Origin of the sequence: Mastigocoleus testarum BC008, assembly GCF_001456025.1 — a bacterium.
In the GTDB taxonomy this organism is placed as follows: Bacteria; Cyanobacteriota; Cyanobacteriia; order Cyanobacteriales; family Nostocaceae; genus Mastigocoleus; species Mastigocoleus testarum.
This window is the reverse complement of record NZ_LMTZ01000101.1, coordinates 1-57,671: the sequence shown is the minus strand read 5'-3', so window position 1 is coordinate 57,671 and position 57,671 is coordinate 1. Positions and strand designations below refer to the sequence as shown.

Genomic DNA, 57,671 nt, shown 5'->3' with positions numbered 1-57,671 from the left:
AACTTTAGTTAAAGCGGCTATTTCAATGGGATCGCCCAAAGTTGTACCGGTACCATGAGCCTCAATATAGCCGATACTTTCAGGTTCAACCCCTGATAACATGATTGCTTCTGCGATCGCTTCTGCTTGTCCATCAACGCTAGGGGCTGTATAACCAACTTTGAGCGAACCATCGTTGTTAATTGCCCAACCTCTAATTACTGCATAGATGCTATCTCCATCAGCGATCGCATCCTCCAGGCGCTTAAGTAGAACAACTCCCACACCATTACCAACAGTTGTTCCTTGTGCTTTGGCATCAAAAGCACGACAATGACCATCAGGAGATAAAGTTCCTCCTGGTTGGTACAAATAGCCTGTTTTGTGAGGAACTCGAACTGAAACTCCTCCAGCCAAAGCCATATCAGATTGATAATTAATTAAACTTTGACAAGCAAGGGTAATTGCGACTAATGAGGTAGAACAAGCCGTTTGAACAGTAATACTTGGTCCGGTTAAATTTAATTTGTAAGAAACACGGGTAGTCAGAAAATCTTTATCATTACCAATTAATTTTTGATAGCACTGTGCAGAGCCAACTTGGTCATTATTTAAATCAACAGATAAATAGTTGCTCAAACTAGCACCAGCATAAACTCCTATGCGATTTTCACATCTATTGGAGTCATAACCAGCATTTTCTAAGGCTTCCCAAGCACATTCTAAAAATAGGCGATGCTGTGGATCTGTGATTTCTGCTTCTTTAGGATTAAAGTCAAAAAATCCAGCATCAAATAAATCTATATCTTCTAAAACACCACTTGCTTTTACATGGTTACTATCATCTAAAGAATTAGGAGCAACACCTGCTGATAATAATTCTTCATCTGTAAGCTGAGAAATTGATTCTATTCCTGCTTGTAAATTGTGCCAAAATTCCTCAACATTATTAGCCCCAGGGAAGCGTCCTGACACACCAATAATGGCTATTCTTTCCATTGATACTTCAGATTCTATACTACCCATTCTCTTTCGCTTGTTCTCTCACTTGGGTTGGATTAAAATCAAATTTTTTAAGTATATTTCTGTGTAAAAAAAAGCATAATTTTTTATTTGTCCCACACGGAGTAGCCATTGCGTTTATTTAAGATAACTAAGTAAAGAATAAATCCGTCGTTTTCTATCGCTAAAGGAGCGACGACCATGCAAAAATCTAGAATTATCAATCATGACTAAATCTCCTGGTTTCCAGGAAATTACTTCTATACAATTATTCATTACTTGGTTGATTTGATCGATCAATGTTGACGGAATAGGTGAAGCATCTTCAAAAGTGACAATTCCTCTAGGATTTTTGTACTCGGCAATCAAACTGTTAGCAAATGCATCTTGATGACCATATTTCGTCTTAACTACAGCCGAACAAATGTATTCGATTGAAACAGATTGGTCTTCATTAATTTTGTAATTTAATCCAGGAATATTATTGAGCATACGCTTGACATCAGTTAAAGTAGCACCTGATCCTAGAAAACGCTTCCAATCAGCAGCAGGAAATTTTTGTAAAAATCTGATTTTTTTAGCAATAAATAACTCTTGCAATTCCTGACTCAATTCTTTCCATACTCGCACTCCATCCCAAAATAAAGTTTCACCACTTCGTTCTGCTGGTACAGCACAGCAGAACCAGATTACATCGGGACGAAACGGAGAGTTAGCATTCTCGCAATGAGGACTAACATAATGCATCCCAGGATCTACTAAAGTAATGAATTTATTGCGCGGATCGACTATGGGTCTATCTTTATCTAAGACAAATCTTGAACTAAACTTTTCGGCAAAGGTTTTCATCTGTTCATAGTCAATACCAAAATCTCGAAATAGTAAAACACCAGATACTTTAAAATCATCTAAAGTCTCTTCAACAGGCAGTTGTAAAATTGATTGAGAAGTCTTGTTGTGAATTAGTTTGGCGCTGCTGGTTGACAAAGGAGCGATTTCCATGATTTCAGTCTGAATTTATTGTTGAATTTAAACAATTACTCTTATATTGTTAGCTATTTAGATGTTAGCTATTTAGATTTTTACCTCGCTTCATTAAACTTTTTTGCCGCCGCTCGACAGCTTTTAGTTGCTTTTGAACGCGTTTATTTATAGATTCAAAAGAAGATGATTCTCCTGTTTTTTGACTTAAATATTCCCCTAATGAGTAAATAGTAGGATTTTGAAACATCGTTACTACTGATATATCTCGCTGCAAAATTGTACGCAGTTTATTATTTACTTGAAGCATCAGTAACGAATTTCCACCTAAATCAAAAAAGTTATCATTAATACCTACTTTATCTAGATGCAGCACCTCTTGCCAAAGTTTGGAAATCTGCTGTTCTATTTCGGACTCGGGTGGCTTAAAAGTTGTTGTTAAGTCTGGACGCAGATTTTCAGGTACGGGTAAAGCACGACGGTCTACTTTGCCATTGGGAGTCAAAGGTAAAATATCTAACATAACAAAGTCAGAAGGAAGCATATATTCGGGTAGCTTTTCTTTGAGAAATCCTCGTAGTTCATTGACAGAAGGCTTACTATTCTCGTGAGTAACTAGATATGCAACTAGGTGACAATCATTCGGTATATCTTCCCTAGCTACTACTACCGTTTCTCGTACCTGCGGATGTTGCTCTAATAAAGCTTCAATTTCCCCTAGTTCGATGCGATTTCCACGAATTTTGACTTGATAATCTATTCTACCTAAAAATTCAATATTTCCATCTTCGCGGTAGCGCGCTAGATCTCCTGTTTTGTAAAGGCGTGAGTTTAAATTAAGATTTTTATTTGGAATATTCTTATTTAATTGTAAATCATTAAATGGATTAGGAATAAACTTTTGTTCAGTTAATTCTGGTCTATTCAAATAACCTCGTGCTAACCCCACTCCACCGATATGTAACTCGCTGGGAACTCCTATAGGAACAAGCTGTAAATGTTTATCTAAAATAAATATCTGTGTATTAGCAATTGGACGACCAATATGAACAATTTTTTCATTTCGATCGCAACGCCACGCTGTCACATCAATAGACGCTTCTGTTGGTCCATAAAGGTTATGTAATTGAGCATCAAAACTCTTGAAAAATCTTTGTTGTAATTCAAAAGATAAAGCTTCACCACTACAAATTACACGCTTGATACTTTTACAGTTCTGATGCTCTCGTTCCTCTAGAAAAACTTGCAGCATAGAAGGAACAAAGTGAAGTGTAGTTATTTCTTGTTGTGATATAAGCTCTGCTAGATACCGCGTATCTCGATGACCACCTGGTTTCGCTACAACTAAAACTGCACCCGTCAATAATGGCCAGAAAAATTCCCATACCGATACATCAAAACTAAAAGGAGTCTTTTGTAAAACTCGGTCTGATGATGTTAATTGATAAGCATCTTGCATCCACAGTAAACGATTACATGCACCCTGATGAGTATTCATTACTCCCTTGGGTTTTCCCGTAGAACCAGATGTATAAATGACATAGGCTAAATGTTGTGGCTTTACATAGCTGACTGGATTTTGGGAATTGTAATTTGTATATATCGAACCTTCTGTATCTATACATACTAACTGTGCTTGATGTGGTGGTAGTTTATTCTCCAAATGTGATTGAGTTAACAATATTGATATTTGAGCATCTTTCAGTATAAAAGCTAGTCGCTCTTTGGGATATGCTGGGTCTAGAGGTAAATATGCCCCACCAGCTTTCAGAATAGCTACTAGAGTTACCACCATTTCCACAGAGCGTTCCATGCAAATACCAACAACTGTGTCTGATTTCACACCTTGTTGCTGCAAATAATGGGCTAACTGATTTGCTCTCTTATTTAAATCCTGATAGGTTAATTGCTGGTCTTCAAAGACTACTGCAACAGCATCTGGTGTTTTCTCTACCTGTGTCTCAAACAGTTGATGAATACACTTGTCGTCAGGATAGTCTGTTTTAGTATCATTCCACTCAACTAATAACTGCTGAACTTCAGGTGGTGTTAATAGTTGCAATTCTGAAATACATTGTTGGGGTTCGCTAATGATGCTTGACAATAAAGTCTGGAAATGTTCCAGCATCCGGGTAATAGTACTTGCACTAAATAAATCCGTGTTGTACTCGCAAGTTGCAACCAACCCTTGCTCCGAGTCCTCCATAAACAATGTCAAATCAAACTTCGATGTACCGTTATAACCTTCCTCATAGCTAACTGATAAATCAGATAAACTTAAATCTGGTACTGGAACATTTTGGAGAACGAACATCACCTGAAATAGTGGATTATAGCTCAAGTCTCTATTTGGCTGTAGTTCTTCTACCAACTTCTCAAAGGGTAAGTCTTGATGAACATAAGCTTCTAAAGCTGTTGATTTCACCCGCGCTAACAACTCTTGAAAACTAAGTTTGCCAGATAAGTCTGTGCGCAATACTAAAACATTTACAAAAAATCCGATCAACTGCTCAATTTCTGCTCTGTTACGATTAGCGATCGGCGAGCCTACAATAATATCAGTCTGATTTGTATAGCGATGCAGCAAGATTTTGAAAGCTGTAAGCAAGGTCATAAACAGAGTTACTCCCTGCTGACGGCTCAAATTCTTTAGTTCTGTTCTCAGAATTTGAGGAAGCACTAATTTCGCTTGAGCGCCGTTAAAAGTTTGAACTGACGATCGCGGACGGTCAGTTGGTAAATTCAGTACGGGAAGTTCGCCCTGTAATTTTTGTTTCCAATAGCTTAATAATGGTTGAGTACATTCGGAATTCATCCATTTTCGTTGCCAATTGAGAAAATCTCTGTATTGGATGGGTGATTTCGGAAGTTGGGGAAGTTGGCCTTTAGAATATTTTTCATATAGCTCAACTAGTTCTTGGATAAAAATCCCAATAGACCAACCATCTGCAATTATATGATGCAGGACAGTTATTAAATGATAATTTTTATCGCTTATTTGTAAACATTTTGTACGAATTAACGATTTAGAAGATAAGTCAAAAGGCTGCTGTGCTAACTCTGTAGTTAAATGTTGTGCTGCGCTAGTGCGTTCGTTTTCTGGTAATGAACGTAAATCTTCAACCGTCAAAGTTAAGGATATAGCTTGATTGATAACTTGGACGGGTTGTCCATCAATCACTGTAAAGCTTGTCCTTAATACTTCGTGTCGTTTAACAATTCGGTTCAGACACTTTTGTAAGATTTCTTGGTTAAGGTCGCCTTTTAAGTTAATAACTATAGGAATATTATATGTAGAGGTATCGGGATTTAACTGATGTATAAACCATAATCCCTTTTGGGAAAAAGATAGAGGATAATTAGATGTATTTTTTTCTGTTTGGATAAGAGATAGGGATCGTAGTCCATCTGTTGTTATCTGAGCAAGTATTTTAGTAACGAGCGATCGCGTACTTATTCCTTCAAAGAAGTCTGCTACAGATACTTCTACCTCCAAGTCGACCTCAACTCTGTTTTTCAATTCAAATACCTTTAGAGAATCAAGTCCGAGGGCGCTTAATGGCTCTTCCGGATTGATATCATCCGGTGCGATCCCCAAAACCCTGGCTTCCTGTTCCATCAGATATGTTTCTAAAAATGCTTGACATTCCCTCGGAGAAAGTGCCAAAAGTTGAGAACGCTGTAATCGAGTTTCCTCGATCGCAATATCGCTAATTTTGAGAATGTTGCTTGCGACCACATTTAGTTCGCCTTTCTCAAATCGAGCGCGAGTTGCGCGTCTTTGAATTTTACCACTGGAAGTTTTGGAGATACTACCTGGTTTAATTAGGACAACTGCATAGACTTGTACCTCATGCTCTTCACTAATTGCTTGACGAATTGCATTTCCTACTTCTTCTAAATTAGGTTTGGCGCGAAACTCTAATTCTTGTACAACTACCAGTCGTTCTTCGTCGCTAACTAAAACTGTAAATGCTGCACTCGCACCGGAACGTAAAGAAGGATGGCTGCATTCTGCAGTTAATTCGATATCCTGTGGGTAAAGATTGCGACCACGAATAATAATTAAATCTTTAGCTCTACCTGTAATGAACAACTCCTCATCCTGCAAAAAACCTAAATCACCCGTCCGCAGGAATGGTCCTTCTCCGGTATCAGATAGATAAGCGTGAAATGTCTCCTCTGTCTCCTCTTCACGATTCCAATAGCCTTGACCAACACTCGGTCCTAATACCCAAATTTCTCCAATTTCCCCTGGTTGAGAATTTTTGAGTGTTCCCGGATTAGCAATTACTACTTTCTGTTCTGGTATTATTCGACCACAACTGACAAAATTATATACATCCTCATCTTCCACAGATGATTCAACAATTCGATTAGATTCTAATGCTGATTTTTGGATTTTTTTGACAATTGGTGATGTAGCTTTTTGCACTCCGGAAACCATCAGAGTTGTTTCAGCCATTCCGTAACAAGGGTAAAAAGCTTCTTTACGGAAGCCACATTCTGCAAAAGCCTCTGCGAAGCGTTCTAAGGTATCATTACGAATCGGTTCAGCTCCATTAAATGCTACACTCCAACTACTCAAGTCAAGAGTTGATTTTTGTTCTGAAGTAATTTTTTGCACACACAAGTCATAGGCAAAATTCGGACCGCCACTAGTTGTTCCTTTATATTGGGAAATAGCCTTTAACCAACGATAAGGACGTTGAAGAAATAACGTTGGAGGCATAATAATGCAAGGGAACCCCCCATACAAAGGCTGTAATATACCACCAATTAAACCCATATCATGGTACATTGGCAGCCACGTGACAAACTTACTTTCTGCTGAATGCTCCATGAATTGGTAAGTTGTCTGAGCATTGTGTAGTAGGTTCTCATGACTAATCATCACACCCTTGGGTGTCCCCGTTGAACCAGAGGTATATTGCAGAAAAGCTAAAGTATCTTTATTAATAGAAGGTTCCTTCCAAGAATCTTCTACTCCTTGTGCAAGATTATCGGTAGTCAACCACTGCAAAGATTTTAAGTCAGTCTTTTCTATCATCAAAGACTGCACCTTAGATAGAATTTCTGTTGTTGTCAGAGCGATTGCTGCTTGTGAATCTCTTGAAATCGCTTTGATTCTCGGTGTATTGCGTTGATTTCGTGGAGGATATGCAGTTACAGCCACAACTCCCGCGTATAAGCAGCCGAAAAAAGCAATTAAGAAATCTAACCCTGCAGGATAAAGTAGTAAAGCTCGTTCTCCAGTTAAACCCAATGCTTGCAACTGAGCAGCAATTCGACGCGATCGCCGATCTAATTCCCCATAGGTCAATCTCTCTTGCTCTGTTTCTCCATCTAGCAAGAACGTGAAAGCATCTCTATTTTCTTGGGTAAAGCTTCTGAAACGTAGGAGATCGACAACTGTAGAGTAACTGCGATTATCGCTTGCAAGGAAATGATGAGAATATTGATTCATTTTGATTTTAGACCGCTAAATGCACAATAAGACCTTACTTACTTCCCTCTTCACTCTGACAGGAAAATATTTTAGTTTGAATATCTATTTTCTTTTAAGAATTTTTTTACTTCTTGACAAGGGACCAATTACCCCTTAGAAGTAGTTTTGTCAGTTTAGGGGAATTCAACTAATTTACGTTATTTCAGTTAAAGAAAAATTCCGGTTTTGACCGACTACGACAGAAAAAAGCCAGGTGCAAATACAAATCATGAAGTTTCTTATTTTTAGAAGATATTTAAAATCCCAAAACTTTGGAGACTATAATTAAACCCACACCCGATATTTATGTCACAAAGAAACCAAAACATTAATTTGAATAATCATTATTTGGTCCAAGTGCACAGATAGCAAGAAATATCGCTGAAATGATGAAAACACACATCACAAGTACGTATTTTCACTAAAACTATAATGCGGTGGAATACTTTCATCATAAACATCTCCCATGACTACTATTTCTCACCTAAAAAAATTAACTAACCTTAAAATCCGGGGTCTCTTATTCAAGCAAAAAAGGGTTAGTAATCGAGTTGAACAAAAATATTTGCCTTCTCAACCGTGGCACTCAATGATTGACTATTTATTTACTCAAATACAAGAACCTGAATACCAAGACTATAAACTAGACTTTAGAGTATATTGTTGACTATATAAAAGCTTAACTATAATTAGTTACTTTAGCAACAAAAAACTATTGCGACTAATTATCAAATGAATAAAGTTTATCAGACTTCTCTATTGTAAAAATACTTATATCTTTTGGAAGATTACAAAATATACGCCAGTAGAAATTTAGTTCAGTGAGGATATAGCTGCACTGGTTGTAAGATATGAGACAATGTAAATTTTTACGAAAATACTTACAAAAATCTCAATTTTGTGAATTATATTCCCCAAAAACGATTTTACTGATGTGAGGTATGGTGTTTTATCTTCAAATAGCAGCATTTGGCTCGTATTTTCCACAAAATCAAAAAAAAGATGTATCAAAAATTGTTAATAGGATTACTTGCAAATAGAATTGCTGTAGTAGTATGTTGTTAGTGCTAAAAATTAGCATTAATTAACCTTTAAGTAGATTAAGCGCTCAAAGCCTTGTAATTTAATTGATAATTCATTGGAATTATCAACTAAATTTTAATGGCATTGGAAAGGTTTTTAATTTACGTGAGGTGTAATTATTATTTTGTTTTCTTGGGCAACACCAAGGCTGAATGATTTTTCATAGTCTTAAAAATATAAATGAAGTTAAATAAATTCTTTCAAAGTTTGCTGCTGACAAGCACAATTGTTTATTTTATCAGCACTCCTGCTAAATCAGAGGAAATAGGAAAAGATGGAATCAATAAAACATCTACTCAAAGGCTAGGAAAGTCTAGATTTGGCAGTAAAGTTAGAGATAGAAATAGTGAATATCCAGTATTAACTTCCAATTATCGAAAGCCTCAAAAGAGACAGACAACAACAACATACTTGCAGCGTCACACGAGGTTGGGTCGAACAGATAAAAATGTTCTTCAATTGAGCGAAATCGAACTTCCTGCAACTAGCGCTCGAATGCTAGCCCAAACATCAACACCAAGCAATCCCAATCCTTCAAATTCAGAAACTCCTTCCCAGCTTGATAAAAAGAACAAAGTTGTTCCAATTACAGGAGTAAAAGCAAAACCTACTGACAAAGGTGTTGAGGTAATATTACAAACGACTCAAGGAAAGCAATTACAAGCAATAAATCGTAGCAGTGGTAATCAATTTATTGCCGATATTCCCAATGCCCAACTACGTCTACCGTCAGGAGATGCATTCAAATTTTCTTCGGAAAAGCCAAGGGAAGGGATTACTGAAATAACAGTGATAAATTTGGATGCGAATACTGTCAGGATAACAGCTACAGGTGAGACAGCATTACCGAAAGTAGAGTTTTTTGATAGTAATCAAGGCTTGATTTTTGGGTTAGTACCAGCTGCTTCTACAGCGCAAAGACCAGACTCCAAACCCCAGAGCGAGCAAACTCAACCCCAAGGAGAAAAGCCTGCAAGTGAAACTCCTTCCAAGAAACCAGCGCAGCAGGATGAGCCGATTGAGTTGGTGGTGACTGGTGAGCTAGATGAAGGCTACAATCCGGAGAATGCAACTGTAGGAACGAGAACCGATACCCCCATACGTGATGTTCCTCAATCGATTCAGGTAGTACCTCGGGAGGTAATTGAAGATCAAGGTGCAACGAATGTTACCGAAGCGCTAAGAAATGTTCCTGGTGTTGTGCCTGGCGGTGCTTCGAATCTATCAGTGTTTGATGCTCCCGTGATTCGAGGCTTCGGAGGATTTTCGGGTATAAACGATTTATTCCGTAGAAATGGTTTAAGAGATCCACTTGGAACATCTGTTTCTGGTGAAACTGCGAATGTCGAGCGAATAGAAGTGCTTAGAGGACCTGCTTCTGTGCTATTCGGACAAGGATCCCTCGGTGGTATAGTTAATATTGTCACCAAGCAACCGCTCAGCGAACCTTTTTATAAACTAGAAGGTTCAGTTGGTAGTTATAACTTATATCGAGGAAGTTTCGATTTTTCCGGACCATTAGATGAAAATGGCAATTTTAGATATCGCTTGAATACAGCAGCAGAGACAGGAGAAAGCTTTGTTGATTTTTACGACCGACAGCGTTTTCAGGTTTCGCCGGTTTTAGCCTGGCGAATTGGAGAAAATACTGACCTGACTTTAGAAGCTGAATATTCAAAGCTTGATAATCCCAACTACTTTGGTTTACCTGCTGTAGGAACTGTTTTAGATAATCCCAATGGGGATATTTCACGCAGCGTTTATGTTGGAGGTCGAGCAGATGAAGGAAAAGAGATTGACCTTTTTCGGATTGGCTACAATCTAGAACACCGGTTCAGCGAAGATTGGCGCATTCGGAATGCGTTTAGTGCTGGATTTCGACGTTCTTCAGAGTTTAATGTATTTGCGCGTAGTTTAGAATCAGATAACCGTACTTTACGAAGAAGTTATTTTGATGCGAGAGACGGTTCTGATATTAATGCTTATACGCTAGATACCTATACTGTTGGTAATTTCAACACGGGTAGTATCAAACATAAGCTTGTCACAGGGGTGGAATTATATCGACAAGAAACAACTACAGAAAATGGAGCTTTTGGATTTGCTAGTTCCATCGATTTATTTGACCCAGATTATAGTAATACGACCTTTGAGGAGCCAACTGCTAGATTTGACGATAAGGAAACACAAGATGGATTGGGAATTTACATTCAAGACCAAATTAGTTTTTCGGATAATTTGATCCTGGTTTTAGGTGGACGTTTTGATATTGTAAATGTAAAAAATGAGGACTTCATTAATTCCACAACAGACTTTCAACAAGATGAAGCCTTTAGTCCTCGCGTCGGTATCGTCTACAAACCAATTCCTAATATATCTCTCTACGGTAGCTACAGCCGTTCCTTCCAACAAGAAACCGGTAGAGCATTTGATAACAGCTTATTTAAACCACAACGTGGTACTCAATACGAAATTGGAGTGAAAGCTGATTTTAACGACCGGCTTTCCGCAACCCTTGCTCTTTACGACTTAACCCGTTCTAATGTTCTAACAGAAGACCCAGATAATCCCGGTTTTGATATCCAAACTGGCGAGCAAAATAGTCGTGGTGTCGAACTAAATCTAGCGGGTGAAATTTCACCGGGGTGGAAAATTACTGCTGGTTATGCTTACAATGATGCTCGAATTACTGAAGATAATTCCTTCGATGAAGGCAACCGCTTGAATAATGCTCCAGAAAATGCTTTTAGCCTGTGGACAACTTACCAAATTCAAGAGGGTTCTATGCAGGGTTTGGGTTTTGGTCTAGGATTATTTTACGTTGGCGAACGTCAGGGAGATTTAGCAAATACCTTCACTGTGCCTAGTTATCTTCGTACCGATGCTGCACTCTTCTATGAACGAAATAAATTCCGAGCCGCAGTCAACGTCCGAAACTTATTCGATATCGACTATTTTGAAACTGCTCAAAATGTTTTACGTGTTTATCCCGGTCAGCCGTTAACTGTGGTAGGTTCAGTTTCCTGGAAATTTTAACATCTCATGTTAGAAGATGGTAATGTCACATGAAAAACCGACTGTATCGTTATCTTAAGCTATTTCTAATATTATCCCTCCCCTTCTTATTAATTACAGCTTTCTACAGTCAGGTTACTCAAAAAGTGGATACTCCAAACACACAGTTAGCAATTTCTGATTGTCGGGTGGTTGTCTCTCAGCTTGGAAAAACCTGTGTTCCGCTTCAGCCCGAACGTATTATTGTAACGGACGAAGTTGCTTTAGATGCAGTATTAGGTTTGGGATTGAAACCCGTCGCAACAGCAGAAGCAAATCTTGTAAGTAACGAAGGAGCACACTTAACAGGGAAGTTAGAAGGTGTAACTTCTTTAGGAAAACGTTCCCAGACCAATGTAGAAAGGATGGTAAAATTACATCCAGATTTGATTGTGGGTTTTTTTATGAACTCGCAAAATTACGGATTATTTCCTCAAATAGCTCCCACCATAAAACTTGACGTTAAATATGTAAAAGGTACTTGGAAAGATTCTTTGCTAGAAATAGCTGAAGTGCTAGGTAGAACCAAAGAAGCTGAAAATGCGATCGCCAATTATCAACAACGGATAATAAAACTCCGAAAAGCGATAGAGCACAAATTTGGAAAAATAGAGGTTTCTGTTACCCGCTTCTATGGTGGGAGAAAAAACTTACCACAGTTTGACACAGTTTTCTCTTTTTCTGGAGGTATTCTACAGGAACTAGGGCTTTCAGTCCCACCGGAGCAAATTGAACTTACAACAGATCCAGATACATTTTCAGTACCTGTCAGTTTAGAGCGTATAGATTTACTGGATGCTGATGTTTTGTTCGTAATGCTCGATCCAGGTGCTGAAGAAAATTTTAAGCGGTATCAAGAAAGTCCATTGTGGCAGAAATTAAATGTAGTCCAAAATAAAAGGGTATATACAGTTGATTCAAGTTACTGGTGGTTGGGCAATATTTTAGCAGCGAATGCTATTTTGGATGACCTTAACAAATATCTAATCAACACTCCTGACCAAAATTAATCTAATTCAAGTTCTCACCACCGGTTCAGATCGCAGTGAAGAATTCCAACTTTTAATCAATAAGCAGTGATTGTGAACAACGCGGTTTTGTGAGGTTAACCCAAATGTTTAGATTATTAAAGATAAAAACTGGCAATTAACTGGTAATTTTAAATTATCTGCTTGCTAAAATCTTGTTTAGCAATGAAAAATCGATTAACTATAAAAAACCAGGCTACTGAACCATTCCTGTCTCCTCAAGCACCTATCCTTTCTGTAAAAGGTTTGGGTAGAAAGGTTGACCAGTACTGGATTTGGTGTAACTTAAATTTTGAATTATTCTCAGGAGAAAAAGTTGCTGTATTAGGTGCTTCGGGTTCGGGTAAAAGTCTACTTTTAAGAGCTTTAGCTGGTCTGGACCAAACACAAGCAGGACGAATTATTTTTCGGGGAAAAAGCATTGATGCTTGGTATATACCAACTTGGCGATCGCAAATTATCTATCTCCATCAACGTCCGGCGTTATGGGAAGGAACTGTGGAGTCAAACCTAAAGCAAGTTTATCGCCTCAAAACTAACCATCATCTAGTTTATAACCGTGCTTCAATTCTGGATTACTTACGACTTCTGCGTAAAGATGGTGATTTTTTACAGCGTCCAATAAGTGCTATTTCTGGAGGTGAAGCGCAAATAGTAGCTTTTTTACGAGCATTGCAGCTTGCGCCCAAAATACTATTACTTGATGAACCTACCGCCTCTTTGGATGCCCAAACAACTAGTAGTTTAGAGGCATTAGTAACAGCTTGGCAAGCTAAAGACCCACAACGGGCTTATCTTTGGACGAGTCACGACCCAAGTCAGTTAAGGCGGATTACCAATCGTCAAATTAGTTTGCGGGAAAAAATTGATGGAAACTAACTATATTTCTATTAGTTATCCTCAACTCGCCTTAGGGACTCTATTTATAATTATCAATGTTTGTCTTTCTTTGACCTTGCGGTTAGGACTAACAAAAAGTTTGGTAATAGCATCGCTGCGAATGATAGTACAACTATTGCTGGTAGGTTACGCATTACAGTGGGTTTTTACTCTGCGTAACCCATTATTAGTATTACTTGTAGCCGTTGCTATGACTACCGTTGCTGCTTTATCAAGTGTCAATCGTACCCGTAGGCGATTTTCAAGTATTTATTGGAATAACTTTGTGTGTCTATTAAGTGCTTCATTTTTAGTTACGGGATTAACTGTAAATGGGATTATTCGTATCGATCCTTGGTACGATCCCCAATATTTAATTCCTTTGTTAGGTATGGTTTTAGGTAACGCGCTCACGGGTACATCTCTAGCCCTAGATAAGTTTATGGAAGACTTGATTAGTAAGCGGGAGCAAATCGAAGCATTACTAACATTAGGGGCTACTCGCTGGGAAGCAACACATGAAACATTAACAGAAGCCTTGCGAACGGGTATGATTCCGATTATTAATTCAATGATGGTGATGGGGTTAGTTAGTCTACCAGGAATGATGACTGGTCAAATATTGGCTGGTGCTAGTCCCACTGATGCTGTACGCTACCAAATAATAATTATTTTTACCCAAGCTTCAGGGACGACCTTGGCGACAATTGGAGTGTTGACTTTAGCATTTTTTGCGGTGTTTAACCGACGTCATCAGTTAAGTGGGAATTTAATTCGGAATTCTTAAAAAGTTAAAAAAATGCTACGTTTCTGCAGGTGGATTCATATTTTACTCCCTTCCGGCTTAGAGCAAGAAGGGAGTAATTCAGCAAAGCCTAGATAATTGATAATTTATTATCCTAGTTTCACCCCCGACTGCACTCTCCATAAATTTGCATAAATCCCATTCTTCTCCAATAACTCCTCGTGTCTCCCTGCTTCCACCAATTGTCCGCGTTCCATCACATATATACAATCGGCATTACGAATGGTAGAAAGACGATGAGCTATAGCTATTGTTGTGCGATTTTGGATAATCGTTATCAAAGATTTCTGAATAGCAGCTTCGGTTTCATTATCTACCGCAGATGTTGCTTCATCTAATATCAAAATCGGTGGATCTTTAAGAATTGCACGGGGCAAATTATAATAATTATTAATTACAAATTAAGAATTCTCCCCTTCCTTCCTATTGGTACGCACATCGGAGTACTCGAAACTGGGTCGGAAATAATCTGACATTCCAAACCAAATACATCTAAAACCATTTTTTCATTCATCACCTCTTTAGGATGACCTTGAATATAAACACTTCCCTGATTTACCGCGACTAAATAATCTGCATAACGACAAGCTTGGTTTAGATCGTGTAAAACCATCACTAAAGTTCTTCCTTGGGTTTGATTTAATTCCCACAGCAAGTCTAAAACCTCTATTTGATGAGCTAAGTCCAAGAATGTTGTTGGTTCATCTAATAACAGGATATCAGTATCTTGAGCTAACGCCATTGCAATCCAAGCCCGTTGTCGCTGTCCTCCAGAAAGAGTGTCTAGATCTCTTTGTGCTAGCTCTTTCATTTTTGTAGTTTCCAGTGCTATTTCAACAAAACGTTCATCTTCCTTAGTCCATTGCTGCAGCCAATTTTGATAAGGATAACGTCCACAAACTACTAAATCCCTTACCGTTAAGCCTTCAGGTGCAACTGGTGACTGAGAAAGAATTCCTAATTTTTTGGCAACAGCTTTTGTGGATAATTTAAATACATCAGTAGAATCTAAATAAATAGTTCCGCTATAAGGTTTAAGTAACCTTGCTAAACCTCGCAATAATGTTGATTTACCACAGCCGTTTGCACCAACCAAAGCGGTAATTTTCCCTTGAGGTATGGTCAAATCAACATCTTTAATGATTTTAGTGTTATCGTAACCTAATGTTAGGTTTTGGGTTGATAGTTGATAGTGGCTTTGAGTTTCTAATTTCATCTATTGAAATCTTGACATTGAACATGGGATATTGAGCGAGCTAGTAAAAGTGTAATTGTATGCAAGTGCTGTAGATTGGATTTTTTAATTGTAGGAACAGGGAATAGGGAACAGAAAAAAATATTAAATGTACTTATAGATTTTTTGAATTAACTTGCTTCTCCTATTTTCTCCGACTTCTGACTAATAAATAAACAAAATAAGGCGCACCAATTACAGCAGTGATGATTCCACAAGGAATTTCTATCGGAGCAAATAAAATCCTTCCTAAAAAATCAGATATTACTACAATCATTGCTCCCGTCATCGCAGCGACTGGAATCAATCCTTCATGGATATTACCTACTAATTGACGTGCAATATGAGGCGCAATTAATCCAACAAAACCTACTGTTCCTGCTGTTGCGACTGCTGCTCCTGATAAAGCCGCACTAATTAATAATAAAAAACTACGCTGCCATTCAACTTTACTACCCAAGCCTTTAGCTATTTCTTCTCCTAAATTTAAAGCATTTAATTGGGGTGTATTTGCTAAAGCTAAAGGTATAAAAACCATTAGCCAAGGTAGTAAAGATAAAAGCTGTTCCCAACTACGCCCGTAAACGCTACCCGCTAACCACACTAAAGCCTGACTAACATTATAAATATCCCCAAATGTCACCATTAAATTAGTAAAAGCACCAGCTACTGCCGCAATTCCGATACCAATTAAAATCAGGCGTACTGGATGAGTACCTTTATCCCAAGCAAGGAAATAGATTAACAGTGAAGCCATCAGAGCACCGCCAAAGGCAGCTAAAGGTAATATATAGACAGGTAAACTCGGTAACAGTACAATTAAACTCACTGCCGCCAAACTTGCACCTGCATTGATACCAATAATTCCTGGATCGGCAAGAGGATTACGAGTTATACTCTGCATTATAGTACCGGAAATCGCTAAAGCCATACCCACAAGACAAGCGGTAAGGGTTCTAGGCAAGCGTAAGGTATTTATTACAAAAACATAATCTGGATTTCCCGTATCTATTCCCAATATAGTTTGAACTACAGCAAGGGGTGGAATAGGATATTCCCCAAAGGAAAGATTCATTACCATTGCTGTTAGAGTAATTACAAATAAAATTAGTAAAACAATGGGAACTCGCTTTTTGAGCCTGAAGGAAATCGGAAATATTTTAGAACGGAAAATTATTGCATCTGTCTTCATTTCTTTACCTTTGTTTTAGCTAAATAAATGAAGAATGGCGCACCAACTAAAGCTGTCATAATACCTACGGGAATTTCTTGCGGTTGAATAACTAATCTGGCAGCAATATCGGATACTAAAAGTAATATGGCACCAAAGACAGCGCTATAAGGCAAAATCCAACGGTAATCTACCCCAACCAAAAATCGGACAATGTGAGGGACAACTAAACCGATAAATCCAATTGCACCCGCAACCGCGATCGCGCTACCGCTTAAAAGTAAAATACACACAGCAGCAACAATCTTCACCCAAGCAGTTTGTTGTCCTAAGCCTTTAGCGACATCTTCCCCTAAACTCAAAATTGTAATTTGTCGGGAAATGATTAATGTTAATATCATTCCCAGGCAAACGTAGGGTAGAATCTGTAAAATAAGGCTTCTATCTGCACCGGCTAAAGAACCTGCTAGCCAAAAACGAATTTCATCAAGAGTACGCTGACTAATAATTAATACCCCCGTGGTGAGGGAAGTGAGGAAAGCGCTAATAGCTGCACCAGCAATCGTTAGGTTAAGTGGAGTAATACCACTGCGACCTAAAGAAGCAAGAAAATACACGATAGTAGCAGTGATTCCCGCACCAGCGAAAGCACACCAAACATAAAAATTTGGTGATGATGAACCAAATAGAAAAATAGCCGTTACTACCGCAAACACCGCACCTGCATTGACTCCCAGTATCCCGGGATCGGCTAATGGGTTGCGAGTTATACCTTGCATAATTGCACCCGCAGTAGATATCGCTGCACCAACTATAATTGCCAGTAGCGATCGCGGTAATCTAACAGTACGAATAATTAGATGTTCCCTCGAACCATCAAAAGATACTAGCGATTCATAAATATTTTGCCAAGAAATATCAGCAGCGCCGTAAGAAACGCTTATAAAAAGACAAGCCAGCAGTACAAAAAATCCCAAAATTAAGCCAATTAGAGGTTGAGGGCGTGGTAATACTGACATATGAGCTTGTCTGGAAATTAATTTATTCACTTTTGTTTTACTTACTCTCTACGAGTTGCTATTGCTAACCTCGCACCTTTGACCCGTCTAACTCTATCCATAACTTTTACAATTTGACCATGATTTACCCCCTCATCAGCATTCAAAATTACCATCAGCGGCTGTTGAGGCTTGACGTTTTTCTGCACTCCTGCTTCCAATTCTTCCAAACTAATCGCCTGCTTGTTTAAAAATACTTTTCCTGCTTTATCAACTGTCAGCGTTACCTGTGCCGGACGAGTATTTTTTCTAGCTGTTTGCGCCTGGGGTAAATTTACTGGTAATCCTTCAGACCTAGTTAAAAATAGGGTTGACATCACAAAAAAAGTCAAAATCGCAAATATAACATCTATCATTGGGACGATATTTATTTGCGCTGGTACATCCGCTTCATCTGGTAGACGCATAGGCTGCTTCTCCTCTCTCATAACGACGACGGTAAATTAATTCCAACTCTCCACCATATTCTTGAATTAGTGCCATTTGCCTTTGGTAAAATCCCCGGAAGGTATTAGCAAATAAAAGTGTAAAAATTGCAACAACTAATCCCACTGCCGTAGAAACTAATGCTTCACTAATCCCGCCAGTCACACCGGAAGTTTGGGAACCCCCTACGTCACCAAGATCTAAAGAAGCGAAAGAACCTATTAACCCTAAAACCGTACCCAAAAGACCTAATAAGGGTGCAAGAGAAATAATCGTGTCAAAAACAGTTTGGAAGCGCTTAAGTGTAGGAATTTCAGCTTGTGCCTCACTTTCGAGTGCCAAGCGAAACTCTTCTGGAGTAGGTTCTTCTAGCTCTAAAGCTGTTAAGAACATGCGCGCTATCGGTAAATCTGCATTTTTTCGCAATCCTTCAATTGCACTTACTACATTATCTCGACGATAGAGATTTAAAACATCTCGTACTACCTGCTTCTGACGACTATTAACTTTGAACCAAAACCTTAAACGTTCAACTATCAATGCTACAGCCAATACTGAAAATCCCAGTAGGGGGATCATAACGACGCCGCCAGCCGCAAACAGATTACTAATTCCCATCTATAGCTCTTGAACTATTAATATCACTACTATCTACCAAAAATAAATGATAGCTTCTATCAAATTAACCTAAAACAAATGACAATTGATGTCAATCATTAATTAAGATTTAAAAACAAGCTGTTTATTTTTTTGGTAGCCTATTTCATCTAAAATGATTAAATAACGTCTAATGTGAATCAAATTTAGCCTTATAATATCAAGGGTTTCAATAATTGGTATCAATCACATTTGTGATTATTCTCACGAATTTATATTATTTCAGCTTCTAATTCACATAAAGCGTAAATATGAATTAAGAATTAGAAATTACAATCCTGAATAAGTTAACGGGAGACAGATGAACAATTTTCGTAGAGCGTCATATCAGGTTTAAGTTTTCCTAACAAAAAAATTCATAATCGCACACAAGTAAAGCTATATCCGTACTAACAAATTACTCTGAGCTTTCGGCTGGGCACAATATTTTATCTATAAGTAATTAATCTAATTTGACGTTAAATAAATCTTGTTCGCAAAAAAAATGATTTTCAAGTTGATTTTTGAAATTCAATCATTTATTCAGAATGACTACAAAAAGTTCTATAATTTTGCTTCTATTGATAGATTTTTGCAGCTAGTTGTTTTAATATTATATTTAGTGTATTAATCCTAAATGATTCTATTATCAATTATTGTGGTATCGTACGTAAGTAAAGTATTTTCCTAGCCTAAAGCTAAGGATTTATTTTTTTCGAGACTACGCCCACAGTGGGAGTATTGCATCTCTAAACAATGTTGATGCTCTTACATGGGTTATTTAAGACTGTTATGTTCAAATAAATAGTAATAATTTTAGTAGAAAACTATGAGAGTTTCCGGTATCGCCCTGAAGCAACGAGAGACAGAAATAAAGGCTCTCAGATTGTTTGTCGCTTCCAGTTTGGTAGGCTCCTTAGTTGTACATCTCGGATTATTAGCTTCTGGTATTTTAAATATAAATGTGCAAGTACCGAAGCCTGAAAATGAACCAATTGAACTAACGTTTATAGATCCCCCGATTCCAGAAGAAACGAAAGAACCTCCAAAACCAGAGCCTCCAGAACCAGAACCTCCAAAACCAGAACCGCAACAGCTAGAGAAGATAGAACCACTGCTACCAGAGCCTGAGACTATTACAAATTCATTCAGCAATCCTGGGGGAAGTAGTGCTAGCAGTACGGTTCCTGAAATATCAGAATTCAAACCACAAGCCCCCCCAAAACCATTAGTTCCTCAAACGCCCAGACCCAAAGTCGAACAAATTGAGCCACCAAAACCGATACAGCCTCCACCTCAAATTGCACCAAAACCAGTTCCTCAACCTCAACCCACACAGGAAGCAAACGAAAATTTACGACGCTTACTTACACAAGAAAAAGATTCTAGAACAAAACCAGAACTTTCCATCCCTCAAACTCCAATTCAGGAACCACAACCCACACAAAAAACAAACGAAGATTTGCGACGCTTACTTGCAAAACAAGAAAGAAATTCCAGAACACCACGAGAATTTTCTCCCGATCCTACCCCGACACAATCACCTAAAGCAACACAAGCAGATAGCAAGAAATTGAGAAGAATCTTAACGGAAAATCCCCCATCTTCTCCGTCAGATACTTTTAATAGCAGCCCCAAGATTGCTGCAAACAAGGATACTTCTTCTCGAAGGAGACGTCGCGATTTCGCAGGTAATAACGAAGTTGCAACAGCACCAACAACTCCTAATCCTGGGACTGGTAGTGGTATAGGTAACTTAACAGGTGATGGTGATGGACGTGCTGCTTGTCGTCGGTGTCGCACAAGTTACCCATCCTGGGCAAAAAGAAAAGGAGTTGAAGGTAGAATTACTGTCGCTCTTGACACAGACTCTCAAGGTAATGTTACCAATGTACGATTAATCAGTTCTAGTGGAAATAACAGATTAGATCAAGAGCATTTGAAGTTGGCGCGTAAATGGAAGCTCAAGTCCAGTTCTAATGGACGAAAGGGAGTAAGGATTGTTACCAATTATGTTTTAGAATGAGTGTCTTACTTGGGTCAAATTATTAGTATTCGTCGCAGGCACGTCTTAGTTTTTCAATTAGAAAACAGTCGTGTCTTTTTATTTATTTTTTACCATTCGCGTTCAGGTTAATAAAGTTCTTGACGTAAATCTTCCCACACTCCCCACACTTTTCCCTCTCAACTCAATTAGGTAATTTTCCATCGGGATAGGAGTAAGCAGGACTAAAGGCTAACTACGTACCAAGAAAAATCAAAAAATTGAACAAATATTAAACACTACGCCTAACACAGGTTGACCCTGTGCAAAATTGCATATAAACTTAATTGCATGGGACAACCAAACTTAACTCAATTAAATCCAATCGCGGCTACATGTGCTTGTTTTCACCTGCGGAAAGCGTCTCGTGCGGTCACGCAGTTGTTTGCAGAAAGCATGAAATCTACCGGGTTACAAGGAACTCAATTTACAATTTTAGTTGCTGTTGCGATCTCTGGTTCATCAAGAATTAGCGATTTAGCAGAAGGCTTAGCAATGGATCGGACTACACTAACACGTGCTTTAAAGCCTTTGGTAAAAAGAGGTTTGGTTGTGGTTGAACCCAGTAAAGATCGGAGAATAAAGGTAGTGAGTTTGACTCCACAGGGATATACTGTGATGTCTCAAGCCATACCATTTTGGCAAGAAGCACAGGCTCGTGTAGTAGAAAATTTAGGTGAGGAAAAGTGGAATATATTGCTAATGTTGCTAGAAACTTTGTCTGAGAAGACTAACATTTCGAGTAAAAGGTGTATATACACATAAATTGTCCGATAAAAAATATTTTGAGGGCGAATTGATGCATAACCAAGAATCTATCAACGAACAAAATTCATCCAGTCTTGAATTAGAAACAGACGTTACTACTGAAGAAGATTTATCTGCTAATGAATTGGTGGGAATTTTTCAATCTAAATGGTGGAAATTTGCTTCGGTTGCCGCAATCTTATTATTATCAGGTGTAGGTTTTGGAGTTAGTCGCAGTTTTGCAGCTAGAGACAAACCAGAAAAAGCTTCAGAAGTCAATATTCTGACAGTTAAAACTACACCAATTAAAGCTGTAAATTCCTATCAAGTTTCCCAAACCTACACAGGAGAAGTTGCTGCTGTCCGTGCGAGCGAACTGGGTTTTGAAAGGTCGGGTGAAATAGTCAGACTTAGAGTTGATCGAGGAAATTGGGTAAAAGCTGGAACTCCAATAGCACAACTTGATACCCGAAATTTATCCGCACAGCGTCAACAGTTATTAGCACAGAAAGCTCAAGCCTTAGCTGTCCTTAAAGAATTACAAAATGGTCCCCGCAAAGAGGTGATAGCTGCAGCACGTGCAGAAGTTCAAGATTTAAAGGATCAATTGCAGTTACAAAGAACTAAAACTTCCCGTCGAGAGTACTTGTATAAAGAGGGAGCTATTTCTAAAGAGCAATTAGATGAAATTTCCTTTGGTGCTGCAGCTTTATCAGATCGCTTAGTTGCAGCAGAAAGTAGATTAAATGAATTGCTTGCTGGTACTCGTCCGGAAAAAATTGCTGCACAACAAGCTGCAGTCAAACAATTAGAAGCCAATATTACCGACGTTGAGGTGAGTATTGCTAAGAGTACAATTAAAGCTCCCTTTTCTGGAACAATTGCAGCACGAAATCTAGATGAAGGAACAGTAGTGAGTGCAGGTCAATCAGTTGTGCGATTGACTGAAAATGCGAAACCAGAGGTAGAAATTGGCGTTCCTGTCATGGTTGCAGAAAAACTGATACCTCGTAGTCAGAAACAGGTACAAATTCAAGGGAAAACCTATTTAGCTAAAGTTGCATCAATTCTTCCTGAAATTAATCCAAATACGCGAACTCGAACTGTCGTTTTAGAATTGGAACAGTCACTGGGACGGTTAATTGCACCGGGAGAGATTGCACGTCTCACCGTACCTCAAAGAGTTGCAAAGCGAGGATATTGGTTACCAGTTACAGCCTTAATGCGTGGAGAAAGGGGATTATGGAGTGTTTACGCTTTGGGTAAAAGTTCAGAAAAAAATAAAAATGAAAAACATAAAAATACTTATCGCGTGGAACGAAGAGATGTAGAAGTCTTACATACTGATAATAATCGGGTTTTAGTACGTGGCTCCCTTCAATCCGGTGACAGATTAATAGTTGATGGAACCCAAAGGATCGTATCAGGTCAATTAGTTGCTAGTTACGAGCAAAGTACAAACCAAGAAATAACATTTCCCTAAATCCCCCAACACTAGGGGACTTCAAGAGTTTTATTCTTTTCCATAATTGGAAGCTATAGAGCAAATCATTCCGGAATTATATTACTTCCCCAATCCCCAATCCCGAATCTCCAACAATGAAACTTCTCTATCGTAATTTTCGCCTACTGGTTCTCGTAATAATTTTGATTTTTGTCTGGGGTCTTTCCTCTTTTCAGGCTTTACCACGTTTGGAAGATCCAGAATTGGTTTCCCGCAGTGCTTTAGTAAAAACTTTTTTTCCTGGTGCTAGTGCTGAACGAGTAGAAGCACTAATTACGGAGAAAATTGAAGACAGAATTACGGAAATTGAAGAGATTAACACCTATGAGTCTACTTCCAGTACTGGAGTTTCTATTATCAGTATCGAGTTATTGGATACGGTGAAAAAGGATGAGGTAGACAATGTTTGGTCTAGAGTCCGGGATAAATTAGCGGATGTTCGGATCGATTTACCTCCAGGAAGTACGGAACCGGAATTAGATGAGATTGATGTTAAAGCCTACGCTTTATTGGTATCTTTGACGTGGAAACAAGATGATATTCCCAATTATGCAATTCTAACTCGCAGAGCAAAGTCCCTTGAAGATGCACTATTAGCGATACCTGGAACGGAAAAGGTAGATATTTTTGGCGCACCAGATGAAGAAATTACAGTTGAAGTCAATTCTGCTCAATTAGCAGCTTTAGGTATAACTGCAGTTGATTTATCCCAGCAAATTCAACAAAGCGACTCTAAGAACTCAGCAGGACTATTACGCACTTCTAACAACGACATCACCATCGAAGTTAAGGGAGAATTAGATTCGATTGGTAAACTACAACAAATACCAATTCGCTGTAATTCTTGTTCGGGGGTAAATAGAGCCCAGTATCAACGATTGGGTGATATTGCAACTATAAAGAAAGGAATTATTCAACCTGCTTCTGACTTAGCATTGGTAAATGGTAGTCCAGGAGTAACAGTTGCTGTTTTTGTTGAGTCAAATTATCGCCTCGATCAATGGTCAAAGCTCGCTAGAGAGAAATTAAATCAGTTTGAACAAGAATTACCAAGCAACTTAAAGTTAAAAATATTGCTTGAGCAAAATAATTATGTTACCGGACGTCTCAATAGTTTAATTTTTAATCTGCTATTTGGTTCTGTTATTTTATTTGCTGTAACCATATTTATGATGGGTTTACAGTCAGCATTAGTGGTACAAGTTTCTTTAATTCTGTCAGTTCTTGCTGTACTTGGTTGTATGAATGCGATCAGAGTTCCCTTACACCAAATGTCCGTTACAGGATTAATTGTAGCTCTGGGAATTTTGATTGATAATGCCATCATTGTAGTTGATGAAGTTCGCAACCAACTTGATGCAGGAGTTCCATTCCATAAAGCTGTAACTGCAAGCGTTCGTTATTTGACAGCACCTTTAATTGCAGGAACTTTGACAACAGTTTTGGCTTTTTTACCTATTGTTCTTTTACCTGGTAGTGTTGGTGAATTTGTAGGGACGATTGGTTTAAGCGTAATCTTAGCAGTTTCTGCATCTTTAGCGATCGGTTTGACAATTACTCCAGTTCTTACAGCCAAATTATATGGATATTTAAAGCGTCGTCAGGAAAGAAGACATCGGGGTAACAACAGAAAAATCAACAAAACTTTGCCATCTTTTCAACGATGTTTGCAAAGTGGATTTTCCAACTCCAGCCTTACTCAAACTTATCGTCACACATTAGATTTCGTATTTGGGCGTCCTGTGATAGGTATAGCATTATCACTTATTTTGCCATTATCAGGATTTATATTATTTTCAACTTTAGAAACTCAATTCTTTCCACCAGCAGACCGAGACCAAATGCAAGTAGAGTTGGAGTTACCCGCATCCGCTTCTTTGCAACAAACTCAATCGGTTGTCAGACAGGTGCGCTCAAAATTTCTCGAATATCCAGAAGTTTCAGATGTGCACTGGTTTATTGGTAGAAGTGCTCCTAGCTTTTATTACAATATTATTACTTCCCGTGAAAGCGAATCTAATTTTGCTAATGGTTTGGTGCAACTAAAATCGATTGCGACAGATGATCTAATTCAAAGGTTGCAACGGGAAATGGATCGAGAATTCCCCAGTACGCGGATTTTAGTGAGACAATTGGAACAAGGACCACCTTTTGCAGCACCTGTGGAAATGCGGATTTATGGTTCTGACATAGAGCAATTACAAAAATTTGGAGAGAAAGCAAGGGAATTGTTAGTACATATTCCTAATGTTACTCATACCCGTGCAAGTTTAAATGAAGTATTACCGCAATTGGGTTTACGTGTGGACGAAGAATCAGCTCGGTTAAGGGGATTGGATAATACAAGTATCGCCCAACAGTTGGATACTACCCTGGAAGGTGTTCGGGGAGGTTCAATTCTTGAATCTACAGAAGAATTACCCGTACGAGTACGTTTGTCAAATGCAGATCGAGGAAATTTAAACCAAATTAAATCTTTAGATTTACTATCACCGGGGGGAAATAGAAATTCAACTTCTAGTTCATCAAGTTTTGGTTCACAAAACTCTAATTCACAAAACTCTAATTCATTAAATTCAACTCCCCTATCAGCCCTAGGTACATTTGAACTGGAACCGAAGCTTTCTCAAATCACCCGTTATAACGGACAACGAGTCAATACTGTTCAAGCCTTTATTCGAGCTGGTACCCTTCCAGCAAATGTTTTAAACGAATTCAAGCAACAATTATCACAAAACTTTCAACTTCCAGCAGGTTACAGCTACGAATTTGGTGGTGAAGAAGAGGAAAGCAGTAATGCAATGGGAGGACTGTTTTCTACTCTCGGTGTATTAGTTGTATTAATGATAACAACTTTAGTTCTGTCTTTAGGTTCCTTCAGACTCGCTAGTTTAATTGGTGTCGTTGCGATTTGTTCTGTTGGTTTGAGTCTTTTGTCTGTATGGTTATTTAAATATCCCTTCGGCTTTAACCCAATTATTGGTACTATCGGTTTGGTTGGGGTTGCAGTAAATGACTCCATCACGGTACTTTCGGCTTTAAAGGAAAATCCAGATGCACGCAGAGGAGATCGTAAAGCCATACGCGAAGTAGTTGTACATGCTACTCGCCACGTACTAACAACCACCTTTACAACGATGAGTGGTTTTATTCCCTTGATTGTATCAGGTGGAGGATTTTGGCCTCCATTAGCCGTTGCGATCGCGGGTGGTATTGGTGGAGCAACAATTCTAGCACTCTTTCTCATCCCTTCAGCTTATTTATTGATAATTCCCAAAAGAAAGATTCAACCAGTGAAGAGATATCCGTTAATAGTTAACAACTAACTGTTATATGACATTTTTCTCTTAGTACTCCACCACATTAATTTTGAGAGATTGATGATTTACTGAATTTTTTTAGATCGTTAGCATTCGTCTTAGACAAGTCCCAATTTTCTTGCAATACCAATTCGATAAATCATTGCAACAGATTCTCCGGTAGAGACGTTGCAGAGCAGTAAGGGCGTCGGCGTTAGCCTCTGCAACGTCTCTACAGAGATCTATCTGTCTCATTATTTTTCCAAATTGGTATAAGGAAACAGTCGTGTCTTTTTTATGATTCATTTTCAAGTTGATGAAGTCCTTAGCGTAAATTTTGCCATTCTTCCCATACATTATAGATTTATCTCTTATTTGTAAAAATGAGAGTCAGTTGAGAATAATGCCATATTTTCTAAGCCAAATTTCAGATTTGATTCAGTATTGATTAATCTTTATCCACCATGATGGAATCAAGCAAGAAGAAGATGTGGATTAAGTTCTTCAACTACATACGGCAGTTGATCACATCTGCAATTGCAACAATAACTTTACTTGGAGGATTATTAAAATGTTTACAGTTGACAGAAACCAAACCGCAACTACTCAAAAAACCTATCGCAGTCCCTTCAGGAAATGGAATGATTCTAGCTGGATTCGCACAAAGCCTATTCGTAGTACTCAAGAGATTTCCGGACTACCATTTTCACCAGATTTAGTACCTTTAGCTAGCCATAGTGCGATCGCTTCCGATTCTCAGAAATTGACTAAGGTTTTAGCTTATCGTCTTCTAGCCCATCTTCAGTTCACTACTTTATTAGAATTGAGCCATGTGAATCCTGTTTGCAGCTTATTAGCTCAGGGACAAGCACCGATTTCTATGAATATTGAACAGAAAAATGATGCTCTTAAAATTTATTGTGATGAGGGAGGTCATGCTTTATTTGTAGAACTGTTCTCAAAACAAGTACAAGAATCGTTCGGACTCAATCGTTCTGTTGTTGGTCGTCCTCAATTTGACCGGACTCTAGAAAGAATTATTCTCGAAAATCAAACTCGCTTGTCTCCAAAGTTGATGAAATTATTTTTTGTCACTATTTCTGAGACTTTAGTAACTAAAATTCTTAATAACGTGCCACATGACCCTGCGGTTGCAAATATTGTTCGGAATGTAATAGGTGACCATGCAGCCGATGAAGCTTTGCACAGTGCTTATTTCCGTAAATTATTCCCACTATTATGGAACAACCTTACAGCCTATGAGCAAGAGGAAATGGGTCAAATATTACCGCAATTTGTTTGGGCTTTCCTCGCTCCCGACCGTCAGTTTGAATACAGTGTACTCAGATCGATGGGCTTCAATGCTAAAGATGCAGAGGGAATTTTGGAAGAAGTTTATGTACCTAAGCAAGTAGCACAAGAAGTCAAACAAGCTGCAAAACCTACTTTAAAGATGTTTGAGTCAGCTGGTGTATTTTCTCTGCCGATTATTGAGCAATTTTTTGCCGATAGTGAACTTATTTAGTTAGTAAATTACTAAATATTGGAACATTCTATCAGAAGTATTGATGGCTAACATCCTCAAATATTCTCAAATATCCTCAATTCCAGATTAATTAGTTTGGATTACAATTGATACAGACTCTTCATACTTTCAGGGAGTTGGAGAGAAGAAAAAATCAAGAATTTTCTATTGTTTTACTCAATAGACCCAACCAAGTCTATTTGTACTTTGTTATCTCTCATTCCAGATTTTTACTAGTAGTATTTTGTCGTTAAACCCATGAAAAACGCCACTATAATCAGACATATAGCCTTTGAAGATCTCGGTAGTTTAGGAGATGTTCTTGAAGAGCGCAACTATGTGATGAAATATATAGAAGCCGGCTCTGATAATATCGCTGACATTGACGCCCTGAAAACCGATCTACTGATAATTCTTGGAGGTCCAATTGGTGCTTATGACGAACAAGATTATCCTTTTATTACAGATGAACTACGTTTGTTAAAACTTCGTCTGAATGCAGATTTACCTACTATCGGTATTTGTTTGGGTGCTCAACTTATGGCTCGGGCTCTTGGTGCTAAAGTCTATCCTGGTCATACCAAGGAAATTGGTTGGTCCCCCATTGAATTGAGTGAAACAGGTAAAGATTCGTCATTAGTTCATCTTGTTGCCGATCATGCTGCTGTATTACACTGGCATGGTGATACTTTTGATTTACCTGTTGGAGCGACCCACTTAGCTTCTAGTTCTCAATATCAAAATCAAGCATTTTCTTTCGGAAAAGCTGCTTTAGCTCTACAATTTCACCCAGAAGTTACAACTCGTGGTTTAGAGCGTTGGTTGATTGGTCATGCTTGCGAAATTGGTTCTACTGCTGGTGTTACTATTCCAAATTTACGCAGAGACACTGCTACTTATGGCTACATCTTAGAAAATAAAGCGCGTAAGTTTTGGCATGACTGGTTATTTAAAGTTGAGAGTAAACAGGGTGTGCTTAGTTCTGTAGCATAGCCATAAATTCACGTATATCTATACAAAGTCGCAGAAAAATTTAATATTAAATTAAATAGCATAAATAATAACAATCTGACTTTGGATTTTATTTCCAAGGTCAGTTTGTGTTGGTGCTTTTAGATTACCTTAAGGGTAAATAAATATCAGCGATCGCTTCATGTTCGGGAACGTCGGGGAAAAAACTCACACGTTCAACAAATAAAGGGAAACCACGTAACTCTTCACCACTAAGTGGTAGCCATTGTTTATATAAATAATTCACACTTTCCCCTAGATTTTCATCTGTCCCGACATGGCGTAGAACCGCACAACGCCCAGCAGGAATAACTTTTGTAATCACACCAAATTTATTATCCTTTACACCTGATCGAACAGAAGCGCATATATCAAAGTGAAATTTTTCTGGTTCTGTGGTCTTAGGGTCATTATAAATAACGTTGAACGTCTTGCTAGTTTTAGGGGAAATTTGATTTTGTTTGCGCCATTCAATAAATTTTTGTATTGAGTTTCCTAACAGTTGTGGAGAGCCATGATGCTCCAATACAGCAACTTTCGCTTCCCGAAAATCAACTATCCTGACTTGATGTGTATGTTTACTTGATTTCATGTGAAGAATTCTCAAATCTTTCAATAATTGGTATTTTTCATACCAAGAATTCCACTCCGGTTGATTTCTGAACTTTGATGGTGTCTGTCCAATATTATTTTTAAAAGCACGTGAAAAAGACTCAGGATTTTCAAAACCACTAGCTAACGCAATATCAATAATTCGGATTTCCTTACGGAAAGCAAGTTGATAAGAAGCACGTTTGAGACGCAGTAATTGTATTAGACGACCTATATTAATTCCAAAGAGTTCAGTAAACTGACGGTGGAAATGATATTTTGAACAAGCAGCAACCTGACTCAAATCATCTAGACTCATATTTTCATCCAAATGAGTATTTATATAATCTAAAACCTTGGAAAACCGTTTTAGATAGATTGTGAAGTTGGAGTTAGAGCTTATGTCGTTCATTCAAATATCATCTGAGTTATCTCATAGTTTACTCGTTATAAATTTTAAAAACTTGACATAAATTGCTGTATTTCTAGCCGTACAGAAGATTTACAATCAAGTTTGTAGTTCTACTTTATATTCGTGAAGAAGGTTTGCGACTAGATTTTTTTGTACATGGGATGAAAGCGTATTCTTTGCTTGACACTTGCTGCTCTTTTGCGCCAACCTGTGGGTGTTGGAAATCAATTGCTAGATTTAGCGGCTGAAATCTTTACTGTATCTGGGTTAGAGCGATTTTTAACTCGAAACAGGTTGGCGCAACTCTTGAAAGTATTGTCGTATAAGGATTTGAGCAATTTTGTTGACTTCTACTCTTGACATTCCTTCGGCTGAAACAGTATTTTTGGATGAGGTTGGCGCAAATGTACCTTGAAAACCAAATATATTGAGGCTTCCACAGCGAGCTGTTGAAACTTACTAAAATCCCTATCAGGGATTGAAACATCCAATTCAAATTCGTGGCGCGTAACCTGAACTGTTGAAACTTACTAAAATCCCTATCAGGGATTGAAACAAACTGGTGTCCTTCTGTTATATCTCCTGCTATAGTTGAAACTTACTAAAATCCCTATCAGGGATTGAAACCTCAAACTAGCATCTGAGGTCAGTGCTGTGGCAGGTTGAAACTTACTAAAATCCCTATCAGGGATTGAAACGATCGCATTGGCGATATGGATTCACTGTTTGAGGTTGAAACTTACTAAAATCCCTATCAGGGATTGAAACAACTGTAGTTACAGTAAGCGTTTTCCCTTCGTAGGTTGAAACTTACTAAAATCCCTATCAGGGATTGAAACATTTTACTTAATTTTTCTAGCTTACCTCCACGTTGAAACTTACTAAAATCCCTATCAGGGATTGAAACTTACCAAAGTACACGGCGCGATCGCACCCGGATTTAGTTGAAACTTACTAAAATCCCTATCAGGGATTGAAACCCGATCGCTTTAATATCGCGACCTTTTAAAGCGCGTTGAAACTTACTAAAATCCCTATCAGGGATTGAAACTTACTATATCCCTTTAGGTTGGGACACAGGGGTTGAAACTTACTAAAATCCCTATCAGGGATTGAAACTTTAAAGATGAAAAAGATAACGCTCCTATGCTTTGTTGAAACTTACTAAAATCCCTATCAGGGATTGAAACGATGAAAAATGGCGAAACCAAGTTGGCGGATGAGTTGAAACTTACCAAACAAAATCCCTATTAGGGATTGAAACGCGATCAAAAACAAAATAGCCGATCGCTAACTCAAAAAACTAGCAATCGGCTATTGAAAAATTAACATTAAAATTTTTCAATTCTAATTCAACGCTTCTGCACCACCAACAACCTCAAGAATTTCTTGGGTAATTGCAGCTTGTCGCGCTTTGTTATACGACAATGTTAAAGTACCAATCAATTCGCTAGCGTTATCACTCGCATTACTCATTGCTGTCATCCGGGCTGCTAATTCACTGGCTGCAGATTCTTGCAATGCTCGTAATAATTGGTTACTCAAATATAGTGGTAGTAAAGAATCCAAAATCTGCACCGGATCTTGTTCAAAAATCATATCCCGAGGGAAAGCACGAGTTTCAGTCTTGACTGCGTCCCGTTCAACTTCAAATTGTCCCCCACGGGTAGTGAGACGGAAAATTTCATCATCTGCAGCTTCTAAACCTTGAGCATCGAGGGGTAACAAGGTTTGTACCACAGGACGAGAACTAACCAAGGAAACAAACTTAGTGTAAATTAACTCGATGCGATCTACCTTTTCCGACAAAAACAAAGATAATAATTCGTCAGCAATCTTAGATGCTTCGTCTGCTGTGGGAATTTGCTCTAAGCCAGTGTAAGTAGCGCTAATCGGTTGTTCCCGACGTTCAAAATATTGGGTTGCTTTACGTCCAACCAATACATATTTGTAACCTACGCCCTCAGCTTCCAATTCCTTGGCGCGGTTTTCTGCACGTTTAATGACGTTGGTATTGTAACCACCGCACAAACCTCTATCCCCAGAAATTACTAATAAACCAACAGATTTAACTTCCCGTTGTTTTAATAGTGGTAAGGTTACATCTTCAAATCTTAAGCGAGTTTGCAAACCGTAAAGAACTTGCGCCAAACGATCGGCAAAAGGACGGGTTGAAGTTACTTGCTCTTGGGCGCGACGTACCCTAGCAGCAGCTACCAATCGCATCGCTTCTGTAATTTTTCTGGTATTTTTGACTGACTTAATGCGATCGCGTATTGCTTTTAAATTTGCCATAATTTTTTTAAGAATACAGAATACGGAATACAAAGTTTAAGATTTATAGCAGAAGCTAGGAGCCAGGAGCCAGGAGTCAAGGGTATTTAGGGTACTACCTTCTGTTATACAGAAGAAAAACTCAAGTGCATAGAACGCACTAACAGAATTCAGAAATCAAGAGAAAAGAAAATTTTATTTCTGACTTCTGACTTCTGACTTCTGACTTCTGACTTCTTACTTCTTACTTCCTAAACTGTTGCTAAGAAGGTTTTCTTGTATTCAGTAATTGCTTCTTTCAAAACTTTTTCTTCGTTTTCACCCAAGACTTTAGTACCTTGAATACCTTGCTTGTACTCAGTCTTATTGGTGTTCAAGTAATCCCGCAATCCTTGAGCAAAGTCAACGACTTTTTCTACTGGGATCTCATCTAAATAACCATTAAGTCCAGCGTAGAGAACCGCGACTTGTTCGTATACAGATAAAGGAGAGTTTTGAGGTTGTTTCAATAACTCCCGCAAGCGACTACCACGTGCGAGTTGGTTTTGAGTTGCTTGATCCAAGTCAGAAGCAAATTGCGCGAATGCTTGTAAGTCGTCAAACTGTGCTAGTTCTAGCTTCAATTTACCAGCAACTTTTTTCATTGCTTTGGTTTGAGCCGCAGAACCCACACGGGATACAGAAATACCAGGGTTAACCGCGGGACGAACACCACCGTTAAATAAATCTGCAGATAGGAATATTTGACCGTCTGTAATAGAAATTACATTGGTAGGAATGTAAGCAGATACGTCACCGGCTTGGGTTTCAATGATTGGTAGAGCAGTCATGCTACCTTTACCCAACTCATCACTGAGTTTAGCCGCACGTTCTAATAAGCGAGAGTGAATGTAGAAAACGTCTCCAGGATAAGCTTCACGACCGGGTGGACGACGCAATAACAAGGACATTTGACGATATGCCTGAGCTTGCTTGGTAAGATCGTCATAAATAATTAAGGTTGCTTTGCCGTTGTACATAAAGTACTCAGCAATTGAAGCTCCAGTGTAAGGTGCTAACCATTGTAGAGGAGCTGGGTCACTCGCATTAGCTGCAACAACCACGGTGTAGTCCATTGCACCCTTATCTTGTAAGGTTTGAACAACGTTAGCTACGGTTGAAGCTTTTTGACCGATCGCAACGTAAACGCAGACTACATCTTCTTCTTTTTGGTTAATGATGGTGTCAATGGCAATTGCAGTTTTACCAGTTTGACGATCACCAATAATTAATTCCCGCTGACCCCGACCAATAGGAATCATGGAGTCGATCGCAGTAATCCCAGTCTGCATCGGTTCGTGCACAGAACGTCGTGCTACAATACCGGGAGCCGGAGATTCAATCAAACGACTTTCTGTAGTGTTAAGGTCACCTTTACCATCGATTGCAACACCTAAGGCATCCACAACCCGTCCTACTAAACTGTCACCAACACCAATCTGAGCAATTTTAGTAGTAGCAGTAACTGAGCTACCTTCTTGGATATTCAGACCAGAACCCATGAGTACCGCACCCACGTTGTCTTCTTCCAAGTTTAGAGCGATACCAATGGTACCATCTTCAAATTCCAACAATTCGCCCGCCATGACCTTATCCAGACCATATATCCGAGCAATACCGTCACCCACTTGGAGCACGGTACCAACGTTTTGAACTTTAACGTCTTGATCGTATTGTTCGATTTGCTGCTGAATGATGCTGCTGATTTCGTCTGGTCTAATACTGATAGACATTTTCTTTCTTCTTTGTTTTCAATAGATAAAAAGTTAAAAGCAAGGAGCTAAGAGTTGAGATTTAAGCAATTAAGAGTTATTGATGATGAGCAAATATGCTGCTTGGTGCGGCACGTAGTGCTAAGTCCCCCTTCTCAACCGTCGTTATGACTTAAAGTTGTGATTTAAGAGTTATGAGGTATGAGTTAATCTGATTTATAATTCATAACTCCTAACTCCCAAGCCCTAACCCTTAGCTCCCGAGTCCTAATTTTTTCACGGCACTTTTCACGGTACTATTTAAGCGCACTATTTCAGCGCTAAAGATAGACGGCGTAGCTGTCCCCGCAAACTTGCATCAATCACTTGAGAACCAACTTTGATGATGACACCACCAATGATCTCACTATTAATGCTAGTTTCTAGTTCTACTTCGCGGGCATTAGTCATGCCTTTGACTTTATCTTTGATTGATTGTTGCTGTTCGTCAGTCAAAGGTACTGCAGAAGTAACTTCTGCTAATACGGTTTGATTCATTTCCCGAAGCATTGACAAGTACTGCTGACAAATACCTTCGAGTAGAATTATCCGTCCTCTGTCTACCAAAAGCATCAGAAAGTTGCGAAAATAACTGTTGGTATCTTCGCCCAATATTCTATTAATGACTGCTTTTTTATCTTCAGCAGTAACGAAAGGATTAGCAAAAAAGTTAGTTAATTCCTTGCTCTCTTTAAATAAACCGAGCAAGGAACGCACATAATTACCAAACTCTTCTGTTTGGTTATTCGATTTTGCAACCGACATTAATGCTTCGGAATAAGGTTGGACTACTTCAGCTAGTTCTGCTTTGCTTTTCATCTCTAACCTCCTATGAGCGCAATGCTGCGGTCAATCAATGTCTGCTGAGCATCATCAGCAACTCCTGATTGAAGTTCCGATTCAACTTTTTCTAAGGCTGAAGCGACAACGGAGGCTCGCAATTGCGCGATCGCTTTTTCTCTTTCTGAATTTAGATCGGCTGCTGCAGCCTCTTTTAACTTCTTCACATCTTCATCGGAACGTTCCAAAATTGCTTGTTTAGCAGCAGCAGCGCTTGTTTGTGCAGTTTTAAGAATATTTTGGGCTTCTGCTTGTGCTTGGGTTAACTTTTCTTGCGCCTCAGCAAGTTCAGCAGCTGCTTCCTCAGCACGTTGCTCTGCTTCCTGAATTTGTACTTCAATACTTGAGCGCCGTTCTGAAAGGATATTGCTTAAAAGTGGACGCCCAAAATAAACCAGTATCCCAATCAGAAGTCCTAAGTTAATCAGATTGGTTTCTAAAATATCGAAGTTCAGACCGAAACCACCTTCTGCAACTTCGGAGTGAGCAGCGCTCGCTTCTGCTGCTAATAAAAATAAACTCCCGATTGTAACCATCTGTTGCGTTGTTCGATTACTAGTTGGTTAGTTTCTCCGCTCTGGAGATAACAGTGCTTAATTAGACACTGAATTGGGGTAATTAATCAACTGCTTAATCAATAGATTAATTAATAAGTTAATTTATATAGCGGATTGGGAATAAGTGAGATACAGGTCAAAAGCTGAAAGTTAGTTTTAAAACACATTCCACTCCTGTCTTCTGTCTTCTGAATTCTCAATTCTGCTATAAGTAAAAATTACCCCTTGCCATAAAGACATTAATAAATCAGACATGAAGGAACTATTCTAACCATCTTGTCTTTGGAAGTACCACCTGGCATAACCCCAAGGGGTTGCACGGAGCAATCGAATCGAGTATTCTCTCAACTATCCGACAAGATCTGGTCCTAATAGTTTGATCTTAATCTGCCGACTTAACTCGTCTACTTGTTGCTGTAGAGAATTGAAGGCTTCTTGTTTTTGCTGTTCTATTTCCCGAGATGCTTGCTCTCGTTTTGCAGCAGCTTCTTTTTGAGCTTCTGCAATTTTCTCAGCATAAATTTTCTGACCTTCGTCGCGAGCTGCTAAGATTAAAGCTTGTGACTGTTTGCGAGAGTCAGCTAACTGAGTCTCATAATCCTGGGTCACTCTTTTTGCTTTTGCTAAGCGTTCGTCAGCATCAACTTTATTTGTACGGATGTAGTTATCCCGGTCATCAAGTGCTTTGGTCAGCGGCTTATAAAAAATTGCGTTTAATAAAGCTGCCAGAAGCAAAAACTGCAATGCCATTAAGGGCAAGGTCGCATCAAAATCAAACATCTTTTCCCTATGGGGCTTATACTGCAATTTCCATATGAAGCAAAGTTATGAATTTCTTCATATTTTGCGATATATTTTGCGATGGTTCCATGTTCGTTTTTGACACGGGCGACGAGCGCAACGAACGGTTAACCTGAAAACCTCTCTTCCCTGACGCGCAAAAATCGCGACGTGAACGATGTAGAGACGCACTTTTGCGTCCCTACATCAAAGAAAAAGCTTAGGAAAATGGATTCGCAAATAGTAATACTAGAGCAATCACCAAACCATAGATTGTTAGTGATTCCATGAACGCCAAAGTCAACAGCAGAGTACCACGAATTTTTCCTTCTGCCTCTGGCTGACGAGCAATACCTTCTACTGCTTGACCTGCAGCGTTACCTTGACCAATACCAGGACCAATTGCTGCTAAACCAATCGCGAGAGCAGCAGCTAAAACTGAAGCAGCAGAAACTAATGGATCCATCTTGATTTCCTTCCCTTTAGTAAATATCAATTATCGAGGTTTCAGGTTTGAGGAGTGAGACTTTGATTTTTAACTTGGTGTTAAATCTAAAATCTCAAGCCCTAAATCTAAAATTACACTAATTTCAGACCAAAAATGAGTCTTAATTAATGTTTAATCACCGTGCCCTTCCATCGCTTCGTGTATATATGCGGCTGCTAAGGTGGCAAATACAAGGGCTTGAATGGCACTAGTAAATAATCCCAAGGCCATTACTGGTAATGGTATAAACAGTGGCACGAGTAATACCAACACTGCTACTACCAATTCATCCGCCAGAATATTTCCAAACAGACGGAAACTCAGGGAAAGGGGCTTGGTGAAATCTTCTAAAATCGCAATAGGCAATAAAACTGGTGTTGGTTCTATATACTTTTTAAAGTATCCCAAACCACGCTTGCTAAATCCTGCATAAAAGTAAGCCAAAGAAGTTAGCAATGCCAAAGCGACGGTCGTATTGATGTCATTTGTGGGAGCAGCTAATTCACCAGATGGTAGTTCGATCAACTTCCAAGGAATTAGAGCACCTGACCAATTCGAGACGAAGATAAACAGGAACAATGTGCCGATAAATGGCACCCAAGGGCGATATTCTTTCTCACCTATCTGGTTTTTGGTCAGATCCCTAATAAATTCTAGGGCATATTCCATTAAATTTTGAATACCACTGGGAACTCTTTGGATATTCCTAGTAGCTGCTAATGAAGCCACCACGAGAAGCCCAATCACAAACCATGAAGTGAGAAAAACTTGCCCATGCACTTTTAGATTGCCTAATTGCCAGTAGAAATGATCTCCTACTTCCAATTCGGCAAGGGTAAAAGAATTAAAGACAGTTAAGACGTTTAAAACATTAAGCATTTGCATTTCTCAAGAAATTTCCCCAAACAGGAATGATTGGAGTATTCCCTTTCTCAACGCTAACTATTAATGGTCGGGATTGAATGTTATCCGTAGCATGTAAACAATGAGCGTTGCTTTATAAGTTAAAAAACCCAAAAATATGGGAAGCACTTGTAGCTGATGCCATTGACTTGCTATGACTATCAAACCAATCAACAGAGCAAAACGATTTTTTTTCAACCTTACTCTTTCTTGGTTCAATTGCTCAACATCTTTGGCCAACATATTCAAATAAACTATACCCGCGCATGCCCCAAGTAGATAGTTAAGAGCAATGTTTAAAGAATAAAAAATCCATACTGAGATAAAGATTATCCCTATCAGAACAAGAGTTATTAAAAGCAGTTCTTGGGAAAGTTTATAAAACTCTTCCATTGAATTTCCCGAGCTTGAGCCCTCAAGATCTTCTACTGCTTCTTCTTGTCTTGTCGCGATCGGATCTATTGATTCATCTGACGAATTCACGGGATTTCAAACCAGTTTAGTGAACTTATGTTAGCTAGATATTCAGCCAGTTGAATCATATCACGATTGGGTAACAATACTTTAGAAAAAAACAATTAACTTATTGTCACCAAAATGCGATAAGCAAAGGCTATATTCCTCAATATACAGGGCATTTGCGACCCAAGTTTTAATTAGTTGGGCAGAACACATTTTCTGGAACATACGCAAAATTACTGATGACATAAAAGATGTTTTGTGCGTACATTCGCACCTGAAGTTTTATAATTAGCAGAGATATAGAGATGGCAGAAGGGAATAATCTCTTACAACATATTTTAACTCCGATCTTGTCATCTTGTCATTTGCTTTTTGGCTATTCTCATACATTCTCTTAAATCAAAAAAGCAATTTCATCTGAAATTTTTAACGAATCCAGCAATTAAATGCTTGGCATTCTCATTATTCTCAATGAAAGTTCAAAAAATATTAGCAATACATGAGCAATAAACGATAATGCCGTTGAGCAATTACATGTTGTTTAACTTCAAGTTGAGAATGACATTACGGACAAAATTAGAGTCTTGGCTGTTGATGAGGATTCGCCAACAATACCTTAAATTTGCTATGACTTCCGAAGGCAAATCCATAATATTTTTTTATGGAATTATAGGTGGGGAGATGGGAATAATTGGAAATCATTGGAATTTTTTAGGGAAAATTTTAGGGAAATTTTTTGGGAAAATTCTTGGAAAATTTTCTGGAAAAAATTTGTGACATTTTTTGACATTTTACCCAAATCAAAAAAATAAATGTCTTTTCCCCAGCCTAACAGTCTAACTAATAATTATTTAGTTCCCTGACAACATAATTAATTGCTGTTGCTGAAGTTTTCTGATTTCTGGTAAACCTAATTCTAAATCTTTAATAATTTCTTCAACTGTTAAGCTTCCGTTGCAAGCTTGCATGAACTTAAACTCCTCATCTGATAATTTTACTACTTGGTAATTGTAATCAAATATACACTTACTTGGAAACCCATCTATGCAAGGATTAATTTCTGGAGTTGCTCCAAGTAAGGCTTGCTCGTCAGACCAATTGGTGTGGGGTAATGGTGGACGACTGAGGAAAAATTCGTAGTGGGTAATTTCTGGGTTATCTGGATCTAATATTTCTACTAAACGGTAACGTTGGCGTTCGCTCAAGTTTGCTGCTCGCTCCATTAATTCTGGGTTTTGACCCAAAATTCGTTCTAAGTTCCAGTAACCGGGATTAGAAAATCCCACAAATTCTAACCCGGAAGCGTCAACTAATTCAAATAAGGTTTCGGAATTATAATCAATTTCTTGAGGATGAACATACATGTCAGCAAAATTTTCATCCTTGTGATTTTCCAAAGCCCAAAGTTGTTTGTCTCGCTGTAAAATTCGGTTACTTTCTGGTAAGGAAGCAAATATCTGTCTTCCAACCTGTACTCCATCTCGATAGTCACCCCGTTTTTTCCCTTGAAGCATCGCGATCGCTTCTTGCATGAATTGAATTTCTCTTCGTCCTAGTTCCCCATATACAAAAATATGGAATAAACCACCTGGGGCTAATTTTTTGGCTAAAGCTTGAATTCCACGAATTGGATCGGGGGTATGATGTAAAACTCCCACACAATTAATTAAATCAAATTCTCCTTCAAGTTGTTCTACATCAAATAAACTCAGGTGGTGAAACTCGACGCGATTTGCACCGGAGCGTTGACAGCGTTCTTTTGCAACTTCTAATGCACCTTCACTCAAATCGATTCCCACAACTGAAGCTTCTGGGTTGAGGTGAACCAAGTATTCTGTTCCAACTCCAGTTCCACAACCAGCATCAAGAATGCGAATATTTTCACGATCAGGTTTTTGTCCGGTACAAAAGTTATAAGCAGATGACCATTTCCAGCGCCAGTTATAACCTGGTGGGGGCTCATCTAATAAGGGTTCTGGAGGGAAAGGGTAAGTATTATAAAGTTTGGCGACGGCGTTACTAATGCTTTGGGAATCGGACATAGCAAGTATAGTTACAGGATTATTTGCATTATTGAGTTTATCGAATGCTGGTAACAATTAGCTATTTTCACAGACAGACGTCATGCAGAACAATTAATATTTCAGGAAGTGATGAATATTGAAAGGTAAGTAGGGAACAGCAAACAGAAATAATAGGGAACAATTATGAAGATTACGGTATATGGAAATATTTTATTGTGTCACTTCTTTTGTTGGGAGTCAGGAGTCAGAAGTGGAATACTCTTTGCATCTGCTTTCTAGGGTTTTGGATGTACCTCAATTACTTATCATTCGTGATATGTCCGCATATATGCGCTTTTCGATCGATTTGCGAAATTTAAGTAAGATTAAGTGAAAGTAACATCAAATCAAAGCGAAATTAAATCAAAAGTTTTTCCTGGGATTCTATAGCAGCTTCTATAGGAAGAGTAATTGTAAACTTTGTTCCACGACCGAGTACAGAATCACACTCGAGTTTTCCTTTGTGTTTTTCTACCACAATTTTATAGCTAATGGATAATCCCAAACCGGTACCTTGACCTACTGACTTGGTGGTGAAGAACGGATCGAAAATGCGTCTTTGCACTTGTGGACTCATCCCAGAGCCATTATCGCTAATAGTGATGATGCAATTTTTACCCTCCTGTCTTGTTCGTAGAGCGATCTTGGGTTTTTCCTGATTTTTAACTGCTTCAGTACAGTTTGCATTTTTTGGCTGAAGACTTTCTTTGAATGCATCGATCGCATTTGCCAAAATATTCATAAATACCTGATTTATCTGTCCGGGACAGCATTCTACTGGTGGTATGTTGCCATAATCTTTAATGATTTGGATCGTAGAAGATGATTTACTATCCTTGAGACGATTTTGCAGAATCACTAACGTGCTGTCAATTCCTCCATGAATATCTGCTTGTTTGACATCTGCTTCATCTAAACGGGAAAAAGTACGTAAGGAATTAACAATTCCAATAATACGTTCTGTTCCAACCTGCATAGAATTCAAAAGCTTGGGAAAGTCTCGACTGACAAAATCTGGGTCGATATCTTCTATCCGTTCTTGAACTTCAGAGGATAAATTAGGACAATTTTCTTGATATATCTGGATTAAGTTCAATAAATCTTGGCTGTATTGATCCGCATGTTGAATATTTCCATGCACAAAGTTTACTGGATTATTAATCTCATGGACAATACCAGCAAGCATTTGTCCTAAACTCGACATTTTTTCCGAATGAATTAGTTGAGCTTGAGTTTCTTGAAGTTCGTGGATATATTTTTCGATCCACCGAATTAACCGATTAAAATGAATGGCTAAGATTCCTACTTCATCTTGAGTGGTGACCGGTACCCGCAAACTAAAATCACAAATTTCTGTGACCTTTCTCGCTGTTATGGTCAATAGATTGAGGGGATCGGACAAACTGTGGGAAAATTTAACAATGATAATAGATGTAACCGTAGCTAAAGCCAAAAAAATCAAGCCAAACATTAATAATATTTGTTTAGCAGATTTATGAATTTCTGCCAGTTCAATGGAAGCAACTACAATCCAATTTCTACCAGGGACTCGAGCCAAAGTAAAACGGCGATGATTGTAAACCAATGATGTTGTGTATGGTCCGCCATTTTGAGGTCTAGACTGATATCTAATAGCGTGTTGAAGTAATACATCTCCCCCCAAAACCTTCTGAGAAGTTATATTTGCGAGTTTTGTACTATTCAATTTTTTGTTATTCTTAGCGTAATTCATAGTTGTCACAACCATGGGATTCTTTTCATCTGCGAACGATATAATTTGCAAATGCTCGGAACCCAAAAGCTCGATTTTATGGAGTTCTTCAGCTAAGAAGTTGAGGTCCTTAGTTCTATAACCGGCTGTAATAACACCAAGAAATTCACCAGTCTTAGGATCGACAATCTTATTTATCAGGTCAAAATAAAGATTGTGAACCGATTTATGCGGATGTGGTGGAGTAATAAAAGTTTCTGAATCTTCTAATTTCTTTGCCTGTTTCCACCAAGTTTCGTTTCTTTGAATCAAATCAGGAGTAGGTTTACTGGAGGCGATATTAAAACCATATTGCTCTGTAAAAAATACATTTGTAAAACTGCCAATTTTAACAAGCCTCTGCAAATATGAATTTAATAGTTGATTGACATTTAAAACTTTATTATCTTTAAATTGATTTTCTAATTCAGTAATGGATTTTTTTTCCAAACCTTCTTGTTTAACTTGTTTAGAAGCATTACGGAATGCATTGATAAGTAGGGGGTCTGCTGCAGCTGTTTGAAGTATGGCTGATTCAAATTCCAGTTTCTTGCTAGTTAATTCTGCAACTATTATTGCTCGATCATGTAATTGTGTTTCTTTTTGTTCAGAGGAACGTTGATAAGTGATTACCCCTCCTAAGATTCCTGCGATCGCTAATGGAATCAAAGTTACAGGAAGAAATACGAGCAACATTTTTTGACGGACAGATTTTGCCCCTAGTAAATATGAATTATAAATAGGTTTGTGTTTTTTTTTGGTGGTAACATATTTACTCCGATTATTTGCACTATTGAGTGTACCGAATGCTGAGTCTTAATAGCTAGCAAGGAGTAATTTAAGATACCTAGTTTACGATATCTAAATCAAATAATAATAAATAGGCTGTTATTTTCTGTTTGAAATCCTGATTCGATAAAATTGGGACAAATAAATAAGATTTAATCAAGCTTTTAAGGTTATCTTACATCTTGCACCAACAAAAGTTGATGTAAATGTATTACTCAGTAAAAAGCCAGAACCCTTAACTTAGCGATATAAAGTCATAAAAATTAGGTAGTGTTATGGCACGTATTTTGAATTTATCTGGGTTAATACTCACAGGTGCAAGATATGAGTTATTGATACTCCTAATTTATTAAAGAGCTTACTAAGACAGTGAGACTCTAAAGGATAAAAATAAATATATTTTCCTGAGTAAATAATCGCTATCGTTGAAAAATAACAACTTACTATCTACTTGATTTTTAATTTAATTAAATGCGTATATTTTGGTGTATTAAATAACTTATACCTTACAACGGGTATCTGATTTTTTATTTTGTTATTTGTTAACCTTAAATCAAATAAACGATAAGTTTGATGGCAGTAGAAATCTGTTTAAGTAAAAATTATCACTTTTACATATCGGGAAATATATAAAGAATTCAAAGACCGCTACTTATTTTTGAATTTCTTAATAAATTCACTTTGAAGTATAAATAAAAACCATAAAAGACTTTTAAATATCGTAAAGCTTTATAGTGCCTTAACCTTAGCTTAAAGACATAGTGAACTTGATAGTAACATGTAAGCCTCATGCATTATAGAGATGGTAAATTTGTTATTAAAGATTTTAGAGGTCTTTTGGTGTTTAAGATTAACTCAAGGTTAAAAAATATAAGGAAAGATATATTACATCAGCTTCAAAAACTTATACCATTCTTAGTTATTATTTACACTCCCGCACTCTGTATACTAGGGGGTTTATTAATTATGCATTGGTTGATAGGTTTAGATCTTTCCTATGCTGTGCGGGATACTTACGCTGTTTCCTATGACATTATTAAAAATATTCAACTAAGCAATCCAGAAGTATTTCTCGGAAAACTTGAATCTCTTCATTTCCCTATATATATTGGTTTTATTTCTAACTTGGGAGTTTTGCTGTGGTGTAGTACCACAGCCATATGTTTTTTTGCCTGCGTCTTAGTTTCTAAAAAATCGAAATCGAACCTATCCACATTCTTTTTTTGGTCTGCGAGTCTTTCCGGTATTATGCTGCTAGACGACCTATTTTTGATTCACGAACAGATCGCACCCATATATCTGAGAATAAACGAGAAAATCATTTTCATTTTTTACGGTCTATCGATTTTGACGTATTTTCTGCGTTGGCAGCGTCAAATTCTGAAAACTGAATATTCGCTTCTTCTTCTAGCATTGATGCTCTTTGCTCTGTCTATGTTTTTGGACGTAATTAATTATTCGGATGCTTTTCTTGAAGATAGCTTTAAGTTTCTTGGCATTTTGACTTGGAGTTCCTACTATATCCGGACTTGTTATATTCAGATTAGGCGTTGCACAAATCTGGTATGAATCGACGGTTGAAAGCGTTGAAAATTTCTTACAAATTGGGCAAAATCATCCCATTATGGCTGGCGGCTCGTCACTTAATATAGCTATCGCCCGAGCCATATACTCACAAGTCTCTCGATCTAAAGTATTTTGACTAGCTACGGCTATACCTTCTTGTTGATACATGGTATTTAAAGATTTCTCAATCTCAGGGTTACCACCAGTAAAAGCTTGAATTAAATTCATCCAACGTTGGGCTAATTCCTGTATTGTTTGACTTGCTGGGTCTGTACCCTTTTGCATTTCATTTTGAACTTGAGAAATTAGTTCTTTCCAAGCATCTTCCCCCTGACGAATTTGCTCATCTCCCAGTTGGAGTCTTCTTTGTTTGAGTTCTTCCAACTGTTCTTGGCTATAGTATTTTTCAAACATAGTTATTACCTTGATTGTTCCAATCAGATTGTGAATAGAAATATCTTTTTTTTGATTTAAAGTATCTGCGATCGTTTCAAGACGGTTATAAAGTTTGCGAGCAAGTTCTATCTGTTCTCTAAGACGGGATATATGTAAAGTAACTACACTGGATAAATTAAAGTTAGGATCCTCTAAACAGTTATGAATTTCATCTAAAGAAAACTCCAACTGTCTGAGAGATATGATTTGTTGTAAACAGACAATATCTTCTGGGGTATAAAGACGATGTCCTGTTTCAGTTCTTTCAGAAGGTTTGAGTAAACCGATTTCATCGTAATAATGGAGAGTTCGAATAGATATACCAGTCTGTTTTGCTAGTTCACCTACTTTTATTGATATAGGTTCCATATTTTTGACCCATAAACATAATTTTTATCACCTATAGTTGCTATGTTATTTCCTCACGTAACGTCAGGTGCAAGAGGAGATTGCAAAAAAGATAACTAGATATAGGAATAAATATCTTTATTCCTAATGTCCAGTTAAATTTTGTTTCTTATTTTCCTTAAAACTAATTTTGTGGGTGTTGTATAACAGGTATATCTCATTACAACTTGTAGTAACTATATCAATGGCTGGTAAAAACTATCGCGAACAACCAGCGGAGTATTATATGAGTCTGGAGTACCCAATGACAATTATTCCTCAAGACAAAGGAATATATATTGTAGAAATTCTAGACATACCTGGTTGTCGCTTTGAAGGTGAAAATTTACAAGAATTAGTAGAACTAGTAAAAAAATATAAATCAGACTGGATAAAACTTAGTCATAAAAGGGGAGAAGAAATTCCTCTTCCTTCCAACGGAAACATCAAGTATTTGGAAGGTGAAGTATTGCGTCTGAATAACAATTTATCTCGGCTGAAGAAGCGTTCTATAAGAAATAAAATTAAACTGCTTTGGATTTTTGAACAAATACTAGTTTTAATTTTAGGAATTTTTATTGGTATTCTCCTTCAACTGACAAATAAAAATTTACTTCCCCATTTTTTAAATAATCAGGAATTTATAGCAATAACTATTTCAGGGGCTTTTGGTGGATTGTTATCAAGTTTAAACTCAAAAGAACTGAGATTTCCTAAGATTAACAGACAGGGAATCATAAATTTTGGATTTTTGGGAGAATTATTAATTGGTATTGGTGGAGCTTACACGATTTTCCTTTTACTACCTTTTGATATCAGTAATGGTAACTATAATAGTGAAAATTTTATTGATGGAATTAAATTTATTGCGGTTGGTGTTATTGGTGGATTCTCAGGAAATTTAATTACTACAAGAGCAGCAGATAAGGTTATCCAACAATTAAAACGTAATGACGAAGATTTACTAGAAAAAGGTAAAGAACTCGAGCAAAGGAATCAAGAATTAAGTGAAATTATTCGTCGGAGAACTCAAGAGGCTGAATATTTATTAGAACGTATTACAAATGATGTTAGGGGTGTGAAAGAACAATATGATAAAGATGCTGATGCTTTGTCTCTGGTGATTAGACATCTGGATAAACATCATGGCTTAAACTCTGAACAGATTGACTTGATGAAGGAAAAGATTAAAGATGCTAGCCCATCTCAAAAAGTTCAAATGTTTTATTTAGCCAAAAAGGCAAGGGAAGAAAATTGGCAGATAAATAAGGAATATATGGAAAGGACAATTTCAGTATTTCAAGGTTTAATAGATAGTGACTCGGGAAAAAGATTTCATCGTAATTACGCTCAACTTGGCTATGCTCTAAAAGATAAATTATGCCCTGAATATACTCGTGCAATAGAAAATTTTAATACTGCGATCGCGATTAGAGATAATATTAGAAGTCAAGCAGGTTTTGGTCGGTATGAGATTAATCGTGCAATCTGTCGCATCATGTTAGATGAAAACTTTAGGGAACGTATAAAAAGTGATATGCAGATAAGAAAGCTAATATTTGATGATTTGATTGCAGGTTGCAGGGATGTAAGAGCAGCAGAACAAATTCCTTATAATACAACAGAACCAATAACTAGCTGGCTTGGTGTAAATGACATTTCTCTAGAAAATTTCTCATCTTCTATTATTCTCCATTACAAGTGGAATGACACTAATAAATAATATAAATAATATTTAGGTTGTTATAATAAGGTTATATTTATACTTTATTGCCCCCTGATGGTAATTAGTAAGTGAGATGCTTGTAATTATTAAATAATGCAATACTAATGTGGGGAATTGATAGGAACTTTAGTTGCAATTAGAAGTCTTAATAATAGTCAAAAACCCTTGGAACGAATTAATAGCTGGAAAACTAGTATTTAGTATAAAAAATACTGAGTATAAAAAAATGAGTATAAAACTCAATTGCAGCTACTAGCTTGGGTTTATTTTAGTAAACAAATATGTTAGACAGCAAACCTATCAATCTTCATTTTCTTAAGGTCTTTGGACTAAGTCTACCAATTGTGGTCGCATCCATAATTGGAGTTTCACAGTCTGCATATGCATGTTTACCAGACCTGGGAACTGAACCATCAACTCTCGAACAAAGGGTAAAGAGAACTCCAATCTTGTTTGAGGGAGTTGTTAACAAAGTGAGTGAAGAAGTACTTATAATTCAAGTCAATCAATATTTTAAAGGCAATGGGCCTAAAGTTGTGAGGCTGAGAGGCTTTAATTCTACCTCCTGCGATGATTTTATCGATAAACCTGGAGGACGCTTTCTATTTTTTGCTGAAAAAAAGGACAATCGAGCTTGGAAAGCAGTTTATGATGGAGCATTTGGTTCGGTGCGCGCTTGGAATTCCCAAACTGAAGCAGAGCTAAGAAAATTAAAATGAACTGACGTTAAACCTGCAAAAACTTTAAGAGATAAGTTTAGAAGTATTCGGGAAAATCGCTCTAGTAATTATTTTTAGAGTAATTATTTTTAGAATAAGTGGGAGAATTTTCCAAATTCAGGATCATAATTAGGAAATATTTACCATCTTGCTTTCTTTGAAATCTTTCAATTTCTTTAAAGCCAGCTTTTTCACATATCCTTAAAGCTTGTTGATTAAATTCCGCAACGGTAACACGAAACAAAGTTGCTAAAAACTTGGCGTTACCAAAATCAATTATGGCATTGATTGTACGCAAAGCAAGTCCCCGTTTGGTAAACCTAGGATTCATTCCAAGTCCTATATCAAGTGCTTCAACACTGTAATTACCATCACTTACCCGCGCTTCTGTTCCAAAACAGCAATGTGCTACAAGTTCACTATTACTATTGGTCAAGCTGTAATAAGCATTTTGGGGGTTGGTAAATTCCTGTATATTTTCCTCTATGTGGGAGGAGTCGGGATTATAAAAATCATAAGGTTTTTCATAACGCCAGTTTAAGATTATACGTGCGTTGTTTTCATTCATTGGTGAGAAGAAAAAAGACATAAAAATTCTTATATTATTTCTTAATATTCACTTAATATTCAATTTATAGATATTGGGGATTAAGCTTCAGTTCTTTTGAAATTGAAATTAGCGATCGAGAACATCTCAGATTCTTGATTTCAAGAAACAATATTGCTCATAGCTTTCTGGATATCAAGCTTCAGGAATCGATCAACTGCTTGGTACATCCAATAAAGTGGTAATTTAGGGTCAGAACCAGTTTTCTGAAATCCCAATGCTTGTCCTAATTCTGCATAACTGGGATGAATGATTAAGGTATACATATCCCATAAATTGGGAAAATCTTCTTTCATCCTACCAAGAGTTTGTTGCGCATCCTGTAAGAACAGAACTTGAGCTTGTTTTTGATAGGAACTATCAATCATCCAACTGCGGACAAAAACAGAGCGACAGGTTTCATCTCCTGGTAAAGCGATTTTAAACGGGTCGACTTCAGTAACTCGACTTAGATGAAGTCCTTGACTGGGAGGAGCAAAAAATTTAATTTCTGATTCCCGCAGAGTAGGATAAAGAACATAAAACCCTACAGGATTCTGATTATCACTGCGCCGTAATACTCGCATTCCCCCTGCATATTGACTCGCCCAATCGCGGAGAATATTGGCGATGCGGTAAGGTACGGTATCTGTATTCCGATTGAGCCAATTGTAATTACTGGCCAGCATATTAGCAATGGGAATTGCATCGCTGCGTAAATCGAAAGCATCTGGTTTAACGATCGCTGTAGAATCTAAGGTATGGTGCTCTAAAAGTTCTGGGAGTGGTTGAATTTCAATTTGGGTACAATTACCATCAAAGTGTTTTCTAATTAGCCCCAAAGCAACCAATTTATCCAGCATCATACCAGCCGAACGCTCGCCCCCTCGTTCTCGATCGCTATAAAATATATCTGCAGCTTGGTGGCAACTACATTCCACCCAACCTTGAGGAAATGCTAACTCCTTTAAGGGTAACTTTGGCAGAGTATGACGAGTTTGAGAATCTTTCAAAAACAAATATAGCCAAAGACGAACAAAGCATTCAGCTCGCCATCGTGTCATCCCTACCCTTTGCATCAGCGATTTAACATACAGTTGACGCTGTGCTTGGGGGAGCCATTGCTCAAACTTTTCAGGATTAAACGCAGATAATTCTGACATGATGGCTACGGATAAGAATAAGAAAATAATCTTGCTTTGATACCGAGCATAACAAATTCTTCGCAAAAACTTCGATCTGCTTCGACCTCCTTCTTCACCATTCGAGAGTGGTACGGTATGCTCGATCGGGTCATTTTTATTGCAGAGGTATGGTCTTTATATTTAGGGTATGAGTTTTTGCAAGGCTGATGTTTACCCTATATCAATTTAAACCTGCATTCCAAAATTGTCTTCGTCCGTTAGTTAATCGGTTCGCAACCTGGCAAATTTCCCCTAATCAGATTACAGTGTCGGCGATTTTGCTATCTGTTGCTATGGGTTTAACAATTACTTTTTATCCCCAATCTAAATTTGTGTTTTTGTTGTTTCCCATAATTTTGTTGCTAAGAATGGCGCTTAATGCGATTGATGGGATGCTTGCTCGCGAACAGAATTTAACAACAGACATGGGATTTGTACTCAACGAACTGGGAGATATTATTTCTGACGTTGCACTCTACCTACCTTTTAGTTTTATTCCAGGTATTAAAGCACCTTGGATCATAACCATCGTTATCCTTGCCATTATTGCCGAAATTATTGGGTTTTTAAAATTCATAATCGACAACAAGCGTAGCTATGAAGGACCAATGGGTAAGAGCGATCGCGCCTTATTTTTCGCCATCATTAGTCTGGTACTAGGATTTGGAATTCAACTTGAATCTATCTCTTTTATGAACAGTATTTGGGTAGGAATGGTTGTTCTCCTACTGTGGACGATATTCAATCGCAGTCAATAGCCATTTCACAAGGATATGTCATGAACATAAGTTTACTAATTGTGAATTTACCGGTTGTCAACTTACCAATTGTCAACTCACTGGTTGTCAATTTATCAACTTCAGTGCTTTTAACTCTGGCTGGAATTTATGGGTTACTGGTTATTTCCACAGCAATTATCTACACTTTAGGATTTTATAATCCTCAGAAAGACTACAGCGAACTGAAAGACCGCATCAAGTCTTGGTGGGTGATGGTGACTATTTTCAGTTTGGCACTATTTCTTAATCGCACTGTTTCTATTATCTTTTTCGGCTTTCTAAGTTTTCTCGCGCTCAAGGAATATCTTTCCCTAATTCCAACTCGTCTCGCAGACCGTCAGGTTTTGTTATGGGCATATTTTGCCATATTACTTCAGTATTTCTGGATTTACATTGGCTGGTACGGGATGTTTCTCATCTTCATTCCCATCTATATGTTTCTGTTCCTACCCATGCAGATGGTGTTAATTGGTGAAAATCAAGGTTTTTTAAATGCTATTAGCACCCTTCAATGGGGATTGATGTTAACTGTTTACACCATTAGTCATCTTTCCTATTTACTGATGCTACCACCCGAAGGAAATCCCATTGCTCGTGGTGCAGGCTTACTGGTATATCTGGTGGTGCTGACAGAAATTAACGATATTGCTCAATACGTTACCGGTAAAATTTTGGGCGATCGCAAAATTCTTCCTAAAGTCAGTCCGGGAAAAACTGTAGAAGGATTATTGGGCGGTATATTGGTCACTACAGGATTAGCGATTGCTCTCGCACCTTGGCTAACTCCCTTCCATACAATGCACGCTTTATATGTGGGACTCATCCTCAGTTTGACCGGATTTATTGGTGATGTGAATATTTCTGCCTTAAAGCGAGACTTGAATATCAAAGATAGTGGAACTATTATCCCCGGTCATGGTGGTATTTTGGACCGCATTGATAGTTTAATTTATACAGCGCCTCTATTCTTCCACTTCACCGTTTACTTCTATTATCGGGGGCAATTTTTATGAACCGAGTTCTGAAATTCCTCTTTGTACTAATTGCTAAGTTTGTGGTGTTTGTTATTCTTGGCTTGCGTGTCAGACATAAGGAATTACTACCAAGTACTGGTCCCGCTATTTTGGTTGCGAATCACAATAGTCATTTAGACACCCTCGCCATAATGTCTCTCTTCCCATTATCGATGGCGCATAACCTTCGTCCCTTAGCCAATGAACAATATTTCCTTCAGAAAAATTCTTACTTAGCCTGGTTTTCTCGCCATGTTTTAGATATCATTCCAGTCCGTTGCAACTCAAATCAAGAAGATTCTCCTAAAGAAAATTCTCCCAAGGAAAATTCTCCCAAAGACATTTGTACCAAACACCGCACCTTTTTTAAAGATTGTGCAGCCGCTTTAGCACAAAACCAAATTCTAATTCTTTATCCTGAAGGATCCAGAGGCGAACCTGAGTCCCTAAAAGAGTTTAGATGTGGTATTACTCATCTTGCAAAACGACATCCCAATGTTCCTATTGTTCCCATTTTTATCTATGGACTTGGTAAAGCCTTACCAAAGGGGAAATTTCTGCTAGTACCTTTTCTATGCTCTATGTTTATCGGTCAAGCACTCTATTGGGGTGGAGATAAACAAACCTTTCTTCACAAATTGAGAGAACGAATGCAGACTTTGTCAGCAGAACAAATGCTCGCGACTTGAGTAAAAAACCTATTTTATCCAAAGTTTACTATTTTATTTTTCTTAGAGGTCAAAATGTTACAAGAATCATTATCAACTTACGAAAAACTCCTACGCCCATTACCTGCATGGAATCCTAAAGCCTGGTATTACGGATTATTGAGTATGTCACTCAAAACAGTTGGAAAATTATCTAATGGAATTCGGATTGGCTTTCAGTATGGATTCGATTCTGGGGTGATGCTGGAGTACGTTTATGCAAATCAACCGAGTGGTATTACACCATTAGGGACACTTATTGATTGGTTCTATCTCAACTCCCAAGGATGGCGCGGTATTCGACAGCGTTCTAAGTTACTCAAAAGTACTCTGCGGGAGGTATTACAGTCTTACCAACAGCAAAATATTCCTTGCAGTTTATTAGATGTAGCTTGTGGAGGTGGTCGTTACGATTTGGAAGTTTTACAAGAGTTTCAGGATAAGAAATTTGCAGCAACCCTAAGGGATTATAAATTAGAAAACGTTACCAAAGCCTGTCAATTGGCGATGGACTTGGGAGTTACAGCCCAAATCCAACAAGCTGATGCTTTCAATGATGAAAGTCTGGAGCGAGTACAACCCCGACCTAATGTAATTGTTGTTTCTGGATTACATGAAATTTTGCCAGATGATCACTTAATCGAGCATCACTTTAAGCAGCTTTATCAAATTATGGAAGCTCCAGGAACCCTAATTTTCACCATTCAACCCAATCATCCCCAGTTAGAATTAATTGCTCGTACCTTACCCACTCATACCGGTCGTCTTTGGGTGATGCGGTTGCGCTCTTGGGAATTGACTCGTCAATGGGCTGCAAATGCAGGATTTGATAACTTTCAGGTTTGTATGGAACCGAATGGAATCTTTGGGGTTGTTACAGCGCGGAAGAATCCATAATGGGAATAACTAATTTCGATATTACTAAGATTCGCTCAAAATACTCAGATTTAGGGTCGAGGAAAGTGAATAAATTGATATACACGCTGGGGTTATCATTGGCGATCGCATTTACCTCATTCGTGGGCTTCGCCTCTGCTGAACCCAATGTGATTTATCAGTACAACAATATACCCGTATTGCGAAATCACGTACTTACAATTGACGATCTTGAAGCCCGTAGTGTGATACCCAGTGAAATCGCCAATCAGCAACGGCAGTTTTATGCAGTTCAAGCCTCAAAGATTCGAGGAGAGAGTGTAACTGTTACGAACCTTCGCAATTGGAATAGGTTCAAAGCACTCTTCCGAGTTCAGACAATTGCGAAAGTTTTAGCTGTGATCGTCAGCATAATAGGGGCCTTATTCTTTCTTGGTGGAGTACTTTCACGCATTTCCTGGATGATAATTGCGATCGTTAAGGAGCTTCTAGCTAAGATACCTATTCCTGTGTACGAAGTTATCTTCTGTGTCGCAGGAGCTTACTTGATGTTATTCCTTGAGGGACTGTCCCCAAATCTCTTCGGTGCGCTGATTTTTTTCTTGAGTCTGCTCTTATTTCATGGAAAGAAAACTTGCGATCTAAGTCTAGATTCAGAGATTAAAGCAGACTTCGTATCTGGAATGTGCTTGGTTATCTATGCAGGGTCAGCCTGGTGGAACCAAAGTATTGCTGTGGCGGTGTTGGCTTCCTTAGCTTTTATTGCCTTCTTTGGATTTAAGCTGATAGCAGGACCTTTAAGCCTGTTGATTGGTTTTGATAGTGAGGATAAAGCAGGTCAAGGAACATTCGCTGCAGGATGTTTAATGAGCTTTGGCATAATACTGACTCAGAATTATCTTCCTAGTTCTATTGATGTGTTCCAAACCGGTGCGCTGTTTGCTGGAACTTTTGTGTATTTTTTGGGGATGACGATACTTTCCTCCAAGTGGGTGGCTAGTAAAAATTATTGGCTAAGAAACGTCATTACCTTTGTCAGTGGTTTGGCAATGATTTGGGCAGCAACTTCTCTAGAGCTTGGGATGGTGAATGCTATTGCTGGAACATTTTTCGTCTTATTTATCATGGATAAATATGTTGAGTTGTGTACCCTATGGGTAAAAGACGAGATAAGTTTTGGGGCTTCTCTTTTGGGAGCAGGGCTAGCAGGGTTTGGACTCATTAGAGTTATAGAATTGCATCCTCAATACTTCATTTTTCACTTATTTAGCTAGTTTTTTAGTAATCCTGGAAAGGATACCAAGGATAAACCACTGAAATCTATTTGATTTGAATACTAACTCTTACTCCCAATCTTTCTATATCCTTAAAAAACTGTGTTGGTTCAACCAAATGAGCCTGGAACCATAATCCAGGCTTTCGAATACTTCCGTTGAGATACTGTAGTAGACAAGCAATAACAGGAATCGCAGTTAAAGTATAAGGATTATCATGGGTAAGTCTCATATGCATCAAGCTATTTTTCTTGTTTTTCAAACCCTTCGCCTCTAATTGTATAACTGCCCCAAAAGGAGGTTTACTAAAAGTTTTTAATCCCCAACTAAAGAGTTTTCCCATAGGGATTTTAGCTTTTTCTCGAAATATTTTAAAAGCAGCAAATGCAATAGGCATGATGATATAATCACTCATCCAATTGAATCCTGAAATATAAAAACCAGTTTCATTAAGCGATGGAATAGAATCTGGCAATGAGCGTAATTCTTCTAAGAACATGGGTGGACAGTATCGTTCACCGAAAACTTCACCAAAATCGAATTTTGGAAGTTCTTGCATGCTCATTGCGATCCATTTTTTGTTTTTCAGTACCAACGGATTGAAATTAATCAATTCGTCAATAAATTCAGCAGTAGTAGATTCTGAAAACAGTAATTCTTTCCAATTTAATTGAAAAGCAGCACTAATGTTAGCGACTTTCAATGTATCAAATTTAGTAGCTGCGTATCGTACCATTGCCGCCGGTACGCCAGGGTGAAAGCCACCATCTGTAATAAAACATCTTCCCTTTCTTTCAATTTTATCCCGCAAAGAGTTAAGTACAGCTAATTTTGCAGGGGAAGAAAGCTGAACATCCAGATAATCTGCTCCTGCTTCGAGGGCTAGTTCGGCAACGTTACGAGTGTAGTTAATTGTACTTGATGCCACAACAACTAGATTAACACTATCAAAAGCTGCTTTTAAACTACTTTTATTAGCAGCATCTACTTGTTTACTTGAGACGCGATAATTGCGATGAAATTCGTGATTTAAATCATCTGCTGCTCGCTGTGCTCGCCCTAGATTCCTTCCAGCGATAACAATTTGAACATCACTTTCCTGTAAAAGCAATTTGGAAATTAGTAAGCCTGTATTGCCATATCCTCCTAGGATTATAATTCTTGTTTGCATGTCCCACTCCGATCTCACTGGCTAATAACTAGTAGTCTACCAAGTCAACTTTGCCTGGTAATAGCGGATGCTGATAAACTACTTAAAAACATAGAGTTCAGGGCAGCATCATGGCGAAAAAATACATCGTGGATTTAAGCGAAGAAGAGTTATCATACTTACAATCGGTAACTAGAAAAGGTAAGCACAAAGCAAGAACTATTACCCGAGCCAAAATTCTTATTATGGCGAATGAAGGATGTTTAGATGCAGCGATCGCTTCAAATCTAAGAGTCAATGTTTCAACCGTTGAGCGAACCCGTGAAAAATTCGTAGTGGGGGGATTAGAATATGCGATAAAAGACCGTCCACACCCACGGAAACCTCGCAAACTTGATGGCAAGCCAGAAGCATTTTTGATAGCCACAGCTTGTTCTACTCCACCAGGAGGACGTACTCGTTGGACGATGCAGCTTTTAGCAGATCAACTTGTAAGTCTTGGTATGGTAGACTCAGTTTCTGACGAAACAGTGCGTCAAACCCTAAAAAAAACGAGGTAAAACCTTGGTTAAGGGAACAGTGGTGTATTTCTGAAGTCAACTCGGAGTACATCTTAAGGATGGAAGATGTGTTGGATTTATACAATGAGCCTTACGACCCAAAACGTCCAGTAATTTGCTTTGATGAGACTCCATATCAACTGATAGAAGAAGTTAGAACGCCGTTACCTCCAGAACCAGACCAACCGGAACGTTATGACTTTGAGTATAAAAGAAACGGTAACGTTAACTTATTTGCATATTTTCAACCATTAGTAGGTTGGCGACATATTGAAGTTACCCAGCGGCGCACGTTCGTGGCGCATGCCGCGCGTCTTCCAAAGTAGATTTTGCAAAGCAAATGAAGAATTTAGTTGATATTTACTGTCCAGAGGCTGAAGTAATTCGTTTGGTTGTTGATAATTTAAATATACATAATCGGGCCGCATTATATGAAGTTTTTGAGCCACAAGAGGCACGCCGAATAATACAAAAATTAGAGTTTCATTACACACCAAAACATGCTTCTTGGTTAAATCAAGTAGAAATTGAACTATCAGTTTTGTCTCGTCAGTGCTTAGAGCGAAGAATTCCAAAAGTACAAATATTAAAATCTGAAATTGCTGCTTGGGAGAAACGACGCAATGAAGAACGCGCAACTGTAAACTGGCGCTTTAAAACTACGGATGCCAGAAATAAATTTGAACGGTTTTATCCTGCTATTTAACCCCGCAAAGTTTGCTTGGCGAACTACTAGNGGTGTATTGGCTTGAGTTGCTGCTAGCAAAGTTCCAAAATCTAAATCGTGAGTAAAAACGATGTAATTATTATTTCTTGCCCATTCCATAATAACCGTATCTTTCGCATCCGGCTTACCAATAGTAGACCAGTGAACAGCTTCGATATCGTACCTCTTAAAAACTCCAACCCAATCGGGGGAGAGATTCATATCAATCAAAATCTTCATGCACTTTGTAGAGGTACTTCAATTTCTTCAACTCGCCAAGCAGCGTAAGCAAGGGCTTCGTAAATATCAGCTTCTTCCAGGTAGGGATATGCTTTTAGAATATCATTGGGTGTATGTCCGGATGCCATTAAGCCGACAATAGCACCTACTGTGACACGCATTCCTCGGATACAGGGTTTACCACCCATTATTTCTGGATTTAAAGTAATTCTGGTTAGGTTTTTCATAGATAGTCATTTTGTTAGTTATTAAACAAACTATTTCCAATTATTTCCCTTTTATTGTAATGGAGGGATTGCTCCACGCTAATTTAACGGAAAGTCGGGTATAGCTTGATCGATTTTATTCATCAGTTTTATAGTTTCTTGCAATGCTACTACTATGCGTTGATAGTGTTGGATATCTTCTTGGCTGAGAGTGCGCTTTTTACGGTCTTTTAACCATTTGTGACAAACTTGATAGCCACCAACGTGAAAATTCCAGACTTTTTCTGGTACTCCGGTAAAACCGTCACCTTTTTTATTGATGGTGACTTTATTGTTTGCGTATGCTTTGTTCGCAGAACCAATTGCAACTTCTTTACCACCACCATTTTCTACAAATTGAGTTATTGGGTTATTCAGTTTGGGGGATTTCATTAGGTGGAGTGTGACTAATTCTTCACCGTATGCGGATAGTTGTTGGAAAAGTTTGTCTGATGAAGTGAGGGGTACGCGGGGAAAGTCGATTTTTAGGAATTCAGCGTAGCGATCGCGGTAGGTGGGTGAGTGGAAGATGGCGTAGATGTAATAGAAGATGGCTTCTGGGGTAGGGGTATAGCCGAGTTTTGAAGTGATATCTTTGAGGAATTCGGGAGAGAGGTTGGGACGGACTGATTCTTCTAATTCTTTTGGGTTATTTGGGTTTGGATAAAGGTAGAGGGGAAAGAGATAGTTAATTTCCCTAGTTTTATTAGATACAACACAGCTTTCAATGATAGAGTTTGTTACCCCACACAAACTCCATTCACTTTGTTGGGACTGTTGACGACTGGAAATTATAGCAATCGCCAGCTTAGTTAGGACGTAAGGTAAGATAGATCGAGAAGTGATTAGTCTGGACAATTCCAATG

The 57,671-nt window shown here is 38.1% G+C and carries 47 protein-coding genes, 2 pseudogenes and 1 CRISPR repeat array (1 of these 50 running past the window's edge); of the genes and pseudogenes, 22 read left to right on the top strand and 27 right to left on the bottom strand.

The window, feature by feature from the left end; translation table 11 throughout:
* The 3 genes from BC008_RS23525 to BC008_RS23515 all read right to left on the bottom strand — a co-directional run.
* On the bottom strand, nucleotides 1-1,005 hold the 5' end (the start) of the coding sequence (locus BC008_RS23525; RefSeq protein ID WP_027842332.1) for a type I polyketide synthase. 4,995 nt of this gene lie to the left of the window's left edge; 1,005 of the gene's 6,000 nt are visible here — the first part of the coding sequence; the start codon lies at nucleotides 1,003-1,005; its stop codon lies off the left edge, out of view.
* Nucleotides 1,006-1,119: 114 nt separating this feature from the next.
* Complete coding sequence (locus BC008_RS23520; protein WP_235595918.1) at nucleotides 1,120-1,983, bottom strand: TauD/TfdA family dioxygenase; 864 nt, start codon at nucleotides 1,981-1,983, stop codon at nucleotides 1,120-1,122.
* A gap of 64 nt (nucleotides 1,984-2,047) precedes the next feature.
* On the bottom strand, nucleotides 2,048-7,429 hold the full coding sequence (locus BC008_RS23515) for a non-ribosomal peptide synthetase (RefSeq protein ID WP_027842330.1): 5,382 nt from the start codon (nucleotides 7,427-7,429) through the stop codon (nucleotides 2,048-2,050).
* A gap of 1,284 nt (nucleotides 7,430-8,713) precedes the next feature.
* Between BC008_RS23515 and BC008_RS23510 the strand changes: the two genes are divergently transcribed.
* The 4 genes from BC008_RS23510 to BC008_RS23495 all read left to right on the top strand — a co-directional run bounded on the left by BC008_RS23510 (nucleotide 8,714) and on the right by BC008_RS23495 (nucleotide 14,281).
* A complete protein-coding gene (locus BC008_RS23510) occupies nucleotides 8,714-11,569 on the top strand; it encodes a TonB-dependent receptor (protein WP_027842329.1) in 2,856 nt (951 codons plus the stop codon).
* A 29-nt stretch (nucleotides 11,570-11,598) separates the two neighbouring features.
* Entirely contained in the window at nucleotides 11,599-12,597 is a 999-nt protein-coding gene (locus BC008_RS23505; RefSeq protein WP_027842328.1) for an iron-siderophore ABC transporter substrate-binding protein, read from the top strand.
* A 183-nt stretch (nucleotides 12,598-12,780) separates the two neighbouring features.
* Nucleotides 12,781-13,494 carry an ABC transporter ATP-binding protein gene (locus BC008_RS23500; RefSeq protein WP_027842327.1) on the top strand — a complete coding sequence of 238 codons (714 nt, stop codon included), beginning with the start codon at nucleotides 12,781-12,783 and terminating at the stop codon, nucleotides 13,492-13,494.
* Nucleotides 13,484-14,281: an ABC transporter permease gene (locus tag BC008_RS23495; protein WP_027842326.1), complete on the top strand. Its 798-nt coding sequence runs from the start codon at nucleotides 13,484-13,486 to the stop codon at nucleotides 14,279-14,281. Before BC008_RS23500 ends, BC008_RS23495 begins: the two co-directional genes overlap by 11 nt.
* Nucleotides 14,282-14,388: 107 nt before the next feature.
* Here the strand turns inward: BC008_RS23495 and BC008_RS23490 are convergent.
* The 6 genes and pseudogenes from BC008_RS23490 to BC008_RS23465 form a co-directional block, all read right to left on the bottom strand.
* Nucleotides 14,389-14,676, bottom strand: a pseudogene (locus BC008_RS23490) (ABC transporter); the annotation flags it as partial.
* A 17-nt stretch (nucleotides 14,677-14,693) separates the two neighbouring features.
* Complete coding sequence (locus BC008_RS23485; RefSeq protein ID WP_027842324.1) at nucleotides 14,694-15,515, bottom strand: ABC transporter ATP-binding protein; 822 nt, start codon at nucleotides 15,513-15,515, stop codon at nucleotides 14,694-14,696.
* A gap of 163 nt (nucleotides 15,516-15,678) precedes the next feature.
* Complete coding sequence (locus BC008_RS23480; protein ID WP_027842323.1) at nucleotides 15,679-16,725, bottom strand: FecCD family ABC transporter permease; 1,047 nt, start codon at nucleotides 16,723-16,725, stop codon at nucleotides 15,679-15,681.
* Nucleotides 16,722-17,723, bottom strand: a complete 1,002-nt coding sequence (locus BC008_RS23475; protein WP_027842322.1) for a FecCD family ABC transporter permease — start codon at nucleotides 17,721-17,723, stop codon at nucleotides 16,722-16,724. The genes BC008_RS23480 and BC008_RS23475 overlap by 4 nt, the downstream gene beginning before the upstream one ends.
* A 41-nt stretch (nucleotides 17,724-17,764) precedes the next feature.
* Complete coding sequence (locus tag BC008_RS23470) at nucleotides 17,765-18,169, bottom strand: ExbD/TolR family protein (RefSeq protein WP_027842321.1); 405 nt, start codon at nucleotides 18,167-18,169, stop codon at nucleotides 17,765-17,767.
* Complete coding sequence (locus BC008_RS23465) at nucleotides 18,153-18,806, bottom strand: MotA/TolQ/ExbB proton channel family protein (protein ID WP_027842320.1); 654 nt, start codon at nucleotides 18,804-18,806, stop codon at nucleotides 18,153-18,155. The genes BC008_RS23470 and BC008_RS23465 overlap by 17 nt, the downstream gene beginning before the upstream one ends.
* Nucleotides 18,807-19,653: 847 nt before the next feature.
* Between BC008_RS23465 and BC008_RS23460 the strand changes: the two genes are divergently transcribed.
* The 6 genes from BC008_RS23460 to BC008_RS23435 all read left to right on the top strand — a co-directional run bounded on the left by BC008_RS23460 (nucleotide 19,654) and on the right by BC008_RS23435 (nucleotide 28,936).
* Nucleotides 19,654-20,850 carry an energy transducer TonB gene (locus BC008_RS23460; RefSeq protein WP_058183912.1) on the top strand — a complete coding sequence of 399 codons (1,197 nt, stop codon included), beginning with the start codon at nucleotides 19,654-19,656 and terminating at the stop codon, nucleotides 20,848-20,850.
* Between the two features lie 309 nt (nucleotides 20,851-21,159).
* Nucleotides 21,160-21,633 carry a MarR family winged helix-turn-helix transcriptional regulator gene (locus tag BC008_RS23455; RefSeq protein WP_027842318.1) on the top strand — a complete coding sequence of 158 codons (474 nt, stop codon included), beginning with the start codon at nucleotides 21,160-21,162 and terminating at the stop codon, nucleotides 21,631-21,633.
* 34 nt (nucleotides 21,634-21,667) lie between these two features.
* Nucleotides 21,668-23,098, top strand: a complete 1,431-nt coding sequence (locus BC008_RS23450) for an efflux RND transporter periplasmic adaptor subunit (protein ID WP_082650608.1) — start codon at nucleotides 21,668-21,670, stop codon at nucleotides 23,096-23,098.
* 116 nt (nucleotides 23,099-23,214) lie between these two features.
* Nucleotides 23,215-26,445 carry an efflux RND transporter permease subunit gene (locus BC008_RS23445; RefSeq protein ID WP_027842317.1) on the top strand — a complete coding sequence of 1,077 codons (3,231 nt, stop codon included), beginning with the start codon at nucleotides 23,215-23,217 and terminating at the stop codon, nucleotides 26,443-26,445.
* A gap of 544 nt (nucleotides 26,446-26,989) precedes the next feature.
* Nucleotides 26,990-27,943 (top strand): diiron oxygenase, encoded by a 954-nt coding sequence (locus BC008_RS23440; RefSeq protein ID WP_058183911.1) that lies wholly within the window; start codon nucleotides 26,990-26,992, stop codon nucleotides 27,941-27,943.
* A gap of 258 nt (nucleotides 27,944-28,201) precedes the next feature.
* Nucleotides 28,202-28,936, top strand: a complete 735-nt coding sequence (locus BC008_RS23435) for a glutamine amidotransferase (RefSeq protein WP_027846690.1) — start codon at nucleotides 28,202-28,204, stop codon at nucleotides 28,934-28,936.
* 124 nt (nucleotides 28,937-29,060) lie between these two features.
* Here the strand turns inward: BC008_RS23435 and BC008_RS23430 are convergent, their stop codons facing one another.
* The 9 genes from BC008_RS23430 to BC008_RS23390 form a co-directional block, all read right to left on the bottom strand.
* Complete coding sequence (locus BC008_RS23430; RefSeq protein WP_036268782.1) at nucleotides 29,061-29,957, bottom strand: AraC family transcriptional regulator; 897 nt, start codon at nucleotides 29,955-29,957, stop codon at nucleotides 29,061-29,063.
* A gap of 448 nt (nucleotides 29,958-30,405) precedes the next feature.
* A CRISPR array of direct repeats spans nucleotides 30,406-31,147; the repeat unit is 37 nt; unit sequence GTTGAAACTTACTAAAATCCCTATCAGGGATTGAAAC.
* Between the two features lie 157 nt (nucleotides 31,148-31,304).
* On the bottom strand, nucleotides 31,305-32,252 hold the full coding sequence (locus BC008_RS23425) for a F0F1 ATP synthase subunit gamma (RefSeq protein WP_027844151.1): 948 nt from the start codon (nucleotides 32,250-32,252) through the stop codon (nucleotides 31,305-31,307).
* Nucleotides 32,253-32,482: 230 nt separating this feature from the next.
* Nucleotides 32,483-34,003 (bottom strand): F0F1 ATP synthase subunit alpha, encoded by a 1,521-nt coding sequence (gene atpA, locus BC008_RS23420; RefSeq protein ID WP_027844150.1) that lies wholly within the window; start codon nucleotides 34,001-34,003, stop codon nucleotides 32,483-32,485.
* 288 nt (nucleotides 34,004-34,291) lie between these two features.
* Nucleotides 34,292-34,840, bottom strand: coding sequence for an ATP synthase F1 subunit delta (atpH, locus tag BC008_RS23415; protein WP_027844149.1), 549 nt, complete (start codon nucleotides 34,838-34,840; stop codon nucleotides 34,292-34,294).
* Between the two features lie 2 nt (nucleotides 34,841-34,842).
* On the bottom strand, nucleotides 34,843-35,397 hold the full coding sequence (locus BC008_RS23410) for a F0F1 ATP synthase subunit B (RefSeq protein ID WP_027844148.1): 555 nt from the start codon (nucleotides 35,395-35,397) through the stop codon (nucleotides 34,843-34,845).
* A 369-nt stretch (nucleotides 35,398-35,766) separates the two neighbouring features.
* Nucleotides 35,767-36,198 carry a F0F1 ATP synthase subunit B' gene (locus tag BC008_RS23405; RefSeq protein WP_027844147.1) on the bottom strand — a complete coding sequence of 144 codons (432 nt, stop codon included), beginning with the start codon at nucleotides 36,196-36,198 and terminating at the stop codon, nucleotides 35,767-35,769.
* Nucleotides 36,199-36,418: 220 nt separating this feature from the next.
* Nucleotides 36,419-36,664 (bottom strand): ATP synthase F0 subunit C, encoded by a 246-nt coding sequence (gene atpE / locus BC008_RS23400; RefSeq protein WP_008233924.1) that lies wholly within the window; start codon nucleotides 36,662-36,664, stop codon nucleotides 36,419-36,421.
* Between the two features lie 153 nt (nucleotides 36,665-36,817).
* On the bottom strand, nucleotides 36,818-37,570 hold the full coding sequence (atpB, locus tag BC008_RS23395) for a F0F1 ATP synthase subunit A (protein ID WP_027844146.1): 753 nt from the start codon (nucleotides 37,568-37,570) through the stop codon (nucleotides 36,818-36,820).
* Between the two features lie 60 nt (nucleotides 37,571-37,630).
* Nucleotides 37,631-38,071, bottom strand: a complete 441-nt coding sequence (locus tag BC008_RS23390) for an ATP synthase subunit I (RefSeq protein ID WP_027844145.1) — start codon at nucleotides 38,069-38,071, stop codon at nucleotides 37,631-37,633.
* A gap of 573 nt (nucleotides 38,072-38,644) precedes the next feature.
* Between BC008_RS23390 and BC008_RS49660 the strand changes: the two genes are divergently transcribed.
* Complete coding sequence (locus BC008_RS49660; protein WP_161938150.1) at nucleotides 38,645-38,827, top strand: hypothetical protein; 183 nt, start codon at nucleotides 38,645-38,647, stop codon at nucleotides 38,825-38,827.
* A 74-nt stretch (nucleotides 38,828-38,901) separates the two neighbouring features.
* On the opposite strand, the gene BC008_RS23380 is transcribed toward BC008_RS49660, so the two are convergent.
* Nucleotides 38,902-40,092 carry a class I SAM-dependent methyltransferase gene (locus tag BC008_RS23380; RefSeq protein ID WP_027844143.1) on the bottom strand — a complete coding sequence of 397 codons (1,191 nt, stop codon included), beginning with the start codon at nucleotides 40,090-40,092 and terminating at the stop codon, nucleotides 38,902-38,904.
* A 181-nt stretch (nucleotides 40,093-40,273) separates the two neighbouring features.
* Between BC008_RS23380 and BC008_RS51490 the strand changes: the two genes are divergently transcribed.
* Complete coding sequence (locus BC008_RS51490; RefSeq protein WP_235595917.1) at nucleotides 40,274-40,447, top strand: hypothetical protein; 174 nt, start codon at nucleotides 40,274-40,276, stop codon at nucleotides 40,445-40,447.
* 24 nt (nucleotides 40,448-40,471) lie between these two features.
* On the opposite strand, the gene BC008_RS23375 is transcribed toward BC008_RS51490, so the two are convergent.
* On the bottom strand, nucleotides 40,472-42,559 hold the full coding sequence (locus BC008_RS23375; RefSeq protein ID WP_058183909.1) for a sensor histidine kinase: 2,088 nt from the start codon (nucleotides 42,557-42,559) through the stop codon (nucleotides 40,472-40,474).
* 1,059 nt (nucleotides 42,560-43,618) lie between these two features.
* Between BC008_RS23375 and BC008_RS23370 the strand changes: the two genes are divergently transcribed.
* Nucleotides 43,619-44,221, top strand: a complete 603-nt coding sequence (locus BC008_RS23370; RefSeq protein ID WP_153009649.1) for a hypothetical protein — start codon at nucleotides 43,619-43,621, stop codon at nucleotides 44,219-44,221.
* A 45-nt stretch (nucleotides 44,222-44,266) separates the two neighbouring features.
* Here BC008_RS23370 and BC008_RS23365 read toward each other — a convergent pair whose 3' ends face one another.
* Nucleotides 44,267-45,022, bottom strand: a complete 756-nt coding sequence (locus BC008_RS23365; protein ID WP_036266023.1) for a MerR family transcriptional regulator — start codon at nucleotides 45,020-45,022, stop codon at nucleotides 44,267-44,269.
* A 223-nt stretch (nucleotides 45,023-45,245) separates the two neighbouring features.
* Here BC008_RS23365 and BC008_RS23360 point away from each other — a divergent pair, with 223 nt between their 5' ends.
* Both BC008_RS23360 and BC008_RS23355 read left to right on the top strand, forming a co-directional pair.
* A complete protein-coding gene (locus BC008_RS23360) occupies nucleotides 45,246-46,763 on the top strand; it encodes a type II toxin-antitoxin system HicB family antitoxin (RefSeq protein ID WP_058183908.1) in 1,518 nt (505 codons plus the stop codon).
* Nucleotides 46,764-47,047: 284 nt separating this feature from the next.
* Complete coding sequence (locus BC008_RS23355; RefSeq protein WP_027844141.1) at nucleotides 47,048-47,485, top strand: hypothetical protein; 438 nt, start codon at nucleotides 47,048-47,050, stop codon at nucleotides 47,483-47,485.
* 61 nt (nucleotides 47,486-47,546) lie between these two features.
* On the opposite strand, the gene BC008_RS23350 is transcribed toward BC008_RS23355, so the two are convergent.
* Nucleotides 47,547-48,053, bottom strand: a complete 507-nt coding sequence (locus BC008_RS23350) for a GNAT family N-acetyltransferase (protein ID WP_161938149.1) — start codon at nucleotides 48,051-48,053, stop codon at nucleotides 47,547-47,549.
* Between the two features lie 140 nt (nucleotides 48,054-48,193).
* The gene (locus BC008_RS23345; protein ID WP_036266019.1) at nucleotides 48,194-49,234 is read right to left on the bottom strand and encodes a hypothetical protein; all 1,041 of its coding nucleotides are present in this window, start codon (nucleotides 49,232-49,234) and stop codon (nucleotides 48,194-48,196) included.
* A 188-nt stretch (nucleotides 49,235-49,422) separates the two neighbouring features.
* On the opposite strand from BC008_RS23345, the gene BC008_RS23340 reads away from it, so the two are divergent.
* From BC008_RS23340 to BC008_RS23320, 6 genes are all read left to right on the top strand, one after another.
* On the top strand, nucleotides 49,423-50,013 hold the full coding sequence (locus tag BC008_RS23340) for a CDP-alcohol phosphatidyltransferase family protein (protein ID WP_027846291.1): 591 nt from the start codon (nucleotides 49,423-49,425) through the stop codon (nucleotides 50,011-50,013).
* Complete coding sequence (locus tag BC008_RS52790) at nucleotides 49,973-50,194, top strand: pentapeptide repeat-containing protein (protein WP_201026164.1); 222 nt, start codon at nucleotides 49,973-49,975, stop codon at nucleotides 50,192-50,194. The genes BC008_RS23340 and BC008_RS52790 overlap by 41 nt, the downstream gene beginning before the upstream one ends.
* Complete coding sequence (locus tag BC008_RS23335) at nucleotides 50,118-51,047, top strand: phosphatidate cytidylyltransferase (protein ID WP_201026163.1); 930 nt, start codon at nucleotides 50,118-50,120, stop codon at nucleotides 51,045-51,047. Before BC008_RS52790 ends, BC008_RS23335 begins: the two co-directional genes overlap by 77 nt.
* On the top strand, nucleotides 51,044-51,736 hold the full coding sequence (locus BC008_RS23330; protein ID WP_027846293.1) for a lysophospholipid acyltransferase family protein: 693 nt from the start codon (nucleotides 51,044-51,046) through the stop codon (nucleotides 51,734-51,736). Before BC008_RS23335 ends, BC008_RS23330 begins: the two co-directional genes overlap by 4 nt.
* Nucleotides 51,737-51,790: 54 nt before the next feature.
* On the top strand, nucleotides 51,791-52,651 hold the full coding sequence (locus BC008_RS23325) for a class I SAM-dependent methyltransferase family protein (RefSeq protein ID WP_027846294.1): 861 nt from the start codon (nucleotides 51,791-51,793) through the stop codon (nucleotides 52,649-52,651).
* Nucleotides 52,652-52,725: 74 nt separating this feature from the next.
* Nucleotides 52,726-53,904: a hypothetical protein gene (locus tag BC008_RS23320; RefSeq protein ID WP_153009648.1), complete on the top strand. Its 1,179-nt coding sequence runs from the start codon at nucleotides 52,726-52,728 to the stop codon at nucleotides 53,902-53,904.
* 46 nt (nucleotides 53,905-53,950) lie between these two features.
* On the opposite strand, the gene BC008_RS23315 is transcribed toward BC008_RS23320, so the two are convergent.
* Entirely contained in the window at nucleotides 53,951-55,075 is a 1,125-nt protein-coding gene (locus BC008_RS23315; RefSeq protein WP_027846296.1) for a saccharopine dehydrogenase family protein, read from the bottom strand.
* A 110-nt stretch (nucleotides 55,076-55,185) separates the two neighbouring features.
* Here BC008_RS23315 and BC008_RS47590 point away from each other — a divergent pair.
* Nucleotides 55,186-56,320 (top strand): annotated as a pseudogene (locus BC008_RS47590) (IS630 family transposase).
* Here the strand turns inward: BC008_RS47590 and BC008_RS48595 are convergent.
* The 3 genes from BC008_RS48595 to BC008_RS23295 all read right to left on the bottom strand — a co-directional run.
* Nucleotides 56,201-56,542 carry a DUF5615 family PIN-like protein gene (locus tag BC008_RS48595; protein ID WP_235595916.1) on the bottom strand — a complete coding sequence of 114 codons (342 nt, stop codon included), beginning with the start codon at nucleotides 56,540-56,542 and terminating at the stop codon, nucleotides 56,201-56,203. The pseudogene BC008_RS47590 and the gene BC008_RS48595 overlap by 120 nt on opposite strands.
* Before the next feature lie 14 nt (nucleotides 56,543-56,556).
* Nucleotides 56,557-56,787, bottom strand: coding sequence for a DUF433 domain-containing protein (locus BC008_RS23300; protein WP_027847058.1), 231 nt, complete (start codon nucleotides 56,785-56,787; stop codon nucleotides 56,557-56,559).
* A gap of 78 nt (nucleotides 56,788-56,865) precedes the next feature.
* Nucleotides 56,866-57,671, bottom strand: an 806-nt coding sequence (locus tag BC008_RS23295; protein WP_321170087.1) for a type ISP restriction/modification enzyme, incomplete at its 5' end; no start/stop codon positions are given.

Coding starts and splice junctions, on each gene's coding strand:
- BC008_RS23330 (WP_027846293.1), top strand. CDS start 51,044: ATGAACCGAGTTCTGAAATTCCTCTTTGTACTAATTGCTAAGTTTGTG.
- BC008_RS23450 (WP_082650608.1), top strand. CDS start 21,668: ATGCATAACCAAGAATCTATCAACGAACAAAATTCATCCAGTCTTGAA.
- BC008_RS23455 (WP_027842318.1), top strand. CDS start 21,160: ATGGGACAACCAAACTTAACTCAATTAAATCCAATCGCGGCTACATGT.
- BC008_RS23460 (WP_058183912.1), top strand. CDS start 19,654: ATGAGAGTTTCCGGTATCGCCCTGAAGCAACGAGAGACAGAAATAAAG.
- BC008_RS23435 (WP_027846690.1), top strand. CDS start 28,202: ATGAAAAACGCCACTATAATCAGACATATAGCCTTTGAAGATCTCGGT.
- BC008_RS23350 (WP_161938149.1), bottom strand. CDS start 48,053: ATGAATGAAAACAACGCACGTATAATCTTAAACTGGCGTTATGAAAAA.
- BC008_RS23345 (WP_036266019.1), bottom strand. CDS start 49,234: ATGTCAGAATTATCTGCGTTTAATCCTGAAAAGTTTGAGCAATGGCTC.
- BC008_RS23365 (WP_036266023.1), bottom strand. CDS start 45,022: ATGGAACCTATATCAATAAAAGTAGGTGAACTAGCAAAACAGACTGGT.
- BC008_RS23500 (WP_027842327.1), top strand. CDS start 12,781: ATGAAAAATCGATTAACTATAAAAAACCAGGCTACTGAACCATTCCTG.
- BC008_RS23360 (WP_058183908.1), top strand. CDS start 45,246: ATGGCTGGTAAAAACTATCGCGAACAACCAGCGGAGTATTATATGAGT.
- BC008_RS23495 (WP_027842326.1), top strand. CDS start 13,484: ATGGAAACTAACTATATTTCTATTAGTTATCCTCAACTCGCCTTAGGG.
- BC008_RS23520 (WP_235595918.1), bottom strand. CDS start 1,983: ATGGAAATCGCTCCTTTGTCAACCAGCAGCGCCAAACTAATTCACAAC.
- BC008_RS23325 (WP_027846294.1), top strand. CDS start 51,791: ATGTTACAAGAATCATTATCAACTTACGAAAAACTCCTACGCCCATTA.
- BC008_RS23475 (WP_027842322.1), bottom strand. CDS start 17,723: ATGTCAGTATTACCACGCCCTCAACCTCTAATTGGCTTAATTTTGGGA.
- BC008_RS23405 (WP_027844147.1), bottom strand. CDS start 36,198: ATGTTTGATTTTGATGCGACCTTGCCCTTAATGGCATTGCAGTTTTTG.
- BC008_RS23480 (WP_027842323.1), bottom strand. CDS start 16,725: ATGAAGACAGATGCAATAATTTTCCGTTCTAAAATATTTCCGATTTCC.
- BC008_RS23445 (WP_027842317.1), top strand. CDS start 23,215: ATGAAACTTCTCTATCGTAATTTTCGCCTACTGGTTCTCGTAATAATT.
- atpH (WP_027844149.1), bottom strand. CDS start 34,840: ATGAAAAGCAAAGCAGAACTAGCTGAAGTAGTCCAACCTTATTCCGAA.
- BC008_RS23515 (WP_027842330.1), bottom strand. CDS start 7,429: ATGAATCAATATTCTCATCATTTCCTTGCAAGCGATAATCGCAGTTAC.
- BC008_RS23410 (WP_027844148.1), bottom strand. CDS start 35,397: ATGGTTACAATCGGGAGTTTATTTTTATTAGCAGCAGAAGCGAGCGCT.
- atpB (WP_027844146.1), bottom strand. CDS start 37,570: ATGCAAATGCTTAATGTTTTAAACGTCTTAACTGTCTTTAATTCTTTT.
- BC008_RS23370 (WP_153009649.1), top strand. CDS start 43,619: ATGCATTGGTTGATAGGTTTAGATCTTTCCTATGCTGTGCGGGATACT.
- atpA (WP_027844150.1), bottom strand. CDS start 34,003: ATGTCTATCAGTATTAGACCAGACGAAATCAGCAGCATCATTCAGCAG.
- BC008_RS23340 (WP_027846291.1), top strand. CDS start 49,423: ATGTTTACCCTATATCAATTTAAACCTGCATTCCAAAATTGTCTTCGT.
- BC008_RS23440 (WP_058183911.1), top strand. CDS start 26,990: ATGTTTACAGTTGACAGAAACCAAACCGCAACTACTCAAAAAACCTAT.
- BC008_RS23355 (WP_027844141.1), top strand. CDS start 47,048: ATGTTAGACAGCAAACCTATCAATCTTCATTTTCTTAAGGTCTTTGGA.
- BC008_RS23375 (WP_058183909.1), bottom strand. CDS start 42,559: ATGTTGCTCGTATTTCTTCCTGTAACTTTGATTCCATTAGCGATCGCA.
- BC008_RS23470 (WP_027842321.1), bottom strand. CDS start 18,169: ATGCGTCTACCAGATGAAGCGGATGTACCAGCGCAAATAAATATCGTC.
- BC008_RS23380 (WP_027844143.1), bottom strand. CDS start 40,092: ATGTCCGATTCCCAAAGCATTAGTAACGCCGTCGCCAAACTTTATAAT.
- BC008_RS23425 (WP_027844151.1), bottom strand. CDS start 32,252: ATGGCAAATTTAAAAGCAATACGCGATCGCATTAAGTCAGTCAAAAAT.
- BC008_RS51490 (WP_235595917.1), top strand. CDS start 40,274: ATGGAAATATTTTATTGTGTCACTTCTTTTGTTGGGAGTCAGGAGTCA.
- BC008_RS49660 (WP_161938150.1), top strand. CDS start 38,645: ATGAGGATTCGCCAACAATACCTTAAATTTGCTATGACTTCCGAAGGC.
- BC008_RS23510 (WP_027842329.1), top strand. CDS start 8,714: ATGAAGTTAAATAAATTCTTTCAAAGTTTGCTGCTGACAAGCACAATT.
- BC008_RS23485 (WP_027842324.1), bottom strand. CDS start 15,515: ATGAAATTAGAAACTCAAAGCCACTATCAACTATCAACCCAAAACCTA.
- BC008_RS23505 (WP_027842328.1), top strand. CDS start 11,599: ATGAAAAACCGACTGTATCGTTATCTTAAGCTATTTCTAATATTATCC.
- BC008_RS23430 (WP_036268782.1), bottom strand. CDS start 29,957: ATGAACGACATAAGCTCTAACTCCAACTTCACAATCTATCTAAAACGG.
- BC008_RS23465 (WP_027842320.1), bottom strand. CDS start 18,806: ATGGGAATTAGTAATCTGTTTGCGGCTGGCGGCGTCGTTATGATCCCC.
- BC008_RS23300 (WP_027847058.1), bottom strand. CDS start 56,787: ATGAAAAACCTAACCAGAATTACTTTAAATCCAGAAATAATGGGTGGT.
- atpE (WP_008233924.1), bottom strand. CDS start 36,664: ATGGATCCATTAGTTTCTGCTGCTTCAGTTTTAGCTGCTGCTCTCGCG.
- BC008_RS23315 (WP_027846296.1), bottom strand. CDS start 55,075: ATGCAAACAAGAATTATAATCCTAGGAGGATATGGCAATACAGGCTTA.